Genomic DNA, 57,671 nt, shown 5'->3' with positions numbered 1-57,671 from the left:
GCAGCGGCAGAGCAATACGGTGGTAAGCTCATCGATGTGCGTATACCGCCGGTGTCGTATCCTATTGGTGATGGTCAACCGCGTCGCGGTAAGCGATGTCTCGTGGTGGGTACCGACTGTTCGATTGGTAAAATGTATACGTCGCTAGCGTTGGATATCGCCCTACAAAAACGCGGTGCAAAGTCGAGTTTTCGGGCCACCGGTCAGACCGGAATCCTGATCACTGGAGAAGGTGTGCCACTTGATGCCGTTATCGCCGATTTTATGGCCGGGTCGATCGAATGGTTGACGCCCGATAACGATGACGATCATTGGGATATCATCGAAGGGCAGGGGAGCCTGTTTCACCCTTCGTACTCTGGCGTCACCCTGGCACTAATTCACGGGGGTCAGCCAGATGCGTTGATTCTGTGTCATGAGCCGACTCGTACGCACATGCGTGGACTGCCGAATTATCAATTGCCATCTCTCGAGCAACTACGCGATACAGCCTTGCCATTGGCGCAAGTGGTGAACCCTGAGTGCAAGGTTGTTGGTGTTTCGGTTAACACTTCGGGGCAGTCTATTGACGAGGCAGAACGCTACCTTCGGGATCTTGAGGCAAGGCTGGGTTTGCCCTGCGTCGACCCGTACCGCCAGAGCGCGGATCGGTTGGCAGAGGCGGTGCTGTCATGTTGACGCTTAGCATTGAGGAGCAGGTATTTCCCCTTGCAGAAGTTTTCACTATTTCCCGCGGCTCGCGAAGCGAAGCGCGTGTTGTGGTCGCAACGCTCAATGATGGGGCTCACACGGGGCGTGGCGAATGTGTGCCCTATGCGCGTTACGGTGAGTCGGTGAAGAGTGTGATGGCTCAGATCGATTCAATGCGTGATGCATTGTCGAATGGTATGGATCGCCTTGCATTGCAATCATGCTTGCCGGCCGGTGCTGCACGTAACGCTCTCGATTGTGCGTTCTGGGATATTGAGGCGAAGCGCGCTGGTAAGCCGGTGTGGGAGCTTGCTGGAATTGATATACCAAAGGCCGAAATCACTGCTTTCACCCTGTCTCTGGATACGCCCGATATCATGCGGGAAAAAGCCAGACATTACGCAGCCTGGCCACTTCTTAAATTGAAGCTCGGGGGCGAGGGCGATCTTGAGCGCCTTGAAGCAGTTCGCGAGGGCGCACCCGAGTCGCGTATCATCGTTGATGCCAACGAGGGATGGGACCGAGACGCTTATCAAAGCCTAGCACCAGCACTGTTAGCGCTAGGGATCAATATGGTTGAGCAACCACTACCAGCCAGTAACGATGCGCCTCTAGCGGAAATAGAGCGGCTGCTGCCGGTCTGTGCAGATGAATCCTGTCACGACCGCAGCTCGCTGCAATCGTTGGTGGGACGCTACGATATGATCAACATCAAGCTCGATAAGACCGGTGGCTTGACCGAAGCGCTGGCGCTAAAACAGGAGGCGCTAGCACGAGGCTTCGATATCATGGTCGGTTGCATGGTGGGCTCGTCGTTATCGATGGCTCCAGCGTTGTTAGTGGCGCAGGGAGCGGCCGTGGTCGATCTCGACGGGCCGCTACTACTGTCCCGGGACCGCGAGCACGGCATGCGCATCGACGCTGACGGTGTGCGTCCAGCCGTCTCGGCATTATGGGGCTGAGTCGTTGGCATGATGAGTTGCAGTTATAGGGCTAAGCCAGCGCGGATTCACGGACATAGAGATACAAGAGACAGCATGAGATGACACATCGAACGGTCTACGTGAATGGCGACTACGTTGCAGAACAAGATGCCAAGGTCTCGGTTTTCGACCGTGGCTTTCTGCTCGCTGATGGCGTCTACGAGGTTTCGGCAGTACTGGATGGTAAGCTGATTGATTTCCCCGCGCATATGCGGCGATTGAGGCGCTCGGCGAGTGAACTCCAGATAGCCTTAACGTTAGACGACGGAACGTTGTTGGCGATTCATCGCGAACTGATCCGGCGCAACGCTCTGGAGGAAGGAATGGTCTACCTACAACTGACACGAGGCAGCACCGGCGATCGTGATTTTGGCTATCCCGAAGCCGAGACGCCACCCACGTTGGTGTTGTTCACCCAGGCCAAGGCGCTGGTTGAGAGTCGCAGTGGCCGAGAAGGCATTCGCGTCGCGACGCAACCCGATTGGCGCTGGGCGCGGCGTGACATCAAAACGGTACAGTTGCTTTATCCTTCAATGGCCAAAATGGCGGCGAAAGCGGCTGGTGCCGATGACGCTTGGCTTGTTGAGAATGGTGTAGTGACAGAAGGGGCGTCGAACAATGCCTGGATACTGACTCACGAGGGGGTGTTGGTAACGCGAGAGCTTTCCCATGCTATCTTGCCGGGCATTACCAGGGCCGTCGTCCTGGAAGTCGCCAAGGCTCTGTCGTTGCATGTTGAGGCACGGACGTTCAGTGTCGCGGAAGCACAGAGCGCCAAGGAGTGCTTCGTGACGTCGGCGTCCTCATTTGTCACGCCGGTCATTGCGATTGATGATGTGAAGATCGGTGATGGCTATCCTGGCAAGGTGTCGCAGCAACTGCGCGAAGCGTACATAGTGGAAAGTCGACGTCGCGTCATGTGAGTAGTGTTCAAGAGCCGCAGCAGAGAAAGCCCGCTGGTCGGAAGAGTGTAAGTATTCATTTCAAGGTGCTATAGCCCCAATCCATTGAAGCTGGTCACGTTACATTGAGATGTGCTTCCGTAATATCAGGTGTTAGCGGCATCACGACGTTTCACTGGTTCCCTCTATTTAGCGGTAAGTGGCTCTTTGCTATGGACCACTATAGCGGCAAACTCTGTTTGATCACTACCCTCATGGAGCAGTCGTTATGGTTAACATTCGTCCGGCGGTATTCAATGACCTGGAGCCACTCAGTGGTTTACTCGATGGCTATCGTCAATTTTATAAGCAGCCAAGTGATCTTCAGGCGGCGCGGGAATTTATAGACCAGCGCATGGGGCTAGGTGACTCATTTATTTTGGTTAGCGAAAACAGTGAAGGCTTACTCACTGGCTTTGTGCAGCTTTACCCTGGGGTTTCCACTGTGGGCTTGAATGCGCGCTGGACACTAAACGATCTTTTTGTACTGCCTGAGTGTCGTGAGCAAGGAACCGGCAGAGCGTTAATGGAGGCTGCCGCGCAATTGGCCCATGACCATGGTGTGGCACGTTTAATATTAATGACTCAGGTAGAGAACGAACGTGCCCAGCATCTTTATGAGTCACTGGGCTGGCAGCGCAATACGGCGTTTTACGGTTACCAACTGGATGTTAAGTGAGGGCAGGTGATGGCTAAGCAGCATGTATCCTCCGTATTGGCGTTTCCTCCCGCAACTCCAGCACTCATGGCCTCGGCCATGTACGATAAGCTCTGTTACCACACCGATGCCTGGGATGTGGCCCAGGACTTGGCAAACGGGATTGCTGATATTGTGGTGGTTGATACCCGCAGCTTTGCACACTACTGCGCTGGGCACATTCCAGGAGCAGTTAGTTTGCCGCACAGGGAAATGACCTCAGAGCGTTTGGCAGGGCTGGATAATACCCTTGTTTATATCACTTACTGTGATGGTATTGGCTGTAACGGCTCGACCAAAGGCGCCTGGAAACTGGCCAGTGCGGGTCTACAGGTAAAGGAGCTGCTCGGCGGGTTGGATTTTTGGCGCCGTGATAACCATCCCATCCAGGAGGGTGCTCAGGCGGGCAGCTTAGTGGAGAATGGGGCGATAGATTGTGGCTGTTAATGCGGAAGTTATTGGCCCGGCATGTTACCGGGCCTACGTGTCATGCATTACGCGTTGCTTAATTTGTGCGCTCTATACAGATTTTCGATTGTGTTAAGGCAGGCCTGGGCGGCTTCTTTCCCTTTGGTAACAAAGTGCTGGGTGTAGAAGTCATGATGCGTACTGTGCTCATGGAAGTGGTGGGGTGTGAGTACGACTGAGATAACAGGTATGTGTGTATCCAACTGCACACGCATCAATCCATCAATGACCGCCTGGGCCACAAAATCGTGGCGATAAATACCGCCATCAACCACAAAGCCAGCACCAATAATGGCGCCATAGCGGCCACTCTGAGCGAGTACCTTTGCCTGTAAGGGAATTTCGTAAGCGCCGGACACCGTGAAGGTCTCCACCTGGTCAGCTTTAAGGCCGCAGCGTTCTACTTCAGCAATAAACGCCTCGTATGCCTTCGCAACGATATCCTGATGCCAGTGGCCCTGAATAAAGGCGATGCGTTGAGAGATGGTGTGAGTGGAAAGCGTTAGCGGAAATGTCTGATTCATGGTCATTCTCTTGGATAAGTTGTACCAGAATCAGGGCACGCGACACCGTTCGTCAGGCAAGCGTCAAAAGGTGGCATCAGCCACTTTTTAAGCTGCATGTCTGAGGTGCCGTTCTCTTTCATCCGGACTATCACCGTCGGCTTCGGTTTTTCACCGAATCTGCTGACCTCAAGAGACTACAATAAAAAAACAACCATCTTGAGCGCTCGCGGGCTTAGATGGCTAACGTTGCTGAAAGACATCATCACCGCCGGTGGGGACTTTCACCCCGCCCTGAGAACTTGCTGAATATCAGCCCCCTCAGTTTACGCTGATTGTAAAAGCGCAGCTAGGGGGCATACATCAGTACGGGGTTGAAGTGAAATAAAGCTAGGCTATCTCGGGCAGCTTACATACATTCACCCACTGAGCATTAACCAGTTCAGCTAGGTGTTTTGGGCTTAAACGTACCGCGCTATTGGCAGAACCAGCAGCGGGGAGAACCTCGTCATAGGCGTGGAGAGATTCATCGCAGTAAACGGGTAAATCTGTTGCTAAGCCAAAGGGGCAAACCCCACCAACCGGGTGGCTGGTGAGTGCCAGAACGGTATCGGCGTCAAGCATTTTGGCCTTACCTCCAAAGGTGTCGCGAATCTTACGGTTGTCGATGCGGGCATCACCGCTGGCAACGATCAACACGTGGCGATCGGCAATGCGAAACGCAAGTGTTTTGGCAATTTGTCCAGGTGCTACACCGTGGGCGCTAGCGGCGAGTTGAACCGTCGCGGTACTGGTTTCAAGCTCCTCGATGGAGACATCCGGGGCATGCTCTGCGAAGAAACGGCGAACGCTCTCAACGCTCATGATGGGCTCCTTGATTTGGTTAAATAACAACCCTAGCCTGCTGGCTTTAGTTAGCCAAGCCACAGAGGCGTGGTAATTTTAGCAGGCTCACGCTGCATGATGATTTCGCCATGACGAACCGAAAGCAGTACCTCTCCCTGGGTACGCAGTACGCTGTAATCGTCCTCACCATCCAGCAGGTTAAAGCTGGCGGGCTTACCCACCTCAATGCCGTAACGCTCTTCAATATTAAGCGTGCGCGCGCTGTTATCGGTAATCAGGGAGAGCGCTTTGCTGAAATCCTGGTAGCCCATCATCTGGCAAATATGCAAGCCGAAGTCGAGGGTGCGAAGCAGCTTGCCGTTCCCCAGTGAATACCAGGGGTCGAAGATCGAGTCTTCAGCAAAGCAGACGTTAATACCCGCTTCATTGAGTTCTTTTACACGGGTAACGCCGCGCCGTTTGGGGTAGGTGTCGAAGCGCCCCTGGAGGTGAATACTCTCCGTCGGGCAGGAGATAAAATTGATGCCCGAGCGCTTGAGCAGCAGAAACAGTTTGGAGCAGTAAGCGTTATCGTAGGAGTGCATGGCCGTGGTATGACTGGCGGTAACGCGACTGCCAAGGTCATGGAACAGCGCCTCACAGGCCAACACTTCCAGAAAACGCGAGTTGGGATCGTCTATCTCATCACAGTGTACGTCCACCAGCCGGTCGTACTTGATCGCCAGCTCAACTACCCGCTTCATGGAGGCAACCCCCAGCTCACGGGTGTATTCAAAGTGGGGAATACCGCCTACCACATCAGCGCCAATCTCAAGCGCCTCTTCCATCAGCTTATCGCCGCCGGGGTAGGAGAGCAGCCCATCCTGGGGAAAGGCGACCACCTGAATATCGATTTTATCCTTCAATTCGTCACGCAGGGCGCACAGGGTTTTAAGGCCAACCAGGCTTGGATCACTGGTATCGGCATGGGTGCGCACAAACTGAACACCGTTACCGACCAGTAAGTTGAGAGTTTTCAGCACCCGCTCACGAATATCTGCTTCACTCAGCATGGGCTTCCGCTCTCCCCACCGCTCGATACCTTCGAACAGCGTACCGCTCTGGTTCCAGCTTGGTTCTCCCGCTGTCAGAGCGGCATCCAAATGGATATGCGGCTCTACAAACGGGGCACAGAGTAGCTTGCCTAGCGCGTCTATTTGCCCCTCCCCAGCGGCTTGAGGTGCATCCTGGGCGGTAATGGCCATAAATGCCCCGTTGTCTATTTCGATACGGTATAGCTCCGGGCGTTGGCGTAGGCGGGCATTAATGATCTGCATGGGCATATCAACAAGAGCTCACTTATTGTTTGGCGGTCGAAGGAAGGTTGTCGGTTAGCGTAGCGTGATTTAAGCGCAACAGCACGGCGTAGCTGCCTGCTGCCACGGCGACACCCACCAGGGGCGGCAGTAAAGGAGAAAAATAAGCAGCCCCCGTACCTAAGACATAAGCAGCTAAACCACGGCGATTAAAATCAGGTAGCACAGCAGTGCCAAGTGCCGGATAGTGGCCTTTATGCTTTAGCCAGAAGTCTGCCATGATCACCCCGCCCATGGGGGGAATAAAGGTACCCAGCAGAACCAGAAAGGGGATCAGCAGGTTGTACATACCGCCGATTGCCAGCACGGTGCCAATGGACGCACCGCCGATTGTTACCAGGCGACGCTTATCGGTGCGCAACAGATTACACCCCGCCACGGCAAAGTTGTAGATGGTGTTATCCTGAGTGGTCCATATATTTAGAAACAGCATCAGCACAGCAAGGCTTACAAAGCCCTGGGCAATTAATACATCCACGATGTCCGCCTGTTGGTAAATGAGGGTGCCTAATGCGCCCGTTAGTACCATCAAACCGTTGCCGGCAAAAAACGCCGCCATGGTGGCGAGCACTGCAATCTTGGGCGTTTTGGCAAACCGGCTCCAGTTGGTTGCTTGGGTACCACCACTAATAAAAGTGCCGATAATGACGGTAATCGCCGCTGCGACACTCATGCTTTCTGTGGGTGTTTGCTGGCCCAGTGCTGCAATACCGTTGATCTCTATCAGCCCAGTGAACAGGCTGATCAAAATAAATAGCATCATTGCTGGCACAGCAAAGCGCGAGAGCCAGTCCATTCCTTTATAGCCCACCATCGCCGTTATGCAGAAACCAAACCCAAACAGCACCATTAAAGGGATTTCCAGCCATTCTGGCATTCCCGTGGTGCGAACCAGTACCAGGGCAACCGTGGCTGTTCCCCAGGCATACCAGCCAATCTGGGTGAAGCCGAGAATAAAGTCGGAGAGTTTGCTGCCCTTTTCACCAAAGCAGAAGCGGCCCATAAGGACTGCGTTCAGGCCACTTTTGCAGGCAATATAGGCGAGTACCGCCGCATAGGTGCCCAGAAGCAGATTGCCCAGCAGAATAATCCACAGTAGCTGGCCGATTGAGAAGGCCTGACCCAAAGAGCCACCGGCCCACATGGTCGCAGTGAAAAAAGTGAAGCCAAGCAATACTGCTGACGTTGAAAGAAGCCCTTTGCGGGCCTCTGGAGGAACCTCGCTCAGGGGATAGTCTGAGTGTTGCATAGCACTCTCCTGGTAGCACCAAGTAACGGGTTGTTATCTATCGGTAGTGATGAGAGATACTGCAAGAGATATGCCAAAGAGGTAAAGTTAGTTAAAGCTCAACACTTAAATTTATGCACCAATTATGGTTAGTTTAGTGATACTTTATGAGAGATTAGCGATGATACTTTTCATATGCACGTAAAACTCGCCCCCATACTTACCCTCTGTGCGTAAAGCGGCACTATCAACAGATACCTTTTGGATGGCTACGATGCAGCAATAAGGAACCGCATTACATGCAAGCCCCTGATACGACAAACTCATCACTGCCTACAGCCAAGCTTCCCTGGTACCGTACCTTAATCGGTAAAGTAGCACTGTTTATGTTGCTGGGTGTTATGTTTGCGTACTTTATTGGTGCCATGCTGGGGTTTGTGATGGTGGAGCGTGGTGCCCGGGAGCAGTGGGGGAGAGAGGCGCAGGTTAATGCTCAAATAGTGAGTGCTGTCATTCGACGTATTTATACTTCTGTTGCCGTACGCACGGACAATACCGGTCAGGTAACCCATATTGTTTCCCCGAAGCCGATAGGCGATGAAGACTCAGTGTTGGCAACAGGGTTTAGCCCGATAGATGTTTTAGCGCTGGCAAGTGCACAAACACGCCATAATGTATGGCTTTTTTCCATCACCTCAGAAGGAGAGTTTAAATTAGTGGCGGATGCCCTACACTCCTCATCCAACCCTGACACATTAGAGGTTGCAGATTGGAAAACAATTGATGAAGCCGATAATTTGTATGTTGGGTTTGCCCATATCGGTCAAGAGGAATACTTTGTTAGTTCGTTGCCCATTATTACACCAGAAGATCAGTTGCTCGGTGTCGTTATATCAACGATCGGGCTGCGGCAAGTACTTTACCAGATGCGGGAGGAGTTAATTTATAGAGCATTTTTTTATTTGCTTTTAGTGTTAATGGCGACTGCTCTGCTAATAAGTATCCTAATGAGGCAGCTATTTCGACCCGTGCCGAAATTAATTCATGCACTGACTCAAATTGCGCACAATCAGACAGAAAATGTCACTCCCTACACCTCGCGCGGTGATGAAATTGGCAGCATGTCACAAGCAATCGAGGCGCTCCGCAAGAAGGTGGTAGAGCGTGAGCATTTGCTGGAGGTGAAAGAGGAGGCGCTGCGTTACCAGCATCTGGCCCACCATGATGTACTGACTAAACTTCCTAATCGTGTGCAGTTTAACGATGCATTACAGACCGCGGTGGATAGCTTGCCTGAGGGCAATATATTTAACGTTATGATCTTTGATTTGGATCGTTTTAAAGCGGTTAATGATAATTTGGGTCATGCGGTTGGCGATGAACTGTTGGTGGCTGTGAGCCAACGGGTACAGCAATTATTGTCGGACAATGAGTTAGTAGCCCGCCTGGGCGGAGATGAGTTTTCGATTATTCAGTACGTGCAACGTAACGCAATAGAAGAAGCCGAAGCGTTAGCCAGCCAGATTGTGGTAACGCTGCGGCAGCCTTTCACGATTGAAGGGCATGATATTCATATCGGGGTCAGTGTGGGTATTGCGCAGGCACCACGGGATGGGGAAAGCAGCCATACGCTGCTGCGTAGTGCTGATGTGGCGCTGTACGCGGCAAAAGCACTGGGGCGTGGCCGCTACAAGGTATTTGCGGCGGGGATGACCATGGGAGGAAGACCAAAGCAATGATGGGTAACTTAAAAGGCTGGTTGGCCATAATGGTAGTGACTGCCATGTCGGGTCTGGGAGCCGCACAGGCCGATAATGTTGACAGTTCTTCGACACTTTTACGCATCAAAGAGACAGGGGCCATCACGCTTGGCCACCGTGCAAGCGAGATTCCCTTTTCTTATGTTGTTGATGGAAAGGCCATGGGTTATTCGATAGATCTGTGTCTTAACGTGGTTGACGCTGTGAGCGCACGGCTTGGCCTGGAAGAGGTACAGGTGCATTTTGTGCCAGTGACGCCTGCCAACCGTTTCATACTGTTGCGCAATGGTGATATTGACCTGGAGTGTGGCGTGACAACCAGCACCGCTGAGCGACGCCAGCAGGCCACGTTTTCCTACCCGCACTTTTTAACCACAACGCGCTATGTATCGCTGGCTGAAAACGACATGCATGGGATTGCCGATTTAGCCGGGCGCAGCGTCGTTTCGACCACGGGAACGATCAATATAGAGCAGCTTAATAATCTGAACCGCACCCAAGGATTACATATTTCGGTAATGCTTAGTCGAAGTCATGAGGAAGGGTTTTCAATGGTGGCTACCCGGCAGGCATCAGCCTTTGTGATGGATGATATTTTGCTGGCGGGCTTAGTATCGGTTGCCGATAACCCCAGCCTTTTTCGGATTTCGGAAGAGACATTGAGTGAACCGGAACCCTATGGCCTGATGATGCCAAGGGATGATCCTCTATTTGCCGAGTTAGTGAACAGTACGCTACGCCAGATGTATCAAAGTAACGCTATTCTCACCCTTTACGATGCGTGGTTTCTGCAACCAATCCCGCCGGATAACCGTGTAGTGGGGCTACCATTAAGCCCGGAGCTTGCCACCATATTTGCGAACCCTGAAGCGTATGTTGATGAGAGGAGATGAGTGATGCATAGAGCACTACTCAGTTGGTGCGTTAGCCTGGTAGCAATACTGTGGAGTGCATGTGCCACGGCGTCTGCGGAGATCAATACGCTGGAACGGATCAAGGAGACAGGCATGCTACGCGTGGGATATGGGGATACTGCCCCCTTTTCCTATCAGGATGGAGAAGGCAATGTGTTGGGTTACTCAATTGAGATATGCCAGCGTCTCACGGCGCAGTTGCAGCGCCAATTAAACCTTCCTTCGCTTGATATTACTTATGTATACCGCACGCCCAGCAACCGTGTGCAGCTACTCAACAGCGGCGATATCGACATTGAGTGTAATGCCAGCACCAATAATGCTGAGCGTCGGCGCAGCGCTGATTTTACGCTGAGTCATTTCTTCGTTTCGGTACGCTATGTAGCGCTTCAGGAGAACGGTTTTAAGACCCTGCAAGATCTGGCGGGGCGCAGTGTCAGTGTTGCACGGGGTACGGTGAATGTAGGGCAGATTAACCAGGCCAATCGTGAGCAGCGTTTGAATCTTTTAATCGTGCCGGCAGATACACTTCAGGAGGCATTTGATTTGGTGACGGAAGGTCGCGTAGCCGCCTTTGCCATGGACGACATACTGCTTAGCACCATGGTGGCGGAGTCGGATGATCCGACGGCCTATGTGTTATCAGAAGAGGCCATCACACCAATGGAACCGCTAGGCTTTATGGTGCGCCGGAACGATACGGAGTTTGCCGACGTGGTAAACTCCGCACTACGTCAGATTTACAGCAGCACTGACATGCAGGCCATTTATGAACGCTGGTTTCTTCAGCCGCTACCGGATAGAGGGATAACGCTCAACGTGCCAATGAGCGATGTATTGGCTCAACACTTTATGGTACCTGAGGCTATAGCCCCCTAGGAGTGGGGGCCGGTAGCTGGCATTCAAAGCCCAGATGGCACAAGCATATGCAATGTGGTGAGTCGTTATGCGCGGGCCTTTTGGGCTGGCTGGGTAGCCTCCGTTTTTCCCCGGCGTTCGGCAAGGTTTTCCACCTTGCGCTGTTTCTCGTAAAGGAAGCGCAGCACTTCCTGGCGGTAACGGTTGTAGTTGGGGTCGTCGGCGAGGGTGATGCGGTTACGTGGGCGGGGCAGATCAATATCGAGTATTTCGCCAATACGCGCTGAAGGACCATTGGTCAGCATCACTATACGGTCTGATAGCAGCACGGCTTCGTCCACATCGTGGGTAATCATAATGACCGTATTGCCCAACTCGTCCTGAATGCGCATTACTTCTTCCTGCAGGTGAGCACGGGTAAGTGCATCCAGTGCACCAAATGGCTCATCCAATAACAGTACCTTCGGTTCCATGGAGAGGGCGCGTGCAATGCCAACCCGCTGTTTCATACCGCCGGAAATTTCCGAAGGTCGCTTGTTAAGCGCATGAGACATGCCCACCATCTCAAGGTTCTTGAGAATCCAGGCGTGGCGCTCGGCTTTGGTTTTGCTGCGGGCAAAGGTTTTATTTACCGCAAGGGCAACGTTTTCATACACCGTTAGCCAGGGGAGCAGTGAGTGATTTTGAAACACCACGCTGCGGTCAGGCCCAGGCGCGTTCACCTCTTTGCCATCCAGTATTACGGCCCCGGAGGTGGATGAGGTGAGCCCGGCGATAATGTTGAGCAGGGTGGATTTGCCGCATCCTGAGTGGCCGATAATGGAGATGTATTCGCCCTTGGCAACACCAAGGTTGATCTCTTTCAACACGTTGGTGGTGGCGCCTTTGGTGGCAAAGGTCATATCGACCTGTTCGACGCTGAGATAGTGTGATGCCATGATCAAGACTCCCGTATTAGCTTTGAGTAGTTCCGCGTGTCACACGGTTGCCGATAAAGGCCACGATGCGGTCAAGAATAAAGCCGACGATGCCGACATAGATCAGTGCCAGCACGATGTCGCTGAGCATTGAGGCGTTCCAGGCATCCCAGATAAAGAAGCCAATTCCCACTCCGCCAATCAGCATTTCAGCGGCCACAATGGCCAGCCAGGAAAGCCCTACGCCAATCCGCAGGCCGGAGAAAATATAGGGGGCGGCGGCAGGCAGCATGATGCGGGTAAAGTATTCCATGCCATTCAGGCGGATAACCCGCGAAACGTTGCGATAGTCCTCGGGAATATTACGTACCCCGACGGAGGTATTGATGATGATCGGCCAGATAGCCGTAATAAAGATGACGAAAATGGCGGATGGGGTGCTGTCCTGAAAACCAGCCAGTGAGATGGGCAGCCACGCCAGGGGTGGCACAGTGCGCAGTACCTGAAACACTGGGTCCAGGCCGCGCAGTGCCCAGGTGGACTGGCCCACCAGTACGCCCAGGCTAATGCCTACCACTACCGCAAGCAGGTAGCCGTAGGCCACGCGCTCCAGACTCGCCAGAATCTGCCAGCCCATGCCCTTATCGTTACCACCGTAATCGTAAAACGGATTAACAATGAGCTCCCAGGTGTCACTCAGCACTTGAGACGGCGGCGGCAGAGCCGCCGTTGGGCTTGAGCAGAGCATTTCCCAAATACCCACCAGTAAGGCCAGGATGATAACGGGAGGCAGCACGTTTTTAACCAGCGTGTCACGCAGGCGTATTAGCGCAGGGCCAGCATTAAACGTCGGTTTGTGAAAGGTCTCAGTACGGGTTGTAGTCGTCATGGAGTGTCTCCCAGGCAGCATGGCTTAAGCCAGTGCCTTGATCTCAAGGCTATCCAGGTAGGCTTGTGGGTTTTCAGGATCAAAGACCTTGCCATCGAAAAAGGTCTCGCTACCGCGTGAGGTGGCGTCCGGAATATCGGCAGAGGCAACACCCAGTGCCTGGGCAGCTTCCCGCCATATATCCTCGCGGTTGACCTGATTGATCAATGTCTGGGTGTCGAGGTTTTGAGGCATGTAGCCCCAGCGGATGTTCTCGGTCAGAAACCACAAGTCATGGCTCTTGAACGGATAGGAGGCGTGATCGTTCCAGAAGCGCATTATGTGAGGACTATTCTCGACCACGCGGCCGGTGCCGTAGTCGATGTTACCGCGCATATGTTCGATGATGTCGTCGACGGGAGCATTGATCCAGCGCCTGCGTGAGCAGATCTGTGCCACTTCTTCCCTGTTCTCGGGCTGGTCACAGTAGATTTGCGCCTCCATAACCGCCATCAGCAGCGCCTTGGTGGAATTAGGGTTGGCATCCACATAGTCGGTACGCAGGCTCAAGACCTTTTCCGGGTGGTCTGGCCATAATTCGCCGGTGGTAACAGCGCTATAGCCCACCTCTTGGTTGACCAACTGGCCATTCCAGGGGGCACCAACGCAGCAGGCGTCCATGCTACCCACGCGCATATTGGCGACCATCTGCGGTGGTGGCACGACGATGGTTGAGATATCGCGATTGGGGTCAATACCGCCAGCAGCCATCCAGTAGCGAAGCCACAGATCGTGGGTGCCGCCAGGAAAGGTCATTGCCGCCCGGACATCTTCGCCTCTATCCCGTTTGGCTGCCAGTGCCTCTTTGAGCGGAGCAGCGTCTGTGCCGATAGCCAGGTCTCGGTATTCGTTACTTATCGAGATTCCCTGACCATCGATGTTGAGCCTGGCCAGAATGGTCATTGGTGTAGGTATATTATTGGTGATGGAGCCTAAGGTCATTTGATAGACCATTGGCGTGAGAATATGTACGCCATCGATACCATTGCGCTGAGAACCCAGTACCAGATTGTCGCGCATAGTCCCCCAGGAAGACTGCTTGAGAACTTCCACATCGGTCATGCCGTGCTTGGCAAAAAATCCCTTTTCATCGGCGACAAACAGTGGCGCGGCATCCGTGAGCGCAATAAAGCCAAGCTTTGCAGCTGTGGTTTCCGGTTTGCCATCGGCAAACGCCCAGCTAACCGGCAGACTGCTGAACAGTGCACTACCCCCCACTACGGTGGCGGAGCTTTTCAGGAAGTGGCGACGTTCAGGTGAGTAAGATGAAGGGGATTGTTTGCTCATTGCACAGTTCCTGCCCTTTAAATACGAAAACGGCGTCTGCAATCGCGTCCTCTTATTAGGAGGAGCATTGCAGACGCCGTTGTCTGTTTATTAATCATTTGGCTGAACCAGCGTTGGCTCAGGTTGCTAATGCGCTGCAGCTTGTATGCCAAGATGCCTGAGGTGTTTTTGTAAATATATATATTTCAAGTGGTTATTAGGTTGTTGGTCAGGATCAAAGGGCGCATCGGTCGATCACGCTTGTCTTCCACGGCATAAAAATGGTGCAGTAAACTCATGGTTGCACCAGAAAGAACCCCCTGAAGAGAGCTCTTCAAGGGGTATATTTATCGCTCAATACATTCAGTGAGCATTGGATAATGCACTGCTGACCTCTTCAATCTGCAGAGCCAGACTCTGCAAGCCTCCTCCAGAGAGATACCACAGGTCGGGGGTCAGTATGACGAGTTGAGTATCTGCTCCGGCATCAGCCAGGGCTTGGTGCAGGCCATCGGCATCTGCGGGCTCATTGCCAATGGCGGCGCTGCGGTCAATCACCAGCATAATGTCTGGTGCAATCTCGGCAATGGCATCAGGGGAAAGTGGGGTAAAGACCCGGTTGCCCCTGGTTTCGGAGGTAACGCTGTCCGGCATCTCAAGTGTCGCAATGTCCAGCACCTGATGCACCACTGGGTGCTGATTAAGCATCAGGTTACCGTCGTTATGGGTGACCACCAGTGTTCTGGGAGCATCACTAAGCGCACTGCGCTGGGCCTCGATGTCATTATGCAAGGATTCCAGGGCGTCTTCTGCCTGGGCTTCCACTCCCGCTAGGCTGGCCAGTTCGCGTACATTGGCATCAAAAGCGGCCAGATAGTCATCGCCCTGTAGGCCAGCATTAAACAGGGGGGCAATCTCGCCCAATTCCTCTTCCCACTCGCCCTGGCGCCCGGTGTAGATAATCAGATCAGGCTCGCTGGCGCCAAGCGCCTCCAGGTCGGGCGAGCGTAGCCCCCCAATATCGGTGTAGCGCTCTTCCGTATATTGCTCCAGGTAAGCGGGCAGGCTCTGCTTGGGCACGCCGATAACCTGTTCATTTGCGCCGAGAGCATCCAGGGTGTCCAGGCTGCCTAAATCAAAGCTGGCAATGCGCTGATCAGCGTATGCAGCGGTGCTTCCGGCGGATAACAGCAAAGTGGCGAAAACTGTTTTTGAGAGAAGCGTTGGCGTCATCGTCGTTCCTTTTATGAGAAAATATTTTATATGCGATATTTTCTCATATTCTCAGGGAAGAGAGGGTTTGTCGCCATAGCATGAAGGAACGGTGTGTTGCATAAAACGCTACCGCCCTCACTACATGAGGGCGGTAAGTACGCTTAAGACGCGACCCGGAAGGGATTGCGTGGGTCGTTATCCCAGGCGAGGAAGGGCTTGCCGGTTTCCTGGGGCACCATCGTAATGCAGTTTTCCACCGGACAGGTGATCTGGCACAGGTTACAGCCCACACACTCCTCTTCAATTACCTCGTAGCGGCGAGCACCTTCCTCGGTGAGTTTGGCAATCGACTGGTGAGAGGTATCCTCGCAGGCGATATAGCAGCGGCCACACTCAATACACAGATCCTGGTCGATGTGAGCAATGGTTTTGAAATTAATATCCAGGTGCTTCCAGTCCGTCGTTTGTGGCACCGCTTTGCGGGAGAACGCGTCAATGGAGTCATAGCCCTTTTCCGCCATCCAGCGGGAGAGGCCATCTTTCATCTCCTCCACAATACGAAAGCCATTGAGCATTGCGGCGGTACACACCTGTACGCTGCCCGCGCCCAGGGCAATAAACTCCGCCGCATCCCGCCAGGTGGCAATGCCACCAATGCCGGAAATGGGCAGCGTTGGAGTTGCTGGGTCGCGGGCAATTTCCGCTACCATGTTCAGTGCGATGGGCTTTACGGCGCTGCCACAGTAACCGCCGTGGGTGCTTTGGTGCCCTACCGTAGGTTTGGCGACCATATTGTCCAGGTCGATGCTGGTGATGGAGTTGATGGTGTTAATCAGCGAGACCGCATCGGCACCGCCCCGCAGCGCTGCCTGGGCACCCACGCGAATATCGGTGATGTTGGGCGTCAGTTTGACGATCACCGGTTTGGAGTAGTGCTTTTTACACCAGTAGGTCACTTTCTCGATCAGGTCCGGGTTTTGGCCTACCGCTGCGCCCATACCACGCTCCGGCATACCGTGAGGGCAGCCCAGGTTAAGCTCGATGCCATCGGCGCCGGTGGCTTCGACCAGCGGTAGAATGTAGGCCCAGGCCTCCTCAACGCAGGGCACCATAATCGACACAATCAGTGCGCGATCGGGCCAATCCTTCTTCACCTGGGTGATCTCTTGAAGGTTTACCTCCAGCGAGCGATCGGTAATCAGTTCGATATTATTAAAGCCAATCACCTCACGGTTTTTGCCATAGTGGGCGGAATAGCGGGAAGAGACGTTCACCGCAGGTGGCTCTTCACCGAGGGTTTTCCATACCACGCCGCCCCAGCCCGCTTCATAAGCGCGTACCACGTTGTAGGCTTTATCGGTGGGAGGGGCCGAGGCCAGCCAAAACGGGTTGGGTGCTTTAATACCGGCAAAGTTCACCGACAGGTCTACGCCATTGACCACACTGTCTCCGCTGTTTTTCTTGCCTGGTGGGGTAAAGGGAAGTGTGTTCATGCGGCCTCCTGCTTGGCGGCAAGCGCCTGATGAATGGCGTGGGCTGCCAGTTTGCCGTGCTGAACGGCCTGAACGGTGAGATCCTGGCCGGGTTTTATGCAATCGCCACCGGCGTAAACATCGGGCAGCGAGGTGCGCAGCATTTCATCCACTTGTATGCGCTCACCATCACGGGCTAATTGGGCCGCAGTGGGGTCACGTAGACTGGCGCTATCAAAGCCTTGGCCAATGGCTTTGAAGATGGCGTCGGCGGCAACCTCGAAGGTTTCCCCGGTGGGGGCAAGGCGGCCTGCCTGCTCGTGGGTTTTGGCAAAGCGCATACCTGCTACATGCCCTTGGGAATCGAGCAGAATCTCATCAGGCTGTGCCCAGGTGATCATGCGTACGCCGTTGGTTTTGGCAATTTCCTGCTCGTGGTGGGTGGCAGGCATTGCCTCCACACCACGGCGATACACCAGCGTGACCTCGGTGGCGCCCAAACGGGCCATTTGGGTCGCCATATCAATTGCGGTGTTGCCCGCGCCAATCACAATGCAGCGCTTGGCGACTGGCAGGATTCCCAGGTCGTCGGTTTGGCGTAGCGTTTTAATATAATCCACAGCGGGCATCAGCCCCGGTGCATCTTCGCCGGTTAGCCCCAGGGCACGGCTGGTACCGAGTCCCAGACCTAAAAATACGCTGTCGTACTTCTGGCGCAGGGTGGCAAGTTCCAGGTTGTCGCCCAGGCGCTGGCCGTATTGGATGTTGATGCCGCCGATCTCCAACAGGAATGCGACTTCCTTGCGGGCAAAATCATCGGTCATTTTGTAGCGCGCAATACCGTACTCGTTCAGTCCACCGGGTTTTTGCTCAGCTTCAAAAATCGTTACCTGGTGGCCCAGCATGGCCAGCCGGTGGGCGCAGGAGAGTCCTGCCGGGCCTGCACCCACCACCGCAATATGGCGGCCAGTACTGGCGGCGCGCTTAAACGGGTGCTGTTCAAAGTGCATGTGGTCGGTGGCGTGGCGTTGCAACAGGCCAATCAATACCGGTTGGCACTCGGCGTCGTGGTTACGCACGCAACTGCGCTCGCAGAGTATTTCTGTCGGACATACCCTGGCGCAGCTGCCGCCGAGGATATTGGCCTCCAGAATGGTCTCTGCTGCGCCATTGATGTTGTTTTCGCTGATTTGGCGGATAAAGCTCGGGATATCGATATCCGAAGGGCAAGCCTCGACACAGGGGGCGTCAAAGCAGTAGAGGCAGCGCTGACTTTCGATCATCGCCTGGCGTTGGGTTAACGGTGGGTGGAGGTCGCTAAAGTTGTTGGTCAGCGTGTCCGGGTCGTAAGTGCCGACCTCTTTTGCGCTGGGCAGGTAATCAAGTGGATGGGTCACGGTCTTTCTCCAAAAGTAACAGCGTCGAGACGTCGATTAACGCTTTACGGCAGTGGGGGCGTTAAGCTCAGCACGCCTGGCCAGCAACTCGAACACGCCAGGATAGGCGGGGCGCTCCAGATAGCGGCCTGCACCGCGCTCGGCGCGCAACTCGCCATCCCGCCACACCCATTTGCCCTGGCTAATGGTATGGCGGGCAATACCGCGCACCGTTTTGCCCTCGAAGATGTTGAAATCAACGTTCTGGTGGTGCGTCTTGGCGGAAATTGTGCGTGTGCCGTTGGGGTCCCACACCACGATATCGGCATCGGCACCGACCTGAATGGCGCCTTTGCGCGGGTAGAGGTTGAAGATTTTGGCGGTGTTGGTGGAGGTGATCGCCACAAACTCCTGGGGCGATAGCTTGCCGGTATTCACGCCTTCATCCCATAACACGGCCAGTCGATCCTCAACCCCGGCAGTACCGTTGGGGATCTTGGTAAAGTCATCTTTGCCTGCTGCTTTCTGCTCTTCGCAAAAACAGCAGTGATCCGTCGCTGTGGTTTGCAGGTTACCGGACTGCAAACCGTGCCAGAGTGCTTCCTGGTGGCCTTTGGAGCGGAAGGGAGGGCTCATCACGTGAGCTGCCGCCGTTGCCCAGTCGGGGTGCTGGTAAACGCTGTCGTCAATGACCAGGTGTCCCGCCAGGCATTCGCCAAACACCGGGTGGCCCTGTTGGCGTGCATAGGCGATTTCATCCACGGCATCTTTGGTGGAGACATGCACCAGGTACACTGGTGCCCCCAGGGTGCTGGCGATGCGAATAGCCCGGCTAGCGGCTTCACCCTCTACCTGGGGTGGGCGGGAAAGTGGGTGGGCTTCCGGGCCGGTGAGCCCCTGGGCCAGCAGCTTTTGCTGCATGTGGTACACCAGTTCACCGTTTTCAGCGTGTACTGTGGGTACCGCACCCAGCTCCAGGCAGCGCGAAAAACTCTCCACCAGGATGTCGTCGGTGGCCATGATGGCGCCTTTATAGGCCATAAAGTGCTTGAAGCTGTTAACCCCATGCTCCCGCACCAGGGTTCCCATCTCCTCTTTAACGCTGTCGTCCCACCAGGTAATTGCTACGTGGAAGGCGAAGTCGGTGGCCGCTTTTTCCGCCCAGCCTTGCCACGTTTCAAAGGCTTCCAGAAGTGACTGACCGGGGCTTGGGATCACAAAGTCGATAATCGTGGTAGTACCGCCTGCCATCGCGGCGGCGGTGCCGGTGTAAAAATCCTCACTGGCAACAGCGCCCATAAACGGCATCTGCATATGGGTGTGGGGATCGATGCCGCCGGGCATCACAAGCTGATGGCTGGCATCTACAATGTCGCAATCGGTGGGAATGTCCAAATCGGTGCCGATAGCGTGGATCTTACCGTCTATACACAGTACGTCAGCGCGGTAAGTATCGGCATGGGTCACCACGGTGCCACCCTTGATTAATACACTCATCATTTACTCCTCGCGTTACTCACCGTTGGTCAGGCGGGTGTAGGTCTCAGGGCGACGGTCACGGAAGAACTGCCAGTTGTTGCGCACCTCGCGCACCATGTCCAAATTGATTTCGTGTACCAGCAACTCGTCTTCCGTCTCGCTGGCCTGGGCTTCGATTTTTCCGCGGGGATTAACGATATAGCTGGAGCCGTAAAAGTCGCCGATATTCCACGGTGCTTCAGTGCCAACGCGGTTGATCGCGGCGATAAAGCAGCCATTGGCGGCAGCGGAGGCGGGTTGTTCAAGTTCCCACAGGTATTGGGAAAGTCCTGCTACGGTAGCGGAAGGGTTAAAAATCACTTCGGCACCGTTGAGCGCCAGCGCTCGCCAGCCTTCAGGAAAGTGACGGTCATAGCAGATATACACGCCAATTTTGCCGTAGGCGGTATCAAAGACAGGCCAGTTGGAGGTGCCCGGTTTAAAGAAGAATTTTTCCCAAAAACCCGCTACCTGGGGAATATGGGTTTTGTGATACTTACCCAGAAAACTACCATCGGCATCAAACACCGCTGCGGTGTTGTAATAAACCCCGGTTTCGGTCTCTTCATAGACAGGAACAATGATCACCATATGATGCTCGGCAGCGAGCTTCTGCATCATCTGACAGGTGGGGCCATCGGGTACCCGCTCGGAGGCGGCGTACCATTTACTATCCTGGCTGGGGCAGAAATAGGGTTGGTTAAACACTTCCTGGAAGCAGAGCACCTGTACACCCTGTTCGGCGGCCTGTTGAATCAGCGGTAGATGCGCTTCGTTCATGGTGTCGCGAATCGTGGCGGGATCCAGGTCAGTACTGGTTTTCAGGCCCATTTGTATTAGGCCAATTTTCATTTTCTGCATGCAAAAGCCCTCTCATGTCATACGCGCCAACCGCATGCGGGCGCATGTCGGTATGTCACCGGTCACGTGGCGTGCAGATGTTTTGATTCGCACCATTGCGTTGCAAAACAGCGCATGGATCGAGTGATTTATTTTTATCTTATAAAAGCTGCCTAGTTTGACAGCTTTTTGAACATAGTCTGTTATGACGCGTTGTTTCAAGGGAATTTTAAAAAAATTAACGTTATGCTTTAAGCAATTGATTTTATAGATTTTTATTTTTTTCTAATGAGTTTTTTACCATATTGGTGAGCGTTCGCACAATCATGGTGAATTTTTTTATTTCATAAAAAACAGATTGTTATTTTTATTAATGGAGAATATTTTACGTTTTTAAGCATCTTTTTGGTGCGTATTTTGTTTAAGCGACTACGCTATTTAATGGCTTTTAGTAAGTCTCTGGTGAATAACAATAAACAGGCTAACAGTTTGAGTATATCTGTCGTATAAGTCAGCTTTTTGATCAATGAGTTAGTGGAAGTGTCTTTGGTTTAGGCATGCTTATTGCTCGAAAGAGGGCTGATACCGTGAATGCGATGGGCAACAGCTCTGCTGAGGAGAACAAAATGACAGACGCAACATCTCAGATGGTGGATAGAGAGGGATTAATTGAGCTTGATGTAGGCCATGATGTGCGCGACAGTCCCCGCTTTAACGAGGATATCGCACCCACCCAGGTCAGCGAACGTACCTGGAGCAAATGGAACATTGCAGCGCTGTGGGTGGGCATGTCGATTTGTATTCCGACCTATACGCTTGGGGGCGTGCTGACCGCCTACTTCGGCTTAAGCGTAGGTGAAGCATTATTTGCCATTCTGCTGGCGAATATCATTGTACTGATTCCGCTCACCCTCAACGCTTTTCCTGGTACCAAGTTTGGTATCCCCTTTCCGGTGGTGTTGCGCTCTTCGTTTGGTATTTTAGGGTCGAACGTACCTTGTCTGGTGCGCGCATTGGTGGGCTGCGGCTGGTTTGGTATCCAAACCATGTTCGGTGGTTTGGCTATTCACTTGCTGCTTGCAACGATTTTCCCCCCCTGGCAGGCGCTGGGTGGCATGGGGGAAGTGATTGGGTTTTTTCTCTTTGGAGCGATGAATTTATATGTAGTCATTCGTGGCGCCGAATCGATCAAGTGGATGGAAACACTGGCCGCGCCGCTACTGTTAGCGGTGGCAGTGGGGCTGATGTTCTGGGCGTGGCCGCATATGTCGATGACCGAACTGCTGGCGCAGCCGCCGTCGCGGCCTGAGGGCGCGCCAGTATATGGCTACTTCTTTGCGGGGTTGACCGCTATGGTGGGGTTCTGGGCCACGCTGTCGTTGAATATTCCTGACTTCAGCCGTTTTGCTAAAAGCCAGAAAGACCAGATTGTTGGTCAGGTATTAGGCCTTCCCATGACCATGTTTTTCTTTGCGGCACTTGGCGTTGTGTTAACGGCGGCATCCGAATCCCTGGTGGGGCAAACGGTAGCAGACCCTGTCACGCTAATCGGTATGATCAACAACCCTTTCTGGGTTGCTGTTGCCATGATTCTGATCGTGATTGCTACGCTTTCCACGAACACCGCCGCCAATATCGTCTCACCCACGAATGACTTCCAAAACGTAGCGCCCAAATGGATCAACCAGACCCGTGGGGTACTCTTGACGGGCCTCATCGGGGTGCTGCTGATGGGCTACGATTTAATGCAAACGGCGGGCATCATCCCAGCCGGTGTGTCGCTTGAGCAGATGTACTCCAACTGGCTGTTGGGGTACTCCAGCTTGCTGGGGCCAATCGCCGGGATTATGGCGGTGGACTACTTTCTGGTTAAAAAGCAGCGCCTGGATGTGCCGAGTCTCTACATGGATAACCGTGCTTACCCTGCGGTCAATGCGGCTGGCTTTATCGCCTTTGGTGTGCCGGTAGCGCTAACGCTGCTGTCACTGCTGACCGGTACGATGAACTGGTTTTATAATTATGGCTGGTTTACCGGATCAGCACTTGGAGCCATTATCTACTATGTGGCGAGCGTGGCATTGGCATCTTCTTCCCAGGTCGGGCCAGCTCCGGCTATGGCCAGCGAGGCAACAGAATCACGCTGAACGGTTCTCTTCTGATATACCAGGCCCGGCCTTTGCCGGGCTTGTTGCATTTTAAGATATAGGCAGAAAGCGCGTCAGTTATCCTTGATCAATTGCAAAAATGCATCGACGACACGATTAGGCCGGCGGTCATGGCGGGTGATCAGTACAAACGGAATGCGGTAGTGCTGGGAGACTGTGTGTAAGGCGCGCATTTTACCGGCATTAACCCATTGCTGGGCTACATGTTCTGGCAGAAAGCCAATAAACCGTCCGGTGAGAATCAAAAAGGCGGCGCCTTCGCGATCTGAGGTGGAGGCGCGCAAGTTCAGTGTGTCATGGGCCTGGCGCGCCTCTCTGGGTAGTGGGTAGCGGGGCGAAATAGCGGGATAGCTGGCAATCTGGGCAACGTCCAGAGCTTCCTCGGGTTCATTGAACAGTGGATGTTCCGAACTGCAGTATAAGTAAGAGGGCTCATCGTATAACAGCCGCGTTTCCAGGCTGGACGGCAGGTTAACCGCAGGCACAACCCCGACATGCAAGTGGCCATCCATTACGCCGCGAATAACGGCATCCGACGGGTCCATATGAATATTGACAGTGACGGCGTGGTTCGGCGCGGTTAACTCGGCCAACGCATGAGTGACATGCATAGCTGGCAGTGTAACCAGGTTATCGGTAATACCGATATTCAGCTCGCCTTTTACCGTATGATGGAGCGCATTGACGTCGCTTCTGAAGGTCTCCAGTGCGGTTAACAGTGTCAGGCCTGCCTGATAAATCTCTTTGCCCTCTTCGGTCAGGCTAAATCCACCGCGCCCCCGTTGACAGAGTGAAAAACCCAGCCTGCCTTCCAGGTCATTCATATGCTGGCTAATGGCAGAGCGGCTGATGCCCAGCGCGGTTTCTGCAGCGGTAAAACCTCCGCACTCCACCACGGTTTTAAAAATACGCACTAAGCGTATTTCGTAGTCGCTCATTTGGCCCAGCGATGCCATAGCAGCCCCTTGATACGCAAAATCACCCTTTTTTAAGCGAGTCGCTTACGCTAAAACCTGATATACATCAAAATAATACCGGGTCACTATCGGTTGATACCATTTATATGTGAGTGTGGTGTATTGTCCGCGATGCTTTTTGTCACTGTACCAGTTGTTTTTATGGGATACCTGAATAAGGCCTATGTTTGATGTCCGCTTCACATGGTAATGAACTAACAAATATCGACGAGGCATCACGCCATAACCACCACCCGCGGAGCGGGGCTGTTACCCTTTATATTGTGGCTCTTTTCGTCATGATGGTGCTGTTTGGCTGGTTGCTGAACGTTCAGTATCGCCAAGAGATGCAGGCCGCTGAGTCTCGTGCAGTCGCTCGCGCTAATGTGGTGGCGGAGTGGACGAAAGGAGTGTTAGGGCAGAGTGAGCAGGCACTGTTCAGTCTGGCTGAGCTGCTGGCGATACAGGGATGGCCGCAACAACGGGACAGTAGGGTTATGCAGCGTGCGCTGGAAAGCCTGACCCAATATGTGCCGCTGATTGACATGGTGATTGTACTGGATGCCGATGGGCGCGCTTGGAGTAGCAGCAAAAGCCGTCATATAGGAACAGATTTCAGTGATACTGACTTCTTTAGCAGTTTCAAACATGGTGAACAGCCAAGTAAAGTGACGCCGATGTCTCAGTCAGCCGAGGATCAGCGCTTCTATCTGTATCACGGGCACCGTTTAAATGATGCCAATGGCCAGTTTGCAGGCTTGACGGTGTCCCGCATCGTGCCGCAAATTTTCGCTGATGCGCTGTTGCAAATGAGTGTTGATGAAGGTGAGAGCATTGCGCTGGTGGACACTAATCTTAGAGTGATTGCCAGGAATCCCATACCTGATGAACACATTACAATAGGCAGTCAGGTTAATGATCCTGACACCCAGCGCTGGTTAGCCAGCGGAGAGGCCTTCCAAACCTTCACTATGGCGTCGCCCATTGATGGTCGTGATCGCCTTTTCTATATGCAGCGTGTGGGTGAAGAGTATCCGGTGTTGGCCGTCGTGGGTATTGATACCCATCTGTTATTGGCGGGGTGGCGGCAGAGGGCAATGATTCTGGGGCTTATTATGGGGGTCATTGCGTTACTCGGTGCCTGGGGGCTACGCCATTACTTAAACCGATTGGGATTGGCGGATCAGCTTCAAAAGCGTATTGAGGAGCGTGAGCAGGCCCGTGCCCAGGCACAAGAGCGTGAAGCCCGGATGGATGCGCTGGTCAATTCCATTCAAGATCAGATATTTGTATTTGATGAGCAGGGGCACTTTACCTATATCCATACGATTGACCGCCAAAAGCTGTTTGTGGATAGCCAGGACATATTGGGTAAGCACTTCTCCGAGGTTTTGCCGCAAAGCTTAACGCGTGCCCTGGCAGTGGTTTTTCAGCGTGTCCAGCAACTGCACAAATCAGAAACCTTTGATTATCCACTCACGATTGCAGAGCAGCCACGCTACTTTCAGTCCACTGTCAGCCCGCTTAGCGACGCCAGCGGCCATTTTAGCGGTGTACTTGCTGTGACCCGCGACATTACCGAAGAGAAAAGTATTCAGGCGGAGTTGAGAATTGCTGCTGTAGCGTTTCAAACGCACATGGGCATTCTGATTACCGATGCCAATGGTGCCATTTTAAAAGTAAACGATACCTTTGAACGCATTACTGGTTACAGCGAAGCTGAGGTCATCGGTAAAAACCCTCGTATGTTCAGTTCGGGTCAACATGGTGCGTCGTTTTATCGTTATTTATGGAAGCGTGTCATTGAGACAGGCAATTGGGAAGGGGAAATCTGGAATCAGCGTAAGGATGGCGAACTCTTCCCCGAGTGGTTAACGATCAGTTCTATCTATAACGATGAGGGTGTTTTAACCCATTACGTGGCTACGATCAGCGATATCAGCGAACGTAAAGCAGCGGAGCAGGAGATTCACCAGTTGGCGTTTTACGACCCTCTGACGGGCCTTGCCAACCGGCGGTTGTTTATGGACCGTATGGAGGCTGCGTTAAAGGAGATGAATCGCCATCAGCGCTGTGGTGTGCTGATGCTGATTGATATTGATAGCTTTAAGCAGATTAATGACACCCTGGGCCACTGCTCAGGCGATCAATTGTTACAAGCCATTGCGCGCAGGTTGAGGCAGATGCTGCGCGACACCGATACGCTGGCCCGTTTGGGGGGCGACGAATTTGCAGTATTAATTGAGGGGGTTGATAGCAATCTTGGACAAACGAACCGTCTGGCGGAAGGTATTGCCAGGAAGCTACTGGCAACGTTAAGTGAGCCATTTGTACTTGCGGATGAGACCGTCATCATCACTGCACGAATTGGGGTGGCCATTATGCGTAGCTGTCAGCATAGCGTGGATGACTACCTGCAACAGGTGGATATGGCGCTATCCCAAGCGAAAAGTGATGGCCGCAAGAGCCTGCGCTTTTTTGACCCTTATATGCAGGCAGAACTACTGGCTCGTGTGAAGCTGGAGGCTGATTTGCGTCAGGCCGTGGTGAGTGAGCAGTGGCAGCTTTACTTTCAGCCTCAGGTAAACCATCTGGGACAACTGACGGGAGTGGAAGCGCTGTTACGCTGGTATCACCCCAGGCGGGGGCTGGTAGCACCCGGAGAGTTTATTCCACTGCTGGAAACCACCGGGCTGATCAATGAGGTTGGTGAGTGGGTGTTAAGAGAGGCATGCCGATTATTATCTCGCTGGGCCACGGACTCCCGGCTTGGTGAATTGACGATGTCGGTGAATATTAGCCCGGTTCAGTTTCGCGACGCTGATTTTTTAACGCGCGTGGAGAGCATATTTGCGCAGGCCCATGCGCCGTTACATCGGCTGAAGCTGGAGGTAACTGAATCACTTTTTGTGGAAGCACAAGAGGATGTCCGCGATAAAATGCTAAGCCTCAAAGCCAAAGAGGTACGCTTCTCCCTGGATGATTTTGGTACGGGCTACTCGTCACTGGCCTACCTTGCTCAGCTACCGCTGGACCAGCTGAAAATCGATAAGTCGTTTGTGCAACAGGTATTAATCAGCAATGCCAATGCGGCCATTGTCGAAAGTACCATTGCCTTGGCGAAAAGCTTAAATCTGGATGTGATTGCCGAAGGTGTCGAAACGGGCGAGCAACAGGCATGGTTGCAGGCCCATGGTTGCTATGCGTATCAGGGCTATCTGTTTGGGCGACCCATGACGTTACATGACATGGAAACGATCGCTTTAGAGATGGGCTCCTGAAGACTTGATGCTGACAATGAGGTCTTTATATTCAGCGGGGTGACCTTCAGGGGTAATCACTTCCAGCCGGGAGTCCTGTCGCCAGGCGCTGTCTTCAACACTTAGTGCGCCATCCGCGCGATTGATCCGTTTCCAACCGCTGTTGGTGTTAAAAACACCTTTAATGCGCGCCTGCTTTGGAAGACCTGTCAGGCAGGCCGCTAAGCGATCAAGATTAAAGCATTCTGCTGGATGCCAACGTATCCCTGTACTGACATAGCCTAGTGCACTACCGGTTTCACACCGCGGCTTTCCAGGTGGGGGAGGCAGGTCAAAAAAGTTGCCTTCCAACCCTGGTGAGGCAATTAACTGCTGGTGTGACGAAGGAGTATTGGTGCTTTCAGCCGCAGCACTGCCGCTTTCCAGTAATAGAGACAGAGGTAGCTGCCCACTCTGGGTATGGCGAATCCATTTACGGGCTGGCCATAGGGCTTCAGTAAACTGCTGAGCATGGTCGAGCTGTTCCTGGGTAGCCTGATCTACCATGGTAATAGCCACGGCATCGGCGATAGTGAGCTGATCCTGAAAGGTTCCATGGGTGCGAACTCTGGGCTCATCCAGGCGGCGTGGGTCCAGGGTGGTGATAATATCGCGCACGTTCACAACATTTTGGAATGTGTCACCACGCAGTAGATCCAGCAGACCAGCAGGATGGCCAAGGCCCGAAGGCTCAATAATAAGCCTGTCAGGCTTACTGCGTGCCAGTAAATTGACCAGCGTTGCCTGTAATACAAAGGCCAGTTGGCAACATAAACAGCCGCCGGGCAAGCCTTTGACCACTACGTCTTCCTGGCTATCAAACATCGCCTGGTCAATACCGATCTGGCCAAACTCGTTGACCAGTATGGCCCACTTTTCACCCACAGGCTTTTGTTTGATCAGGCTGTGGATAAGTGTTGTTTTGCCGCTGCCTAAAAAACCGGTAATGATATGTACCGGTATGATGGATGGCGCTGTCAAACGCTTAGCCTCCTGTCATATTCATAAAGCGTACCACCTGAATATCACCATCGGTGGTGAAGTAATGACGCTCAGGTTTTAGCGGTAGCGCCTTGATAATAGCTGTTTTTAGCGCCTGCATATCCCCGGGGTGGCGGCGTAGTACAGCGCGCAGATCGACCGAATGCTCATTGCCCAGGCAGAGCAGCAGGCGGCCTTCGACCGTGACTCGCACGCGGTTACAGGTATCGCAAAAGTTATGGCTATGGGGCGAGATAAAACCTATCCGGCTATCACTATCGGCCATTTTAAAGTAGCGCGAAGGTCCCGGTGTGGTGTCAGTGGTAGGGGTCAGCGGGTAACGAGCCTCAATGAGCGCCCGTACATCGTCACTGGAGTAGAAGGTTTCGGCCCGGGAGTGGTCGGATACCTCTCCCAGCGGCATCTCTTCTATAAAGCTGATGTCCAGCCCCTCCTGGCGGGCAAAGTCTACCAGGTCGAGTACCTCATCCTCATTGCGGCCTTTTAATATCACGGCATTGAGCTTGATACGCTCAAAACCTGCCTCTTTGGCAGCATGAATGCCATCGATGACCTTCGCTAGGTCACCGGTGCGGGTGAGCTGCTTAAAGCGAACCGGGTCCAGTGAATCCAGGCTGATATTAAGCCTGCGCAGGCCACCATTAACAAGTTGCCTGGCATGCTGACGCAATCCTGCGCCATTGGTTGTCATCGTGAAATCATTAAGCCCCGGCAGGGTACCAATTTCATCCACTAACTGCTCAATGCCTTTACGCACCAGCGGCTCGCCGCCAGTGAGGCGGATTTTCTCAACACCCAACTCGGTGAATGCGCGTGCCACCATGGCTAGCTCTTCGAGCGTCAACACCTGGGCGCGAGGAAGAAACGTCATTTCCTCACTCATGCAATATACGCAGCGGAAATCGCAGCGATCCGTCACTGAGATGCGCACGTAGTTAACCCGGCGGCCAAAATCATCAATCAGTTGTTCGGTCATTGCCATTCCGTAAGTGGTTGAATACAGACCACCTCGCCTGGTTGAGCGCCTTCCTGGTCATCGCCTAACTCAATCAGACAGTTGGCAGCCACCATTGAGGTTAAAATCCCCGACCCCTGGGCACCGGTAGAGCGTACATGAAGTACCCCGTGTTCATCGCAGCGATACACGCCGCGCAAAAAGTCGGTACGCTTTAGACGGCTTTTAAGCGCTGTTTCCGCGATAGCCGTTAATCGTTGTGGTTGGGCCGGTGGAATCCCTTGCAGGCACTGTAGTAGCGGCACCACAAACTGTCTGAAGGTTACCATGACCGCCACGGGGTTGCCGGGCAGGCCCACAAAAGGCGTGCGTGATGAACCCAGCAGGCCGCAGGCCATTGGGCGGCCTGGGCGAAGCGCCACACGCCAGAACGCGAGTTGCCCCAACTGTTCAAGTGCCGCCCGGGTAAAGTCAGCATGTCCTACAGACACGCCACCCGTGGTAATCACCAGGTCACTACTGCTGGATGCCTCGGTAAGGGCCGCCTCGATGGCAGACTGGTGATCGGGCAGTATGCCTAAATCAAGGACGCCGGCTCCCTGTTCGCTAAGCAGGCCAAGCAGGGTAAACCGGTTGGTATCATAGATACCTGCGGTTGGCAGAGGTTCGCCAGGAGGGGTCACTTCGTTGCCGGTTGAAAATATCGCTACCCTCGGGCGCTTGCATACCGGCACCTCAGCATAGCCCAGTGATGCAATAAGCCCCAGGCAGGTGGCATCCAGGCGCGTCCCCTTTGCCAGGGCTATCGAGCCTGCCACGATGTCTTCGCCTGCCTGACGAACGTGCTGCCCGCGCTGCACACGCTCGGGAATAGCCACGGTCGCTGTGTCGGCTTGTTCAGACAGTTGCTCGCGCATAATGACGGTATCAGTGCCAGCGGGCAGCGGCGCGCCGGTGGTAATACGCACGCATTGTCCTGGGGGCACCTGGCCCTCAAACGCCTTACCTGCAAAGGCATCGCCAGCAATAGGCCAGTGCTGTTGGTTGGTTTCTCCTGCCTCCCATGCCAGGGCGACGCCATCCATCGCGGCATTGGTATTTTGCGGTACGTTAATGGGGGCGGCTATATCAGTCGCCAACCGTCGGCCATGGGCCTGGGTTAGCGGAACGCTCTCCATGCCGGTAGTGCGTTCAATCAATGTAGCCAAGGCAGCACTGGCTTCATTAACACTGAGCATTTGTTCGCCAAGCTCGAAACATGACAGAGTCATCGTGCCTCCTTGGCTGCTTTGGCAAGCGCATACTCCAGGCGAAGCTTCTCTTCTTCGGTATTGAGATTGGCAAAGGCCTCCGGGCAGTCGGACATATCTACCTTGCACCACGCATGGCGGGCGTACCAGCGGTCGATTTTGCGTTCCCCCATGGCCAGTGTGGCGGCAAGGTCAGCTGCTAAAGAGGTGCGCAAAAGCGCTACCACCGGGTGCAGGCGCTCACCATCAAAGGCGACCCCGATATCGTGATCTCCCATGCCCGCAGTCATGCGTGCTACCAGATCATTTGGCAGTGCGGGAGTATCACAGGGAGCCACCAGCAACCAGGGTGTGTTTGCGGCGCGAAGCCCGCTATATATCCCCATAAGCGGCCCTTTAAAACCACCCTCAGCATCCTCGATGATCCGGGCTGCAAACAACTCGTAGGCTTCCTGGTTGCGGTTGGCATTAATCAATAGCTCGGCAACCTGACCATCAAAGCGCTTGGCTACATGCGCCACCAGTGGCAACCCGGCAAAAGGCTCAAGGCCCTTATCACGCCCACCCATGCGGCGGCCTTCTCCGCCCGCAAGAATCATTCCGGTGAGTTCCTGGGGAGCGATCATACGCCAGCCTCCCTGGACGTGCGTACACTCGGCGGTTTAGAGGGAATGGCATCCAGCGTTAAGCGTCCAGCGGCGTTAATGGCCTGGAAGTTTTTTCCTTTGGCCCTGGCAATCAGCATGACACCAAACCGCTCTGCAAGCTCCACACCTTTTTGAGTAACACCAGAGCGTGAGACCAGCACACTAATGCCCATCTGTGCCACTTTCAGTACCATCTCGGAGGTCAGGCGGCCTGTGGTGTAAAAGATATTGGCGTGGGCGCTGTCAGCCTGTTTTAGCCACTGGCGCCCGGCCAGGGTATCGACCGCGTTATGTCTGCCTACGTCCTCAACAAAGTCCAGCACTTCCATTTGGTGACAAAGTGCACAACCATGCACTGCGCCCGCATTGCGGTAGGTTTCATTATAGGTATTAAGGTTTGTTAGCAATTGATAAAGTACGGATTGTGTCAATAGGGTGGCGGGGAGCGCCTTTAATGAGGTCTGTTCCAGCAGGTTGCCAAAGACAGTGCCTTGACCGCAGCCGGTGGTAACCGTGCGGGTAGCCAAACGGGTTTCTAAATCAGCGGGTAAGTGGCGTGTCACCACGGCAGCCGCTTCTACCTCCCAGTCGACATGAACGGCGGTCAAGTCCCCGACTGAGTGGAGCAGCCCCTGGTTACGCAAATAACCTACTACCAGTGCTTCCGGGTCATCACCCAGGGTCATGAGGGTGACAATTTCACGTTTGTTAAGATAAATCGTGAGGGCGCGTTCGGCTGCAATGGCCTGCTGACAAGTTGCGCCATAGGCATCCATCATGACTATAGTGGTGGTAGCCGGTAAGCGGGCTCGGCTTAACTGAAGAGTGGGCATCCGCTGTCCTCGCTGGTACCTGGTGAAACGCCTGACAACAAATAGCTGGGTTCAGCGCTTTAAGCTAACGATGATGGCGCCCCAGGGGCTTGCTTGTCTACCCATGTAAGGTCTAAACGCTATGACGGATAATTTACGCTTATTGAGCATTACCCTGGTTGCCGAGCCGAAGCAGGTGAAAGGGTTTACGCTTACGCAGTGGCGTATTGCTGATTTGGCACCAGGGGATAACGGTGATCATGTGTTGGGTCTGCAACTGTCCATGACAGAACGTGCCGCCTACCGTTTTAATTTGACCTCATCCTCACCCAGGCTGTTTGTGCGGGCAGGGTTCTCAGGGCAGACGCCAAAACCCGATGCGATCACTGCCAGTCAGGATGTGGCAGCCGGTTGGCTGGATGGTGAGCAGCAAGTATTGGAAGCGCCGATGCCGATGGCGATTCAGGTATGGCTTGAGCGTTATCTGGCGCGCCATGGTGAGGCACCACAGGAAGTGCGCAAGAAAAAGCGCAAAGGGGCTGGGCGAGCCAAAGACCTACCCACCAGGGAGCATCCACAGTGAACCGGTTACAGCAGTGGTCGCGTAAAAAACGTGGGGTGGAAAGTGAAGACGATGCGGAGCGTGGTGCATCTGATACCTCTACACAAGAGGTGGTGGCGCGTGGTGCTCATGCTAAAGAAGCCGATGAAGACGCTGAGCATGCCAGCCAACAGGTGGCTCAAGAAGATCAGGAACAGCCACCAGCGCCAGGTAGTTTAGATCATACATTGCCTGACCCGGACACGCTGCTTCCAGGCAGTGACTTTAGTGTGTTTATGGCCGCAGGTGTCAGTGCCTCCCTGCGTCGCCGTGCGCTCAAACGGCTATGGGCCACGGGCAACTATAATGTGCGGGATGGGTTGGATGACTACGATGCAGACTATCGCCAACAGTTAAAACCAATGGCAAACGAGCTGGCTGGTAAGCTGCGCCAATGGGCAAATAAGGTGGAAGAGGGGCTGGAGCGCCCCACCGCATCAGAAGAATCAGGTCATTGTTCCGGTGGTGGTACCGACCAGTCTGAGTGCAGTAATTCCCATGTACAGGAAGCAAGTCCCTTACAAGAAGAAGGGCTGGATAGCCAGAACGTTGCGACGAGTTGCAAAATAGACGAACGTATTAAAAGCAGCTAATGTTTTCTGAAACAGGAGGTTAATCGCTATTAAGCGGCAAGTGTTGACTTCTCTCGAACCAAAGAGTGGCAAAAACAGCGTTAGCACCATACGCTCAATGTACGGAAAGCGCTAAAATAGGCCGCTACATTACTAAAAAATATTCTAATAAAAACGACGTTCTGACCGTGAGAGTACATGAATCAATATATTGAGCTGGCGTCGTTAGACGACCAGCGTAATGCTGCCGCCCGTGAAGTGGTGCGGCAGCGCATCTCCTGGCCGGCCAATTTGACGCCGGCTAATGTCACCTACCATAGCCGTGGCCATGCGTTGCTGATTGGGAGTGCCCAGGCGACTTATGCTGCAGCCCGCGTACTACAGGGTCGTGGGCTGGCTTCGTTAACACTTCTTATAACGGACTCTACCGCGCCGCAGGAGGTGATACATGGTGGCAGCGAACCTCTGCTAGAGCACCGGCTGTCATCCGAGCAGTGTCAGCAGTTGCACATTTCAGGCTATTTGGGTGCCTTTCAGGCTGAGCTTCGTTCAGTCGAAGGTGAGGTGCTGAACATCGCACAAGCGCTGCTTGAACGCAGCGTATTTGATGTTGTGCTGGATATGACCGGGCCAGGGCGAGTGGGGATGACGCCTCCTTGGGAGCTTCCCCCGCCGGGCTATGTGTTGCTTGACTGGGCCACGGCACATAATACCAGCGATATTTTAGATAGTGTTATTGAGTTAATTGGCGAGTTTGATAAGCCACGTTATTTTCAGGTGAACAGTGATCTTTGTGCCCACTCCTCCAGCGGCAATGTGGGCTGCACACGCTGCCTGGATGTTTGTCCTGCCGATGCGATTGCCAGCGTTAAGGGCCGCATTGAGTCGCACATCGAGATTAATCCGTTTCTCTGCCAGGGCGTAGGCAGCTGTACCAGTGCCTGCCCAACGGGGGCGATAGAGTTTCGGCTACCGGAAACCCGCCGTCAGCAGGATACATTAGCCACTTGGCTTAAGGCTTACCGTGATGCCGGTGGGCAAGCACCGGTGATGCGCTTTATCACCCATGACACGCTTGATGCTGAGCGCCATGCGGGAGAAATAACGTCTGGGCACCTGCTTGATGCCCCCCTTGAAGAACTGGGGGCTGCTGGACATGACCAGTGGTTAACCGCCCTGGCCAACGGTGCCGCTGAGGTGCGTATCCAACTGCACAACAACATGCCCGCCAAGCTAAGGCTGTTTTTACAGGATCAGCTAGCCCAGGCCCACGGGCTGCTTGAAGCACTGGGCCATGACACTGCACGTATCCGGTTTGTGGAACCCGGTGACCGCTCTACCAGGGATATGTTGCCCGTGCTAATGCCCCTCACCGAGTCCACCTTAACCTTTACCGAACCCGACAAGCGCAGGCGATTAAATCGCGTAATAGCATGTTTAGCATCTCTTGGGGCGCCCAGTGGTCATCGGCACCCTATGCCTCATGGGGCTGCGTACGGGGCTGTTGAGGTGGATAGCGACGCATGCACGCTCTGCTATGCCTGTGTCAGCAATTGCCCAACGCCTGCCCTTAAAGCAGGTGGAGAAGCACCTTCTCTCAGTTTCCGTGAAGCGGACTGCATACAGTGCGGTCTGTGTGAGCAAGCCTGCCCTGAAGATGCCATTCGTTTGCTACCAGGATTTTTGGCCTCAAACGAACGTGAAAGGCGACAAACCTGCTATGAAGAAGCGCCGTTTGAGTGCATCCATTGTGGCAAACCGTTTGCGACCGCCAGCACCGTGGCAACGATTAAAGCTAAGTTAGCGGATCACCCCTACTTTGCTGGCGAGGCATTGGCGCGTCTGGAGATGTGTGAAGACTGCCGGGTGAAAGATGTATGGCAAACCATGGCACGTGACCCCGACGCACAACTGAAGGTATAGCCCATGAGCGACTCAATCCCCGCGCTTAGTGAAATCGAAGCACTCAGGGCTGACATTTATCAAGTATTGGCCAGCCTGCTGCGTCAAGCCCCTGATGCCGAGTTGCTGCAATGGTTGGCGACTCTTGAGGTTGAGCAGGATGGAAGCCGTTTGGCCGAGTGCTGGGCAGCACTCGCCACTGCTGCCCGTAACAGCTCTCCTGAGGCTCTGCAGCGTGACCACTTTCGCCACTTGGTAGGGGTTATACAGGGTGAGGTTGTGCCCTATGCCTCCTGGTACCTGAATGGTGAGTTGATGGAAGCCGCCCTGGTGTCATTGCGGCGAGACCTGCGTTTATTGGGGTTTGAGCGTTGTGCATCCACCCATGAGCCGGAAGACCACCTGGCTGCTGTCTGTGAAGTCATGGCGATGCTGGTGGCTTCGCAAAGCCTGGAGCAAATGTATTTTTTTCAACGGCATCTGACTCCATGGGCCAGTCAATGCTTTTCCGATCTCGCACAAGTAGACAGTGCTTTCTATATGGCGCTAGGGCAGTTGGGCGGCGCGTTTATGGAAAGCGAACAGACTGGTTTGAGTCATCAGCCGGTTCGTCTTATGGAGCAATAAAAGCTATGAAACAGGAGAACTCCATGCACACGTCACATAAACCGGATCGCCGTCGATTTCTCAAAACCGTTGGCTTGGGAACAGCTGCCGCTGGAGCGGCCGCTGCTGTAGGTCACGTTACGCTGGTTCAGGCCGATGATAAACCGCCTGTTGAGCATGAGAAACAAACAGTCAACTACCGTGAGACCGACCACGTTCGTGCTTATTACGCCTCTTTGCGTGACTGACGGCGCAATGATGCCAGGAGAATTGCCATGCGTTTAACTCGCAAAACCCATGCCCCTCAAACAACTGGTCTGGGGATTTCCCGCCGTCAGTTCTTCAAGCGCACCGGCGCAGCCACGGGAGGTGTCGCGGCGTTAGGTTTTATGGGGGCACCGATGATGCAGCGGGCAGAGTCGGCCAATAAAACCCCTGTACTTGATTCGCCGGTAGAAACCAAACGCACGATTTGCTCTCACTGTTCGGTAGGCTGTGGGGTATATGCCGAAGTACAGGAGGGTATTTGGACGCGTCAGGAACCGGCCTTCGATCACCCGATTAACCGTGGCGCGCACTGCGCTAAAGGCGCTTCGCTGCGTCAGCATGGGCACTCCACCCGGCGCCTGAAATACCCCATGAAACTTGTCTCAGGTGAATGGCAGCGTATGAGCTGGGACGATGCGGTAAATGAAATTGGCGATAAGTTGCTGGAACTGCGTGATAACCACGGCCCGGATAGTGTTTATTGGCTGGGTTCAGCCAAATTCAGTAACGAGCAGGCGTATTTAATGCGCAAGCTGGCCTCCATGTGGGGCACCAATAACACCGATCATCAGGCGCGAATCTGCCACTCCACAACGGTGGCGGGTGTCGCGAATACCTGGGGTTATGGGGCGATGACCAATTCGCTCAATGATATGCACAACTGTAAGTCGATACTGTTCATTGGCTCGAATCCCAGCGAAGCCCACCCGGTAGCGATGCAGCACATCTTAATTGCCAAAGAGCGCAATAGCTGTGATGTCATCGTGGTGGACCCCCGGTTTACCCGCACCGCTGCAAAAGCGAATAAGTATGTGCGGATTCGCCCTGGTTCGGATATCGCTTATATCTGGGGGCTGTTGTGGCACATCTTTGAGAATGGCTGGGAAGATAGTGAATATATCAGTCAGCGTGTTTACGGCATGGATGAGGTGCGTGCCGAGGTCGCGAATTTCACCCCGCGAGTGGTGGAGGATGTCACCGGTGTTCCCGAAGCAGAAATGTATGACGTCGCCAAGCGGCTGGCCGACAATCGGCCTGGGTGTGTGGTGTGGTGCATGGGGGGGACTCAGCATACCACCGGCAACAACAATACCCGGGCGTACTGCATTTTAGAGCTGGCACTGGGCAATATTGGTAAGTCTGGAGGTGGTGCCAACATTTTCCGTGGACACGATAACGTCCAGGGGGCCACTGATCTGGGGCTGGGCAGCGATTCTCTACCGGGCTATTACGGCTTGGCTGAAGGTGCCTGGCAGCACTGGGCAAAAGTGTGGGATGTCGATTACGAATGGTTAAAAGAGCGCTTTGACGATACCGAGTACGCCGATGGCAAACCCATGTACACCAATGGCATTACCGTATCCCGTTGGGTGGATGGCGTGCTTGAGGAGGATGAACATATCTCCCAGCGTACCGCGCTGAAAGCGATGTTCTATTGGGGGCATGCTGTTAACTCCCAAACCCGCGGTGTTGAAATGCAAAAGGCGATGCAGAAACTGGAGATGATGGTGATTGTTGACCCTTATCCCACGGTTGCTGCTGTTATGCATGATCGCACGGATGGTGTCTATCTACTGCCCGCGGCTACCCAGTTTGAAACGACGGGTAGCGTCACTTCAACAAACCGTTCCGTCCAGTGGCGGGATCAGGTGATTGAGCCGCTCTTCGAGTCTAAGCCTGATCACGAAATCATGTACCTGTTTGCCCGTAAACTGGGCTTCGGCAACGAGTTCGTTAAAAATTTCGCAATGAGTGGCAACCGCCCGGTTATCGAAGATGTGCTGCGTGAAATTAACCGCGGTATGTGGACGGTCGGTTACACAGGGCAAAGTCCTGAGCGGCTCAAAGAGCACCAGCAAAACTGGCACACCTTCAGCTTTGAAACCCTGCGTGCCCAGGGCGGCCCCGCCGATGGTGATTACTACGGCTTGCCCTGGCCATGCTGGGGAACGCCAGAGTTCGGTCACCCAGGCTCACCCAATCTGTACGACACCAGCATCCCGGTAATGGAAGGCGGTATGGGGTTCCGGGCGCGCTTTGGTATTGAGCGCAACGGGGTGAACCTACTGGCCGAGGGCTCGGCGCCAGTCGAGGGGGACATCGACGATGGTTACCCTGAGTTTACCGACCAGTTGTTGAAGGATCTGGGGTGGTGGGATGACCTTACGGATGCCGAAAAAATAGCGGCTGAGGGCCAGAATTGGAAAACCGATTTTTCTGGCGGTATCCAGCGTGTAGCGATTGAGCATGGGTGTGCCCCCTGTGGTAACGCCAAAGCGCGCGCCGTCGTGTGGACCTTCCCGGATGAAGTGCCAAAGCACCGTGAGCCGCTCTATACAACGCGCCGTGATCTGGTGGAGCGGTTCCCGACCTGGGATGACTTCGACTCCATCATGCGCCTACCTACCTTGTATAAAACCATCCAGGATCGTGACAATAGCGCCGACTATCCGATTATTCTCACCTCGGGGCGTCTGGTTGAGTACGAAGGCGGTGGTGAGGAAACCCGTTCCATGTCGTGGCTTGCTGAGCTTCAGCAAGAGATGTTCATCGAAGTGAACCCTGCGGATGCCAACGATATTGGTATTCGGGATGGCGATCAGGTGTGGGTAGAAGGGGCTGAAGGCGGGCGTGTGAAGGTCAAGGCGCTGGTGACCCCTCGCGTTGACCGCAAAGTCGCCTTCATGCCGTTCCACTTTGGCGGCATGTTCCAGGGCGAGAGTCTTCGTGAGCGTTATCCTGACGGTACTGACCCCTACATCATTGGTGAAGCAGCGAATACAGCCACTACCTATGGTTATGACCCGGTCACCTTAATGCAGGAAACCAAGTGCACTATTTGCCGCATTGAGCGCGCCTAAGTTCTGACCGACCTGACAGTATGCCAACACGGGCGAGGACTGTGTTGGCAAAGGAGAATAACATGGCTCAAATGAAGTTTATGTGTGATGCCGAGCGCTGTATCGAGTGCAACGGCTGTGTCACCGCCTGTAAAAACGCCAATGATGTGGAGTGGGGCATTCAGCGCCGTCGTGTGGTGACACTCAATGATGGTGAGGCGGACGAAATGTCGATCTCCGTCGCCTGTATGCACTGCGATGATGCACCTTGCATGGCGGTTTGCCCAACCGACTGCTTCTACAAAACAGACGATGGCATTGTGCTGCACGATAAAGACCTGTGCATCGGTTGTGGCTACTGCCTCTATGCCTGCCCGTTCGGCGCCCCACAATTCCCGAAACAGAATGCCTTTGGTGAGCGCGGCAAAATGGATAAATGCACGTTCTGTGCAGGCGGTCCAGCGGACAGCAAAGAGGAGGAGTACGCAAAGTACGGCTCCAACCGCATTGCCGAAGGGAAATTACCGCTGTGTGCTGAGATGTGTTCAACCAAAGCGCTGCTGGCGGGCAATGCTCAGGATGTTGCGGATATCTTCCGGCAGCGCGTTGTGCACCGTGGTCATAAAGATGGGGCGTGGTCGAATAATCCTCAGGCCAGCACAGACAACCTTGCCTATGATGCTGCCCGCAAAGGGTAAGGAGGCATGTCATGACAGTAATGACAGCACAGGCGTCCACGCGGGCACCCTCCATTAACACAGGATGGGTACGCTATTTATGGCGCATGGCCATGCTATTGGTACTGGTGGTGTTCAGCCTTGGGGTATCGCAGGTAGCCGTTGCCCAGGCTGACCCCGAGCGGGAAATGATCACCGCGGCCCCTGGCATCAGCGCAGATCAATGGCGTCAGGTTCGCAGCGGTGATACGTCATCTAATTATCGTGACTCTCGCCACGATAGTAACTACAGCCTGATTAATGCCAGTGGGGAAACATGGCGTATTCTGCGCAATCGCTGGGTATCTCCGTTTGGCTTGATTGCGGTCTTCGGTATGGCGAGCTTGATTGCACTGTTCTACTTGATCGTTGGTCGTAAAGAGCTGGAGGCACCGCGGACAGGGAAGAAAATATTGCGATGGCCGTTGCTGATGCGCTCGCTGCACTGGAGTATGGCAACGCTGTTTATCGTGCTCGCCCTGACAGGTATGAACCTGCTGTACGGAAAATTTATTTTCCGCCCCCTGTTTGGTGATGCCATATGGGGCGCAATGATTTCTGCTTCCAAGGTATCCCATAACTATCTTGGCCCACTGTTTGCCATATTACTGATTATCATGCTGGTTAGCGTGGTGAAAAAGAATATTCCCAGGAAACATGATCTTGAGTGGCTAAAGCAAGCGGGTGGACTGTTGAAGAAAGGGCAGCACCCGGATGCAGGGTTTTCAAATGCGGGTGAAAAAGTGTGGTTCTGGTTGCTGGCAACCGTGGGGCTTGCACTGGTTATAAGTGGCTTTGTACTCGATTTTCCGAACTGGGGGCAAAGTCGCGATACCATGCAGTGGGCCAACATTATTCATGCCGTTTGTGGTTTAGGGCTGACGGCGGTATCGCTGGGGCATATCTATATTGGCACCTTGGGGATGGAAGGCTCAATTGAAGGTATGACCACTGGCTATGTGGATGAAACCTGGGCAAAAGAGCACCATAGTCTGTGGTATGAAGAGGTCAAAGACCAGGCCATTACGGAAGAGGAGGTTGCCGCACGTAAAGCCGGTGATGGTCATTCTGAGCCTTCAGCTACCCGAACCAGCTAATTGATCTAAACAAGGTTTCTGGACACCGCCTTCGGGCGGTGTTTGTTGTTATGCTGCTTATAGTGATTCATGGTTGTAACCAACACGATTGATAACATGGTTTTGAGGAGTTGTTATGGCATCATTTGACGAGTTGGATCAAACAACGCGCACGGAGCTTGAGGCTGCCGCTTTTCGTCGCCTATTGGCACACCTGGACGACAACAAAGATGTTCAGAATATTGACCTGATGATTCTGGCCGACTTCTGTCGTAACTGTCTCTCGAAATGGTTGGTAACCGCTGCCGATGAGCAGGGGGCGTCGCTGGAGTATGAAGCAGCGCGTGAATACGTCTATGGCATGCCTTACAGTGAGTGGAAAGAACACTACCAGGGCAAAGCAACGCCAGAGCAACTCGCGGCGTTAGCAGCCCGGCAAGCACAAAAAAACAGCAAGGAGTGAGCTCATGACACCAATGGAACCACTCAACGTAGCGGTTCTCACAGTTTCTGATACACGCACGGAAGAGACAGACCGTTCGGGGCAGACGCTGGTACAGAGACTGACAAGTGCCGGGCACACTCTGGTGGAAAAGCGCATTGTTCCAGATGACGTGTACCAAATTCGGGCGATAGTCGCCCAGTGGATTGCTGACCCGTCAGTCCAGGTGGTGATGACAACAGGCGGTACCGGTTTTACCGGGCGCGACTCAACGCCAGAAGCCATTTCCGTGCTGCTGGATAAGCACATAGAAGGTTTCGGCGAGCGTTTCCGGCAACTCAGCGGAGAAGAAATAGGCAGCTCTACCATTCAAAGCCGCTGTTTGGGTGGGTTGGCCAATGCCACGGTGATCTTTTGTTTGCCAGGCTCTACGGGCGCCTGCCGTACCGGTTGGGACGGCATTCTGGCGGAACAGCTGGATAGCCGCCATAAGCCCTGCAACTTTGCCAATCTGGTGATTCCGGGGCGGGGGCAACATGGCTGAAAGGCGCTTGCTGACACTGTTTTAGTGTGGCTCAGTATCACTTGTTTGAGACGGCGGTCTCAAACAAGTGCATCAACTTTCCACCGAGTGTGCGTCTTTAGGCATGTACGTCAAGACGACCACCATGCATAACGCCTTGTTATGCAGCATGTAACGGTTTAATCCGATCAACCTCTTCCTTGACCGATTGAACTGCTGTCCAAAGATCAACAGATTGCTGCGCATTCAGCCAAAACTCTGGAGTGTTACCAAACAAACGGGCAAGCCGAAGTGCCATTTCAGGACTGACAGCACGGCGCTCACGCAACAGTTCATTACTGTGGATTCTCTACGCAATCTTTGCGCGTTCACTCGCACCCACCGGCGAACCCCGCTGGCAGGCTTGGCCTCTACAGGCTGTTTCTGACCGTTGATCGTGGCATTCTATTTATCCCGGTAATCTAACTCATGGGTTTCACTACTTCGGTTGTCGTGTTTTTAGGAATGACTATGCCACTACTTGATAATATCCAGTTCGTGATCACTTACTTAACCTCCTCAGCTCAGAAGCAGCATGGCGAGGTTGCCCATGGCTGAGCTCCAGCCCATCGAAACAGCGCTGGAGGCGCTGCTGGCCGACGTGATGCCGCTAAGTACCGAGCAGCTTCCGCTCCAGGATGCCGCTGGTCGAGTTCTGGCTGAGCGTGTGATGGCCACCCTTGATGTACCCCCTTTCGATAACAGTGCGATGGATGGTTATGCGTTGCGCGCCGCTGATGCGGGCAAGCAATTACCGATTAGCCAGCGTATTGCCGCAGGCAGCCCAGCAGTGCCTTTGGCTGAAGGCAGTTGTGCTCGCATTTTTACCGGCGGTGAACTACCTCCGGGAGCGGATTGCGTGGTGATGCAGGAAAGAGTGACCCTGGTAGGGTCTGACGTACTTATGCCGGAAGATATTCCGCCGGGCGACAATGTGCGGAGAAAAGGGCGCGATGTTGGTCAGGGGGATACGCTGCTCAACGCTGGAGAGCGCCTGGAAGCGGCGGCTCTTGGCCATCTGGCCGGGCAGGGCATTACCCAGGTAAGTGTTCGCCGCCGACCACGGGTCGCGCTGCTGACCACCGGGGATGAGATTATAGACCCTGGGATGCCGCTTAAGCCGGGGCAGCTGTATAACTCTAACCGGCCAATGCTAAAGCGGTTACTGGAAAACTTTGGGGCCGACGTGGTACGGCTGATCAGTGTGCCTGACAACTATGATCAAACGGTGGCACTGCTGGCCAAAGCGGCAGCAGATGCCGATGTTGTGGTAAGTACGGGCGGTGTCAGCGTGGGGGAAGAGGACCATGTAAAGACGGCTCTGGAATCCCTTGGTCAACTGGATATGTGGCGGCTCGCTATCCGGCCCGGCAAGCCGTTGGCGCTGGGCCGGTTGCCGTGTGCCCAGGGCGGTGAGGTGCGGTTTGTGGGGCTTCCGGGCAACCCTGTCTCAGGGTTTGTGGGTGCGTGGCTGTTTTTACGCCCATTGATGGGGCAATTACTCGACTGCCCTGAGCTGCGTGCTCTACCGATCATGACGGCGACGGCAACATTTGCCACTACCACAGGGCCTCGCCAGCACTATATGCGTGTAAAGCTGAGGTTCACTACGGAGGGTGTGGAGGCCAATGCGTTTGACGACCAGAATTCAGCCGTGCTTTCGTCGTGTATCAACGCCGATGCCTTGGCTGTGATTGATGCACATCAACAGATCGAGAAAGGCGATACCATCCGCTGTTTATGGCTGTGTGGCTAGCTCGGGAGTCAGCATGGAACCGTCAAACAGCAAAAGAAACGTTTTGTTATGCCGTGCCAAGCCACACAGGGCGGGGCTTGCGTGGCGGGCCGCCAGCAGTGGCGGTAGCGGAAATAGCACGGTAGTGGAAAGGCGTGACAGGACGACATTGCCGGTGACACCTAATTGCCAGAAACCATTGCTGTCCTGCAAGGTTAGCCAGTGAGTGGGCGCAGGCACTCCGCGCATACCCAGCAAAAGCGCATCTGCGCTGGCTGCGCGCGATGTGGTTGGCGAATCGGACATGCTTAGAATATGGTGCGCTTCAATGGCCGCGCGAACCGTGCCTGCATTGAAAAGTACCAGCGCCACATGAGGGGCTAACGAGGTGTTATCAACCAGAGCATTGATGGGCATGACTTAGCCCAGACCCTGCTGATAGGCGCTAAATAGGGCGTCTGCATCAAGCAGCGCGGTAGCGGTGCTCTCGTCCGGTTGCCAGAGTGCGCTGACATAAGGGCGTAGCTCACTGGGCAGAGTTTCCGGGGCGGGCTTGAGTGAGCTAAGGGGAACATCGCAAACATCATCCAAATGTTCAATGCGTACTCCGCTGCGAATACCTCCCGCAGACACCAGTAAAATCATGCCACGCTGGTCGCTGGTGGGTAGTCCCAGCAGCGGTTGCAAGGTGATCAGGGATTCAACCTTGCCACGCAGGTGGATAACGCCTTCAGTCGATGGAGGCAGCCCCGGTACAAAATAAACCGGCTGGTCGCCACTTAAAATTTCCTTAACCGCCTTGCCAGGCAGAGCGAATCGCTGCCCTGCCAAACGAAACAACACCAGCTGTTGGCAGGGCTCATCCACGTCAACGATAGTGTGGTCGACAGCGTTATGCTCCAGCGCCTCCTCAAGTACCACACGTTGGGGCTCATTGGTGTGATGTTTGGTGTCGGTCATACTCCGGCTCCGTGCTGATAGCGACCTTATTGCGACCCTGGTGTTTGGCAAGGTAAAGCGCTTGGTCAGCATTTAAGCGCAGTGCCTCAGTGGAGGGGGAGTCGGGAAAGCTGCTGATCCCCGCGCTAAAGGTGCAGTTAAAGCACTCGCCTCCAGCATGAAAATCAACCAGCTCAAAGTCGTTACGCAGCTCATCAATGAGTTCTGCCGCTCGCTCAGCGTTTATCCCCTTCAATAGTACAACGAACTCTTCCCCGCCGTAGCGACCGATAATATCGGATGCTCTCAGGCGGGTTTTAAGTAGTCTTGCCAAGGTGATAATCACCTGGTCCCCGGCCAGATGGCCATGGGTGTCATTGACTTCTTTGAAGTGATCAATATCAATCATCGCCATGGCGTGCTGGCTGTTATCACGGTGTGCCTGGGACAGGGTTTTGCCGATTAAATCGGTCGTGGTGCTATGGTTGAACAGCCCGGTCATACTGTCACGGGTCATCAATGAACGTAGTAAGCGCAAGCGTTCAGCCCGCAGTCTGACCGCAGATACAAGTTCTTCTGGAATCACCGGTTTGGTAATAAATGCTTCGACGCCTGCTGTCATGGCCGAGAGCTGCTTTTGGCTGTCAGTCTCGCTGGATAAATAGATAATTGGCAGGCCCACGTATTCTGGCTGCTGGCGAATAATGTTAGCCAGCTCCTCCCCAGAGCACACCGGCATGTAGACATCCACCAGGAGTAAGTCGGGGCTAAAGCGGTCAAGTGCACGCAGTGCATCTGCCGGATGATTCACCTGATGTACCACCATGCCAGCCTCTTCAAGCAGTAGTGCATGGTAGGTGGCAATATCAGGTTCGTCATCCACGATCAATACACGCAGCGGCTCATCATCAGGCGGTGCGGTGAGTTCATCCACAGCCAGTAACAGGTCCAGTGGTTTAACCGGTTTGGTAAAGTAGCCGTTACACCCAGCACGTACTGCACTCAGGCGGGAGTAAAAATCACCATGGGCAGACAGCACAATGGAAGATAACCGTTCGCCTGTCAGCTTGTTCAGACTGGTAAGGGTCTCGGTGCCTGCGGTATTTCCCTGGGGAAACTGTACATCCATAATGATGGCATCAGGACGACGGGTAAGCACGGCGTTAAAAAATGCATCAGTGTCTTCAAAATGGATGACTTCATGCCCGAAACAGCGCAAGTGATGCAGCAACTGGCTAACCTGGTCAGGCTCATCGTCGCACAGGTAAATGAGTCGTTGGCGTTTATTGCGAACCTGGGTGGAGTTGGATGAAAACTCCACGCTATTGAGCGTGGCCAGTGCTTTTCGCTGGCCTGGTTGGGACTGCAAGCGTTGCTGTTCTTCGCCGAGTTGCTGAAGTAGCCAGGGAATGGTGTGCTCAAGGTCATGAGGAGCGGTTGCTGCTGTGAGTGCTTCTTCTCCTTGGTCGGCCAGCATGGCGATTCGTTCAAAACCCAAGGAACGTCCCGTGCCTTTTAAACTATGGAAAAAGCGGTGTAATTCTGGTGCCAGACGTGCTTCCGCCGGGGCTGATGCACGGCTCTGTTGCCACAGGGTGGCGGCTTGCTGTAAGCGTGCCGGCAACTGGTCAATAAACCGTTGTCGAAGTTGGTTAAGCTTATCGTGCAACGTGGAAGCAGGGGGTGACATCAGGCGACCTGTGCAGGTTGGCAAGCGATACAATGGAAAGAGAGAGCATAGTATTAGCCATTAAGTGCTTGTTTAACAGCTTGCCCCAGGGTGTGTTCCAACTCTGCATCCTTTTGCAGGCAGGCACTTAGGCCTGGCATCTGCTTCAGCGCTGAATGCGAAGTATCGCCGGTAAGCAGGATAAAAGGCAGTATGATCCCTTGTTCACGTAGCATTTCCAGTAATTCCACTCCATTGATAAGCGGCATATGCATATCGCTAATGATGAGCGCGATGTCCTCAAGGTTGTCAAGCTGGTTAATAGCCTCCATGGCATCATTTGCCAGGACAGGCGTGTGACCCTGAAATTCAAGCAGCGCCGCTGTCATTTCTCCGGCCAGGGGGTCGTCGTCTACGACCAATATTCGCATGGGGAACCTCATTGTTACAGGCATTCGCTTAGCCTAGTAAAGCCTTCAGCGTATCTACCAAATTATTTTGATCAAAGCTGCCTTTAACGATGTAGGCATCAGCGCCTACTTCGATGCCGCGGCGGCGGTCAACCTCTTTTTCCCGCGAGGTGATAATAATAATTGGCTTATGGCGATAAAGGTCATTCTCGCGCAGACTGGCTGTGAGCGCAAAACCGTCCATAATGGGCATTTCAACATCAGTCAGTACCGCATCGAAAGGTTCTGCTAGTGCCTTATTAAGCCCATCCCGGCCATTTTCCGCCAGTGTTACCTGATATCCCCAGGCTTCCAGCACGTCTTTTACAATCTCTCGGGTATTGAGGGAGTCATCCACTACCAGGATGCGATGGGTGTGGGATGCATTGGAGTGAGCGGTGGCGCTATCCAGCTGGGTTTTCCGGCGAGAGCGTTCAAGCAGCGCTGGAACGTGCAATAAGCTGACCAGCGAATTGCGGCCATGGGATACCATGCCGGATACCAACGGCTGGTGGCGCAGGTGAGAGGGAAGCGGTTTGATGACCATGTCCCGCTCGTCTACCAGGGCATCAACTATCAGCGCCAGCTTTTGGTGGCGCTGGTGGACAACAAGCAGCAATACGTCGTCAGCAGGGTGCTCGGTTTTAGGTAGCTCCAACAAATCCGCCAGCGATAGCACTGGCACAAACTCATTACGCAAGATAAGCGTCGTCTGTCCGGCTGCATCGATAAAGTTGCTGGGCGAGCGCTCAACCAGCTCTGCCACATAGGGTGCCGTGACCCCCAGAGTGATCTGGCCGACCTGAACCAACAGTACGCGCATCATGGCCAGCGAAAGCGGCATGCGCAATGTAAAGGTGGTGCCTTTACCCTCTTCGCTGGAGATATGCAGATCACCGCTTAACTCATCGACAACAGTGCGTTTAACAACATCCATACCCACACCGCGACCAGAAAGGTCGGTAATCATTGTTTTGGTTGAGAACCCCGGCAGGAAAATCAGCTCCAGGGTTTCCTGGTCACTCAGCGTGAGTAGCTGCTCTTCACTCAGCAGGCTTTTGGCGACCGCCTTTTGACGTACCGTGTCTACTGCAATGCCTGCGCCATCATCGCGCATTTCAATGACCACCCAGCCACCGTCTTGCCAGGCTTCCAGGGTCAGTTGCCCTCGCGGCGGTTTTCCTGATGCCTGACGCTCTTCGGGGGTTTCCAATCCGTGGTCCAGGGCGTTACGCAGCAGATGGATAAGTGGATCTGACAGGTGGTCGATCATCTGCCGGTCAAGCTCGATTTCGCTACCGACAACCCGGCAATTAACCTGCTTGCCCAGCGAGAGGCCCAGGTCTCGAACCATTTGTGCAAGCGGATCAAACACGACGCTAAGGGGGAGCATACGCATCTGCAGCGCCCGGTCGTGCAGGTCACTCATTAACGCGTCGTGGGCAAGCACACTGTCCTTCAATTCACGGCTAAAGGCGGTAATGGGGGCTTGCTGCTCCGCCGGTAGCAAGGATCCCAACAAGTGGGCGTGCTCCACTAACGTGTGCAGATGATGATGGCCCGAGAGTACTTCCCCCATCAGGCGTATCACATCGTCGAGACGGTCCAGCCGGACCCGCACTGTATCGCTTAAGCGAAGTTCGTTTAAGGGCGGCTTGTTTTCAACCGAAGGTGGATGTTTAGCTGTGGTCTCGGGGGCAGGGCTGATGGAGGTGCCCGTTTCAAATGACGAATCCCCTGGTGCGGAGGGCATTGTTGAAGAGGGCGGAGGAACTCCCGCCGCAGCAGATTCCAGCGCTTGGCAAAGCTCAAGATCGGTGTCAGGAAGTTCGGCTGGTGGTGTGCCTTGGGCAAGTAGGTTGACAAGACCGGCGAGTGCATCGATCGCTTGGTGAAGCAGGCTTATCACGTTGGGTGTTGCGGTCTGAGTACCATCACGCAAGGCACTTAGCAGTTCTTCCGTGCTGTGGGCGACGGTGGCAATGGGCACCAGTTTCAGCATACGCGAAGAGCCTTTGAGCGTATGGGCCGCACGAAACAGTTCATTGACTCGTTCCGGGTTGGTATCGCCCTGCTCCAAGGCTTCAACACCCCCCCGCAGGTGGGGCAGGTGATCAGCAGCTTCTTCAATAAACCGCTGAATAAAGCGTCGTATATCCAGTGCCATTAGCCCGCTCCCTGTGTGGCTGGTAGCGTTTCGAGGTGGCGTTTAGCTAAAAACAGTGCGTCTCCTGGCGGAATCGGAGAGGAAATCGCCTGTAATGCGCCTTTAGCGTTTGGCAAGGCCTCTAACACTCTGATAACAGCGCTATACCCGCGCTGGCGCTGAACCGGTGCATCAGGCAACTCCCCCAGGCGAAACAGCTCGGCTTGATAGAAGTGTGCTGGCCAGCACTCGGGGGCAACGTAGATGGCGCGCTTAAAGTATTCGTAAGAGAGCTGGGCATCTTGTTGCCAGCGCGCGACTAAGCCTGACAGCAGTAACGCATCGACACTCCATGGCTGCTGGGTGAGTAACTGTTCTAAAAGCAGCTCGGCTTCGTCAAAGGCGTTTTGGTTGAGTAGCGTATGCGCTTTATGCAACGCATCATTAAAGTGCTCCCCAGGAAGCTCCGTCATTAACGGCTGACTGGATGTGTGAGTACCAGGGCGGCTGGTAGTCAAGGTGGTGGTTGGCGCAACGGGGGGAATGTCAGGCAGGGCGTTGGCTTCTTCAGGTGGCCGCTGTCGAGCCTTAGGGCGATGGAAATAAAACACGCCTTGTGTTTCGGCCAACTCCAGTACACCCAGGTCATTGCCCAGGGTTTCTGTTACACCGCACAGCAACACACCATCCTCAGCGAGTAGCTGGCTTAAGCGTTGCTGAATGGCACGCCGGGTGACTTCGTCAAAATAGATGGATACATTACGAAATAAGATGACGTCAAAGGGGCCGCCAATGGTGTGTTCAATCGGCCCTAATAAATTAAAAAGATTAAAATTGACCCACTGCCTAAGTGGCTCCTTTAGCTTGAACCTGCCTCCTTCAGGACTAAAGTAACGACTCTTCAGCAATGGGTGTAGCGCCCGAAAGGACATGCCGCTATAGACCCCCATTTGTGCTTTACCAAGCACTTGCTGGTCTACATCGCCTCCGGTGATGCTAAAGAGTTGTGTTGCTTGTTCACCGTAGCGTTCTAGCAGGGCCATGCCGACACTATAAGGCTCTTCACCTGATGAGCAGCCAGCACTAAAAATATGTAGTGGACGGCCTTTTTCGGCAAGGCGCTGGGGCAAATAGATATTCGTTAACCAGGTAAGTGCTTCAGGCTCACGATAAAAATAGGTTTCATTAACCGTCAGTTGGCTAATGAGATGGTCAAACAAGTCGTTGTCGAGTGATAAGCGTGAGATGAGTGCCTGGGGGGTGGTCAGTCCTGTCATCTCATAGAGAGACTCCAGTGCCTTGACTAAGCGTGTTTCCGCCAAACCCTCTAAATGCAGGCCGCAGCGCTGGCGCACCAGCGTTTTGAAAGGGTTAAGCGTGCTCATAGTAATTCCGGCCAGGAGGAGAAGGCGCGGCCGCGCGTCTCCCTCAGTAGTCTTTCTGTCAGGTCATCAAGAGGGACAATATGTCTGACCACGCCTGCATTGACGGCTTCCTGGTTCATGCCATAGATCACCGAACTTGCTTCGTCCTGGGCGAATGTGGTGCCCCCTGCCAGATGAATCGCACGCATGCCTTGAACGCCATCACGGCCCATACCGGTTAAAATAACGCCTATGGCATCAGCACCATAAACATCTGCAACGCTACTTAGCAGCGCATCGCAACTGGGATGATATAGCGCATTAGCTGGGCTTGGCTGGAGCTGGAAGCGGTGGTAAGTGGTCACGCGAAGATTACTTTCCGAGGGAGACAGGTAGATACAGCCTGGCTTAAGACGCTCCCCATTTTTGGCAACGCTGACCGGTAAGGAACATAGCGATGCCAGCCAGTGCGCCATGCCGTCAATAAAACCATGACTAATATGCTGAGAAATCACAATAGGAACTGCAAAGCTGGCTGGCAATTTGCTCAAAATACGTGCCAGTGCTTGCGGCCCGCCGGTTGAGCAGGCAATAGCGATAATGGGGCGTGCAGCTTTTGTTGACGCGCGATGTATCACGGGGGCAGGTATCACGGGCACGATAAGACGTGTTGCCGCCAGACGGCGGCGCAGCCGCGTAATCACGGCCACCCCGGACAGAAGACGCACCCGCGCCAATAAGTGCTCGGCGTCCTCCTCAACCAGGGTGGGTTTGGGCATTACCTCAAGCGCTCCCACTTCAAGTGCTTGATAAGCCGTTTCAGCGTCGGAACGGTCACTAACCACCAAAATAGGTACACCCTTGGTGTGCATGATCTCCTCGATGGCACTTAGTCCATCCATCACCGGCATATTGAGATCCATAGTAATTAGCTGGGGCGATAAACGGCGGGCAAGCTCGACGGCCTCGCTTCCATTGGTTGCTTCACCCACAATCTCAATATCGCCATCCCGGGTAAGAATGTCGCGCAGCACATCGCGAGCCAATTGGCTGTCGTCCGCCATTAAAACCCGAATTGCACTCATTCAAACATCCTTACGATGGTCGTTATTGATCAGCGTGTTGCTGCACCAGAGTGAACTCCTGTACCAATGCGTTTAGCTCTGCGGACATCTTAACCATTTCCTGGCTGATCTCCGTGATACTGCGCACCGATTGCGCATTGCGACTACTGGCCGTATCAATATCGCGCAGCGCAATAACAACCTGGTTACTGGCTGTTTTTTGTTGCTGTGTCGAAAGCGATATCTGCTGGGCAGCACTACTGGTTTGGCTGGCTGCTTTCAATAAAGCTTCCAGATCCTGTGCTGTGTTCATACTGGCCTCAACCCCCTGCTCAATGGAGGATGCCCCTTTTTCAGATGCCACCACTAAACGGTTAATGGCATTTTGAATCTCATCTGTATGCCCTTCGATCTCCTGGGTTGAGTCGGTAACGCTATCCGCCAAGCGACGAATCTCATTGGCGACGACTGAAAAGCGACGACCCGACTCGCCTGCGCTTGAAGCTTCCAGCGCCGCGTTAAAGGCGATTAACTTCGTCTGGGCGGCGAGTGTGTTGATAAGCTCCATGACTTTGCTGATCTGCTTCGATTTCGTGCCGAGTGTCATAATTTCCGCAAGGCTTTGTTCGCTATCGCTGCGGATGTCCTGCATTTTTGACTGCAGAAGTTGCATAGCCGTACTGCCTTTGCGGCTACGTTCAAGTGTCTGGTTGGCCACTTCAACCACTGACTGGGAGTGGTCAGCTATTTGCGTGGACGAGGTGGAAAGTTCTTCCATCGTGGAGGTGATCTCGGCCACAGAGGAGGCCATCTCCTCCACTGCGGCTGCCATGGTCTGGTTGGCCTCGTGGCTAATGTCCCCACCTTGTACGCCGGATAGCCCTGCCGTATGCGCCAGACGATTGGCAACCTTGGTGAGTGAAAGCGCATTAGTGGAAACCGCCATAATGGCTTGGGAGAGCCGGGTCAGTAATTTATTGGTTTGATCAGCTAAATCACCTAGTTCTGCCCGATCATCGGTTTCAACCCGACGGGATAGATCCAAACTATGGGTAATCTCTTTTAGCTGGCGCTGAAAGCGCTTTAAAGGACGAATTAAACTACCGGTTAAAGGGTACAGAATGGCCAGACCAGCCAACAAAATCAGCAGGCCTAAGCCAATCGAAGCCATGAACCGTTCACGAATGGAAGCCAGGTAATCCGTTTTTGAAACCTCAACCACGAGGTAGCGTTGGATCTCTGGAACCCAGAGGCTCGTCACCAGAAACGCCTGGTTGTTATGGTTTACCTCTTGTACGTGTGGCTTACCGTTGTTTGGTAACAGCTCGTCTGCAACTTCGCGAATCGCGGCAACTTCGTTGTTGCTGCGTACCAGTAGCTCACCCTGCTCGTTAAGAAGTGCTGCACTGCCCGTGGCGCCCAGGCGAAAATCCTCAATCGGTTGGATTATGTGAGAAAGCTCAAGTCCCGCACCGGCCACGACCAGGGGGCGACTGTTGGGTGCTTCGGCATCGCTGCGAAAATTCAGAAAAACAAAGGTATCATCGGGAGAAAAGGTGTCGCTATCTAAGTTTAAGTTATAGGTAGCATTGCTATCAGTAAAGGTGTAGTACCAGTCATCTTCGCTGCCGGGGTCTTGGAGTGTGCGTTGTATCAGTTCACCGTCCCGATACTGAAAGTAATAGCCCCGCCCTTGGTATTGAGCGGTAATAAAAAGCAGTTCGGTATCCAACTGTGCCATTAGCCGGGAAAGGTAAAGCGTAATATCCGGTTGTTGTGCCTCTGGCAGGCCTTCCTGCACCCACTGTTCAATGAAGTAGCTGTTAGCGAGATGCCCAGAAAGGGCCAGGGCAGGGCTTAAGCGAAGATTCAGGCGTGCGGTCAGGCTCTCTACCTGGGCAGGCAACTCATCGTTTAACAGGTGCTCCAAGCGTGCCTGGCTATGGGACCGGGTTTGCAGGGAGAGCGCCAACAGCATGATCAATGCCAAAACTGTTCCAAATGAGAGAAAGAGACGTAGCCTCAAGGGCAGTGATTTCCAACGCGCCGTCATTGTCGCCGTTGCTCCAAGTGAACCGATGGCCCTGATAAAGAGGGGAAGGTTTGATACGGTTAGTATTATAAAAACGAGCTGGTGCTGCACGCTAACAACGATTTCAGCGGTTTTTATGAACACTGTCCAGTTTATGTACTAACGCAGGGGAATGAAGAGATGACTTTTACAACAGCTCCCGCAGCGGTTATGTCTGAAGGCGCGAGCGCCGCTTGAATCCTCAACCTAAATAATGGCGTGGGGGACAAAGCATGATGTGTCTTTGGTAATGCGTCCTGTATCTTCCCTGATCCCCATGCCGCATGCGCGGTCACCCACGACCCAGCTACCGATCAGCGCGTGCTTGCCTTTAAAGTGAGGAAGCGGGTGAAAGGCTTGTTGTATACATGGGCTATCCGTGTAGGGGCCGCCAACGGCTTCGCGCTGACCTGCTGGGGTTACCAGGGTAATATTGCTGCCTTCCCGTGAGAAAAAGGGTTTGCGTACCCAGCCTGGAGATAAAGCACTGCTTTTATCGGTATCAAAAAAGGCGGGCAGCAGGTTGGGGTGGCCCTCAAAGTGCTCCCAAAGCAGCGGTAGAACCCCTTTATTGGATAAGATGGCTTTCCAGGGCGGCTCGAACCAGTGGGTGTCAAGTAACGGCACCTGTTCGCCAAAGGCATCGTCGGCCATCTCTTCCCAGGGGTAGAGCTTGAAAATAGCGGTGATGGGGTGATCATCCAGGTCCATAAAATGCGTATTTCCCGGCTGTAGACCGATATCTTCGGTGAAAATGAATGGTGCGTTCAGCCCTGCCTGTAGTGCCACATCCTGTAAGTAACTAACCGTTGCACGCTCTTCGTCACTGCCCTTAACGCAGGAGAAGTAGAGTGTGCGCCGCTCCAGGCGGTCGCCTAAATGCGCCATGGCATTTATCAGGCGTTCCTGGATCGAATTATACTGGTCGGCATGGCGGGGGAGGATGCCCTGTTCAATCGCCTGTTCAAGCCATACCCACTGAAAAAAGCCCGCTTCATAAAGTGATGTCGGCGTGTCGTAGTTCAGTTCCAGCAATTTAGCCGGACCATCGCCGGAGTAGGCAAAGTCCATCCGCCCATAGAGATGCGGTTGCCCCGTTTTCCACGAGTGATGAATAGCATCCCACATAAATTCGGGGATCGCCAAACGCTGCATCAAGGCATTGGAGTGACACACCTTATCCACCAACTCCATACACATTTCATGGAGTGCTTCGGTGGGAGCCTCAATATCCCGTTCCACCTGCTCAAGGGTGAACTGGTAATAGGCATCCTCTTTCCAGTAAGGGGCGCCCTCAATGGTGTGAAAATGAAACCCCAGCTCGTGGGCCAGGGCTTGCCAGTTAGGGCGTTCAGCAACATCGACCCGCAGCATAGAAACTCCCTGCTATGAACCCCAGGAGGCTGATCGCGTACCCAGGCCTCGCCGTGTTGCTGTCTGGCGGCTCTGTACTACCGAGTTACGCATGGCATCGTTGCGTTGATTGACACGCTGAGTGGCCTGGTTAGCGGCAGTATTCCAATTGCCCTGGTTCTGGCGATTACGATAAACCGGCTCTTGATAGACGCGTTCGAAGGAACGGCCCCGGTTAGTGTTCGACAGCATACTGCCGACCATATAGCCCATCATGGCGGGCATAAACCAGCTGCCGCCACTGCTAGTTGCCTGTGCCTGCTCTTCATTAGGCGCGACACAGGCACCTTCGCCGTGTTCGGCTTCGCAGGCCTCCAGGGTATTAAAGCGGGGAACGGACTCAAGCGATGCGGCATAGGCATCTTCGCAGGCACTGCGGGTATACACATTCGCAGCCACACACTCGTCAACACTTTGAAAACTTCTGGGCTCATCAAAGCGAACATCCGTGATGTGTTCATCTTCTGCAGGCTGGCCGCAAGCGGTTAAACCAAAAGCACTGGCTCCCATCATGGCCAACGATAGGCGGGTACTACGTTTACGCCGGGGTAAATGCGCTGGGTGGTTATGTTTATCCATTACTGCTCTCCTCTCCTTTACCAGGTCATTGAGGCCGCGTTGATCAGGCCAACCGCGATGGAGATACTGCCCACCAGCGTGCCGTAAGCCTGATGACCTTCGGTAATATGCTGAGACAGGCTTTCCCCTTGCTGACGCAGGAACAGCTTAAGGGCAAAAAATGTCGCCAACTGTACTCCAAACGCGATCACGCCCCAGAGAACAAAATCGAGGTAGCTGACTGAATTGGCCATAGCGCTATACAGCGGGATGGTAAAGCCTAATATCGAGCCCCCGTAAGCAAGTGCTGCGGCAGCATTACCTGCACGTATGAGCTCCCACTCATGGTGTGGAGTAATACGGCTGTAGCAATACATAAAGGTGGCAAGCAGCACAAGCGCACCAATCAAGTAGGCAAAAAAGTGGGGAAGCCCCTGCAGGTAGTGCACCATATTGCTCATCTTCCGTGTGGATGTAAGTGAATAGTCACCATTGTGACCTGCCATTGTGACATAGCAGAGCGCGGTATGGCGTTAAACTGCGTTTAAGATTGAGTGATAGGAAGTGAAGGCGCTCCGCCAGGAGAGCGCCATTGGTGATGGGGTTAACCGTTAGGCAGTTTGGTAGGTGCCCGAGAAGCGCTTACGCAGTTCGTTTTTTTGCACTTTGCCCATGGTGTTACGCGGTAGCGAATCAACAAAAAAGACACGTTTGGGTTGCTTGTACTTCGCCAGTCGGCCTTCCAGGTATCCCAAAATGGTGGTTTCGTCCACATGGGTACCTCGCTGAGGTACCACCACGGCGGTTACCCCCTCGCCAAAATCAGGATGGGGCAGCCCAATCACTGCGGATTCCGCCACCTGTTCCAATTCATCAATAACTTGTTCTACTTCTTTCGGGTAAACATTGTAGCCACCTGAAATAACAAGATCCTTATCCCGGCCCACAATATGTACATAGCCTTGCTCGTCCACCGTGGCGAGATCGCCCGTTATGAAAAAGCCATCTTCTAGCAGTTCTTCGCGGGTTTTTTCAGGCATTCGCCAGTAGCCAATAAACACATTCGGCCCGCGAATCTGCAGCATACCGATCTCCCCCTGGGGGACTGCTTTACCGGTTTGCCGGTCGGTGATGCGTATTTCTACACCGGGAAGTGGCGTACCCACCGTGCCCGCTCGGCGTTCGCCTTCGTAGGGGTTGGAGATATTCATATTGGTTTCAGTCATGCCATACCGCTCAAGGATGGCGTGACCGGTTTTGGCCTTAAACGCCTCGTGAGTTTCGGCAGTAAGTGGAGCGGACCCGGAAACGAACAGGCGCATCTGGGCCGTCACCTCGGGCGTCAAGCGTTTGTCCTGTATCAGGCGGGTATAAAAGGTGGGGACACCCATCATAACGCTCCCCCGGGGCAGCTCAGCGAAGATGATATCGGCATCGAATTTAGCCAGAAAGAGCATGCTGGCTCCCGCCATCAAGGTGACATTACACGCCACGAACAGGCCGTGGGTATGGAAAATTGGCAGTGCGTGGATTAGCCGGTCCTCGGCACTGAAGTGCCATGCCTCCACCAGCGTTGCGGCATTGGAGGCTAAGTTACGGTGGGTCAGCATCGCCCCTTTTGAACGCCCGGTAGTGCCCGAGGTATACAGAATGGCGGCCAGGTCTCGTTCCCCCAATGCCACTATGTCATTACGGGGCTCCGCTCTCTGGGACTTTTCCATCAGGCTGCCATCAGCATTGGTACCCAGGGTTTCAACCGCAGGGCAGCCTGTCTGGGCGGCAATCGTGCGTGCTTCGTCAGCAGCGGCTGGTCGGCATACAAAGAGTGCGGGTTCGGCATCACTTAAGAAGTAGCATATTTCATCGCTGGTATAGCCAGTATTCAGTGGCAAGTAGACACCGCCGATACGTAGGCAGGCGAGGTAGAGAAGTATAGCTTCCGGGCTTTTATCCACCTGAACGGCAACCCTGTCACCGCTTTTAACGCCAAGCTGGGTGAGAGCACCGGCTAGTTGCGCGCTGGTATCCAGCGCATCCTGGTAGGTGTAATTCCGCTCTTCACGGGTGGTAATAAAGTTGGCGGTGGCACGTTCGCGCATACGCTTGGCAAAGGTTTTGAATAGATTATGGCTCATTTGGTGGTCTCTCCCTTGGCCAGCTTCCGGGCGCGACGTGCGAGGTCGCGCACTTCGTTAGAGCAGGCAACCGCCGCCTTTGCTGTATAGCTTTCGTGGTTGCGCTCAATGTCATCAAGCACATAAAGATAGTTAACCATCAGGCCAGCAGACTGAGTCAGCCCCTTGGCGGATATATCGCCCAGCCAATTAATACGATGCAATTCAGCACCATTGCCCAAATGGAAGCGGGCGACCGGGTTCTGTGGTAGCCCGTAGTGGTTCTTTTGGTCCACCAGGTAGTAGGCCGCCAGGGGGCGAACTAGCGCTTTTAGCCGTTCGGCCCGCTGTTTATCCTGCTGCCAGTCAGGCAACTTCAGTTCAGCCAACGTTTCGCGGACCACTTCCGGCCATTGCTCAGCATGCTGCTGCTCAGCCAGCCATTGGGCGAAGCCAGGTACGGGGGAAAGGGTAACGAAATGTTTGAGCTGGGGAAGTTCCTGGCTGAGTTCCTGAACCACCTGTTTGATCAGGAAGTTGCCGAAGGAGATTCCCCTCAGGCCGGTTTGGCAGTTACTGATGCCAAAAAAGGCAGCGGTATCTGCATTGTCAGTATCCACCCATCCATCTTCCTCTCCCTTTAGAATGGGTTGAATGCGGCTTGGCAATCCTTTATACAGCGCTACTTCCACGAAAATCAGTGG

The 57,671-nt window shown here is 54.0% G+C and carries 53 protein-coding genes and 1 riboswitch (2 of these 54 running past the window's edge); of the genes, 21 read left to right on the top strand and 32 right to left on the bottom strand.

Features of this window, described 5'->3' with window-relative positions:
• The 5 genes from dgcN to HP566_RS13595 all read left to right on the top strand — a co-directional run.
• A protein-coding gene (gene dgcN / locus HP566_RS13615) for an N-acetyltransferase DgcN (protein ID WP_249977812.1) crosses the window boundary here: on the top strand, positions 1-678 show its 3' portion. Its footprint begins 324 nt before the window's first position; 678 of the gene's 1,002 nt are visible here — the last part of the coding sequence; the start codon falls outside the window, past its left edge; its stop codon occupies positions 676-678.
• Positions 672-1,652 (top strand): N-acetyl-D-Glu racemase DgcA, encoded by a 981-nt coding sequence (gene dgcA / locus HP566_RS13610; protein WP_249977811.1) that lies wholly within the window; start codon positions 672-674, stop codon positions 1,650-1,652. The genes dgcN and dgcA overlap by 7 nt, the downstream gene beginning before the upstream one ends.
• Positions 1,653-1,732: 80 nt before the next feature.
• On the top strand, positions 1,733-2,596 hold the full coding sequence (locus tag HP566_RS13605; protein ID WP_249977810.1) for a D-amino-acid transaminase: 864 nt from the start codon (positions 1,733-1,735) through the stop codon (positions 2,594-2,596).
• A 247-nt stretch (positions 2,597-2,843) separates the two neighbouring features.
• Complete coding sequence (locus HP566_RS13600) at positions 2,844-3,293, top strand: GNAT family N-acetyltransferase (protein ID WP_249977809.1); 450 nt, start codon at positions 2,844-2,846, stop codon at positions 3,291-3,293.
• A 9-nt stretch (positions 3,294-3,302) separates the two neighbouring features.
• A complete protein-coding gene (locus tag HP566_RS13595; RefSeq protein ID WP_249977808.1) occupies positions 3,303-3,758 on the top strand; it encodes a rhodanese-like domain-containing protein in 456 nt (151 codons plus the stop codon).
• A 47-nt stretch (positions 3,759-3,805) separates the two neighbouring features.
• Here HP566_RS13595 and HP566_RS13590 read toward each other — a convergent pair whose 3' ends face one another.
• The 4 genes from HP566_RS13590 to codB form a co-directional block, all read right to left on the bottom strand.
• Positions 3,806-4,303: a 6,7-dimethyl-8-ribityllumazine synthase gene (locus HP566_RS13590; RefSeq protein ID WP_249977807.1), complete on the bottom strand. Its 498-nt coding sequence runs from the start codon at positions 4,301-4,303 to the stop codon at positions 3,806-3,808.
• A gap of 106 nt (positions 4,304-4,409) precedes the next feature.
• Positions 4,410-4,588: riboswitch (FMN riboswitch) on the bottom strand.
• An 84-nt stretch (positions 4,589-4,672) separates the two neighbouring features.
• Entirely contained in the window at positions 4,673-5,146 is a 474-nt protein-coding gene (locus HP566_RS13585) for a YbaK/EbsC family protein (RefSeq protein WP_249977806.1), read from the bottom strand.
• A 50-nt stretch (positions 5,147-5,196) separates the two neighbouring features.
• On the bottom strand, positions 5,197-6,450 hold the full coding sequence (gene codA, locus HP566_RS13580; RefSeq protein ID WP_249977805.1) for a cytosine deaminase: 1,254 nt from the start codon (positions 6,448-6,450) through the stop codon (positions 5,197-5,199).
• 16 nt (positions 6,451-6,466) lie between these two features.
• Positions 6,467-7,732 (bottom strand): cytosine permease, encoded by a 1,266-nt coding sequence (codB, locus tag HP566_RS13575; RefSeq protein ID WP_249977804.1) that lies wholly within the window; start codon positions 7,730-7,732, stop codon positions 6,467-6,469.
• Between the two features lie 278 nt (positions 7,733-8,010).
• On the opposite strand from codB, the gene HP566_RS13570 reads away from it, so the two are divergent.
• The 3 genes from HP566_RS13570 to HP566_RS13560 are packed head-to-tail and all read left to right on the top strand — an operon-like array spanning position 8,011 to position 11,264.
• Positions 8,011-9,450, top strand: a complete 1,440-nt coding sequence (locus tag HP566_RS13570; RefSeq protein ID WP_249977803.1) for a GGDEF domain-containing protein — start codon at positions 8,011-8,013, stop codon at positions 9,448-9,450.
• Complete coding sequence (locus HP566_RS13565) at positions 9,447-10,364, top strand: amino acid ABC transporter substrate-binding protein (RefSeq protein ID WP_249977802.1); 918 nt, start codon at positions 9,447-9,449, stop codon at positions 10,362-10,364. The genes HP566_RS13570 and HP566_RS13565 overlap by 4 nt, the downstream gene beginning before the upstream one ends.
• Before the next feature lie 3 nt (positions 10,365-10,367).
• Positions 10,368-11,264 carry an amino acid ABC transporter substrate-binding protein gene (locus tag HP566_RS13560; protein WP_249977801.1) on the top strand — a complete coding sequence of 299 codons (897 nt, stop codon included), beginning with the start codon at positions 10,368-10,370 and terminating at the stop codon, positions 11,262-11,264.
• 65 nt (positions 11,265-11,329) lie between these two features.
• Here the strand turns inward: HP566_RS13560 and HP566_RS13555 are convergent, their stop codons facing one another.
• The 8 genes from HP566_RS13555 to HP566_RS13520 form a co-directional block, all read right to left on the bottom strand.
• Positions 11,330-12,181: an ABC transporter ATP-binding protein gene (locus HP566_RS13555; RefSeq protein ID WP_249977800.1), complete on the bottom strand. Its 852-nt coding sequence runs from the start codon at positions 12,179-12,181 to the stop codon at positions 11,330-11,332.
• Between the two features lie 16 nt (positions 12,182-12,197).
• The gene (gene ntrB / locus HP566_RS13550) at positions 12,198-13,049 is read right to left on the bottom strand and encodes a nitrate ABC transporter permease (protein ID WP_249977799.1); all 852 of its coding nucleotides are present in this window, start codon (positions 13,047-13,049) and stop codon (positions 12,198-12,200) included.
• Positions 13,050-13,073: 24 nt separating this feature from the next.
• Positions 13,074-14,375, bottom strand: coding sequence for a CmpA/NrtA family ABC transporter substrate-binding protein (locus HP566_RS13545; protein ID WP_249977798.1), 1,302 nt, complete (start codon positions 14,373-14,375; stop codon positions 13,074-13,076).
• Positions 14,376-14,717: 342 nt separating this feature from the next.
• Positions 14,718-15,587: an ABC transporter substrate-binding protein gene (locus tag HP566_RS13540; protein ID WP_249977797.1), complete on the bottom strand. Its 870-nt coding sequence runs from the start codon at positions 15,585-15,587 to the stop codon at positions 14,718-14,720.
• 143 nt (positions 15,588-15,730) lie between these two features.
• Positions 15,731-17,062 carry an NAD-dependent dihydropyrimidine dehydrogenase subunit PreA gene (preA, locus tag HP566_RS13535; protein ID WP_249977796.1) on the bottom strand — a complete coding sequence of 444 codons (1,332 nt, stop codon included), beginning with the start codon at positions 17,060-17,062 and terminating at the stop codon, positions 15,731-15,733.
• The gene (locus HP566_RS13530; protein ID WP_249977795.1) at positions 17,059-18,438 is read right to left on the bottom strand and encodes an NAD(P)-dependent oxidoreductase; all 1,380 of its coding nucleotides are present in this window, start codon (positions 18,436-18,438) and stop codon (positions 17,059-17,061) included. The genes preA and HP566_RS13530 overlap by 4 nt, the downstream gene beginning before the upstream one ends.
• A gap of 36 nt (positions 18,439-18,474) precedes the next feature.
• Entirely contained in the window at positions 18,475-19,914 is a 1,440-nt protein-coding gene (gene hydA / locus HP566_RS13525) for a dihydropyrimidinase (RefSeq protein ID WP_249977794.1), read from the bottom strand.
• A 15-nt stretch (positions 19,915-19,929) separates the two neighbouring features.
• On the bottom strand, positions 19,930-20,796 hold the full coding sequence (locus HP566_RS13520; protein WP_249977793.1) for a nitrilase-related carbon-nitrogen hydrolase: 867 nt from the start codon (positions 20,794-20,796) through the stop codon (positions 19,930-19,932).
• A gap of 605 nt (positions 20,797-21,401) precedes the next feature.
• Here HP566_RS13520 and HP566_RS13515 point away from each other — a divergent pair.
• The gene (locus tag HP566_RS13515) at positions 21,402-22,919 is read left to right on the top strand and encodes an NCS1 family nucleobase:cation symporter-1 (RefSeq protein ID WP_249977792.1); all 1,518 of its coding nucleotides are present in this window, start codon (positions 21,402-21,404) and stop codon (positions 22,917-22,919) included.
• A 74-nt stretch (positions 22,920-22,993) separates the two neighbouring features.
• On the opposite strand, the gene HP566_RS13510 is transcribed toward HP566_RS13515, so the two are convergent.
• Entirely contained in the window at positions 22,994-23,896 is a 903-nt protein-coding gene (locus HP566_RS13510) for a LysR family transcriptional regulator (RefSeq protein ID WP_249977791.1), read from the bottom strand.
• A gap of 191 nt (positions 23,897-24,087) precedes the next feature.
• Here HP566_RS13510 and HP566_RS13505 point away from each other — a divergent pair, with 191 nt between their 5' ends.
• Entirely contained in the window at positions 24,088-27,177 is a 3,090-nt protein-coding gene (locus HP566_RS13505) for a bifunctional diguanylate cyclase/phosphodiesterase (RefSeq protein ID WP_249977790.1), read from the top strand.
• On the opposite strand, the gene HP566_RS13500 is transcribed toward HP566_RS13505, so the two are convergent.
• The 5 genes from HP566_RS13500 to HP566_RS13480 are packed head-to-tail and all read right to left on the bottom strand — an operon-like array spanning position 27,160 to position 31,882.
• Positions 27,160-28,176 carry a CobW family GTP-binding protein gene (locus HP566_RS13500; protein WP_249977789.1) on the bottom strand — a complete coding sequence of 339 codons (1,017 nt, stop codon included), beginning with the start codon at positions 28,174-28,176 and terminating at the stop codon, positions 27,160-27,162. The two genes, HP566_RS13505 and HP566_RS13500, sit on opposite strands and share 18 nt — an antisense overlap.
• A gap of 4 nt (positions 28,177-28,180) precedes the next feature.
• Entirely contained in the window at positions 28,181-29,173 is a 993-nt protein-coding gene (moaA, locus tag HP566_RS13495; protein WP_249977788.1) for a GTP 3',8-cyclase MoaA, read from the bottom strand.
• Positions 29,170-30,423 (bottom strand): gephyrin-like molybdotransferase Glp, encoded by a 1,254-nt coding sequence (glp, locus tag HP566_RS13490; protein WP_249977787.1) that lies wholly within the window; start codon positions 30,421-30,423, stop codon positions 29,170-29,172. Before glp (HP566_RS13490) ends, moaA begins: the two co-directional genes overlap by 4 nt.
• Positions 30,420-31,028 (bottom strand): molybdenum cofactor guanylyltransferase MobA, encoded by a 609-nt coding sequence (mobA, locus tag HP566_RS13485; RefSeq protein WP_249977786.1) that lies wholly within the window; start codon positions 31,026-31,028, stop codon positions 30,420-30,422. Before mobA ends, glp (HP566_RS13490) begins: the two co-directional genes overlap by 4 nt.
• Entirely contained in the window at positions 31,025-31,882 is an 858-nt protein-coding gene (locus HP566_RS13480; protein WP_249977785.1) for a formate dehydrogenase accessory sulfurtransferase FdhD, read from the bottom strand. Before HP566_RS13480 ends, mobA begins: the two co-directional genes overlap by 4 nt.
• Before the next feature lie 121 nt (positions 31,883-32,003).
• Between HP566_RS13480 and HP566_RS13475 the strand changes: the two genes are divergently transcribed.
• The 10 genes from HP566_RS13475 to moaB all read left to right on the top strand — a co-directional run bounded on the left by HP566_RS13475 (position 32,004) and on the right by moaB (position 41,427).
• Positions 32,004-32,444 carry a DUF3305 domain-containing protein gene (locus HP566_RS13475; protein WP_249977784.1) on the top strand — a complete coding sequence of 147 codons (441 nt, stop codon included), beginning with the start codon at positions 32,004-32,006 and terminating at the stop codon, positions 32,442-32,444.
• Entirely contained in the window at positions 32,441-33,055 is a 615-nt protein-coding gene (locus HP566_RS13470; protein ID WP_249977783.1) for a DUF3306 domain-containing protein, read from the top strand. The genes HP566_RS13475 and HP566_RS13470 overlap by 4 nt, the downstream gene beginning before the upstream one ends.
• 177 nt (positions 33,056-33,232) lie before the next feature.
• Positions 33,233-34,957, top strand: coding sequence for a 4Fe-4S binding protein (locus tag HP566_RS13465; protein WP_249977782.1), 1,725 nt, complete (start codon positions 33,233-33,235; stop codon positions 34,955-34,957).
• A 3-nt stretch (positions 34,958-34,960) separates the two neighbouring features.
• Positions 34,961-35,563 (top strand): TorD/DmsD family molecular chaperone, encoded by a 603-nt coding sequence (locus tag HP566_RS13460; protein WP_249977781.1) that lies wholly within the window; start codon positions 34,961-34,963, stop codon positions 35,561-35,563.
• Positions 35,564-35,586: 23 nt separating this feature from the next.
• Positions 35,587-35,790: a ubiquinol-cytochrome c reductase iron-sulfur subunit N-terminal domain-containing protein gene (locus tag HP566_RS13455; RefSeq protein WP_249977780.1), complete on the top strand. Its 204-nt coding sequence runs from the start codon at positions 35,587-35,589 to the stop codon at positions 35,788-35,790.
• Positions 35,791-35,817: 27 nt separating this feature from the next.
• A complete protein-coding gene (locus HP566_RS13450; protein ID WP_249977779.1) occupies positions 35,818-38,670 on the top strand; it encodes a molybdopterin-dependent oxidoreductase in 2,853 nt (950 codons plus the stop codon).
• A 62-nt stretch (positions 38,671-38,732) separates the two neighbouring features.
• A complete protein-coding gene (fdh3B, locus tag HP566_RS13445; protein WP_249977778.1) occupies positions 38,733-39,347 on the top strand; it encodes a formate dehydrogenase FDH3 subunit beta in 615 nt (204 codons plus the stop codon).
• Positions 39,348-39,358: 11 nt separating this feature from the next.
• A complete protein-coding gene (locus tag HP566_RS13440) occupies positions 39,359-40,462 on the top strand; it encodes a formate dehydrogenase subunit gamma (protein WP_249977777.1) in 1,104 nt (367 codons plus the stop codon).
• Positions 40,463-40,577: 115 nt separating this feature from the next.
• Positions 40,578-40,904, top strand: coding sequence for a DUF1244 domain-containing protein (locus tag HP566_RS13435; RefSeq protein ID WP_249977776.1), 327 nt, complete (start codon positions 40,578-40,580; stop codon positions 40,902-40,904).
• A 4-nt stretch (positions 40,905-40,908) separates the two neighbouring features.
• Positions 40,909-41,427 (top strand): molybdenum cofactor biosynthesis protein B, encoded by a 519-nt coding sequence (gene moaB / locus HP566_RS13430; RefSeq protein ID WP_249977775.1) that lies wholly within the window; start codon positions 40,909-40,911, stop codon positions 41,425-41,427.
• A gap of 139 nt (positions 41,428-41,566) precedes the next feature.
• Here the strand turns inward: moaB and HP566_RS13425 are convergent, their stop codons facing one another.
• Positions 41,567-41,734, bottom strand: a complete 168-nt coding sequence (locus HP566_RS13425) for a HigA family addiction module antitoxin (RefSeq protein ID WP_284041462.1) — start codon at positions 41,732-41,734, stop codon at positions 41,567-41,569.
• 261 nt (positions 41,735-41,995) lie between these two features.
• Between HP566_RS13425 and glp (HP566_RS13420) the strand changes: the two genes are divergently transcribed.
• Positions 41,996-43,201: a gephyrin-like molybdotransferase Glp gene (gene glp / locus HP566_RS13420; protein WP_249977774.1), complete on the top strand. Its 1,206-nt coding sequence runs from the start codon at positions 41,996-41,998 to the stop codon at positions 43,199-43,201.
• Here glp (HP566_RS13420) and HP566_RS13415 read toward each other — a convergent pair.
• The 13 genes from HP566_RS13415 to HP566_RS13355 all read right to left on the bottom strand — a co-directional run.
• Entirely contained in the window at positions 43,184-43,597 is a 414-nt protein-coding gene (locus HP566_RS13415; RefSeq protein ID WP_249977773.1) for a hypothetical protein, read from the bottom strand. The two genes, glp (HP566_RS13420) and HP566_RS13415, sit on opposite strands and share 18 nt — an antisense overlap.
• A gap of 3 nt (positions 43,598-43,600) precedes the next feature.
• Positions 43,601-44,140 carry a chemotaxis protein CheW gene (locus HP566_RS13410; protein ID WP_249977772.1) on the bottom strand — a complete coding sequence of 180 codons (540 nt, stop codon included), beginning with the start codon at positions 44,138-44,140 and terminating at the stop codon, positions 43,601-43,603.
• Positions 44,112-45,809, bottom strand: coding sequence for a diguanylate cyclase (locus HP566_RS13405; protein WP_249977771.1), 1,698 nt, complete (start codon positions 45,807-45,809; stop codon positions 44,112-44,114). The genes HP566_RS13410 and HP566_RS13405 overlap by 29 nt, the downstream gene beginning before the upstream one ends.
• 53 nt (positions 45,810-45,862) lie before the next feature.
• On the bottom strand, positions 45,863-46,219 hold the full coding sequence (locus tag HP566_RS13400; RefSeq protein WP_249977770.1) for a response regulator: 357 nt from the start codon (positions 46,217-46,219) through the stop codon (positions 45,863-45,865).
• A gap of 28 nt (positions 46,220-46,247) precedes the next feature.
• Positions 46,248-48,404 (bottom strand): hybrid sensor histidine kinase/response regulator, encoded by a 2,157-nt coding sequence (locus tag HP566_RS13395; RefSeq protein ID WP_249977769.1) that lies wholly within the window; start codon positions 48,402-48,404, stop codon positions 46,248-46,250.
• Entirely contained in the window at positions 48,404-49,768 is a 1,365-nt protein-coding gene (locus HP566_RS13390) for a CheR family methyltransferase (RefSeq protein WP_249977768.1), read from the bottom strand. The genes HP566_RS13395 and HP566_RS13390 overlap by 1 nt, the downstream gene beginning before the upstream one ends.
• Positions 49,765-50,832 (bottom strand): chemotaxis-specific protein-glutamate methyltransferase CheB, encoded by a 1,068-nt coding sequence (gene cheB, locus HP566_RS13385; RefSeq protein WP_249977767.1) that lies wholly within the window; start codon positions 50,830-50,832, stop codon positions 49,765-49,767. Before cheB ends, HP566_RS13390 begins: the two co-directional genes overlap by 4 nt.
• Positions 50,833-50,854: 22 nt before the next feature.
• Positions 50,855-52,864 carry a methyl-accepting chemotaxis protein gene (locus HP566_RS13380; protein ID WP_249977766.1) on the bottom strand — a complete coding sequence of 670 codons (2,010 nt, stop codon included), beginning with the start codon at positions 52,862-52,864 and terminating at the stop codon, positions 50,855-50,857.
• A 225-nt stretch (positions 52,865-53,089) separates the two neighbouring features.
• Entirely contained in the window at positions 53,090-54,256 is a 1,167-nt protein-coding gene (locus tag HP566_RS13375) for a glutathionylspermidine synthase family protein (RefSeq protein WP_249977765.1), read from the bottom strand.
• Positions 54,257-54,268: 12 nt separating this feature from the next.
• Positions 54,269-54,874, bottom strand: a complete 606-nt coding sequence (locus tag HP566_RS13370) for a DUF1190 domain-containing protein (protein ID WP_249977764.1) — start codon at positions 54,872-54,874, stop codon at positions 54,269-54,271.
• A 17-nt stretch (positions 54,875-54,891) separates the two neighbouring features.
• Positions 54,892-55,305 carry a DUF350 domain-containing protein gene (locus HP566_RS13365; protein ID WP_249977763.1) on the bottom strand — a complete coding sequence of 138 codons (414 nt, stop codon included), beginning with the start codon at positions 55,303-55,305 and terminating at the stop codon, positions 54,892-54,894.
• A gap of 159 nt (positions 55,306-55,464) precedes the next feature.
• Positions 55,465-56,988 (bottom strand): malonate--CoA ligase, encoded by a 1,524-nt coding sequence (locus tag HP566_RS13360; protein ID WP_249977762.1) that lies wholly within the window; start codon positions 56,986-56,988, stop codon positions 55,465-55,467.
• Positions 56,985-57,671 carry the 3' portion of a malonyl-CoA decarboxylase gene (locus tag HP566_RS13355; RefSeq protein WP_249977761.1) on the bottom strand. The gene runs 669 nt beyond the window's last position, so only the last 687 of its 1,356 coding nucleotides appear in the window; its start codon lies off the right edge, out of view; it ends in the stop codon at positions 56,985-56,987. The genes HP566_RS13360 and HP566_RS13355 overlap by 4 nt, the downstream gene beginning before the upstream one ends.

The sequence above is a fragment of the Vreelandella olivaria genome (assembly GCF_023507745.1).
GTDB classification, from domain to species: domain Bacteria; phylum Pseudomonadota; class Gammaproteobacteria; order Pseudomonadales; family Halomonadaceae; genus Vreelandella; species Vreelandella olivaria_A.
This window is presented reverse-complemented; position numbering and strand designations above follow the sequence as displayed.

Excerpts from the sequence above, each read along its gene's own strand:
- preA (WP_249977796.1), bottom strand. The coding sequence starts at position 17,062 with ATGAACACACTTCCCTTTACCCCACCAGGCAAGAAAAACAGCGGAGAC.
- HP566_RS13460 (WP_249977781.1), top strand. The coding sequence starts at position 34,961 with ATGAGCGACTCAATCCCCGCGCTTAGTGAAATCGAAGCACTCAGGGCT.
- dgcA (WP_249977811.1), top strand. The coding sequence starts at position 672 with ATGTTGACGCTTAGCATTGAGGAGCAGGTATTTCCCCTTGCAGAAGTT.
- HP566_RS13590 (WP_249977807.1), bottom strand. The coding sequence starts at position 4,303 with ATGAATCAGACATTTCCGCTAACGCTTTCCACTCACACCATCTCTCAA.
- HP566_RS13380 (WP_249977766.1), bottom strand. The coding sequence starts at position 52,864 with ATGACGGCGCGTTGGAAATCACTGCCCTTGAGGCTACGTCTCTTTCTC.
- HP566_RS13475 (WP_249977784.1), top strand. The coding sequence starts at position 32,004 with ATGACGGATAATTTACGCTTATTGAGCATTACCCTGGTTGCCGAGCCG.
- HP566_RS13370 (WP_249977764.1), bottom strand. The coding sequence starts at position 54,874 with ATGGATAAACATAACCACCCAGCGCATTTACCCCGGCGTAAACGTAGT.
- HP566_RS13540 (WP_249977797.1), bottom strand. The coding sequence starts at position 15,587 with ATGACGCCAACGCTTCTCTCAAAAACAGTTTTCGCCACTTTGCTGTTA.
- HP566_RS13555 (WP_249977800.1), bottom strand. The coding sequence starts at position 12,181 with ATGGCATCACACTATCTCAGCGTCGAACAGGTCGATATGACCTTTGCC.
- HP566_RS13450 (WP_249977779.1), top strand. The coding sequence starts at position 35,818 with ATGCGTTTAACTCGCAAAACCCATGCCCCTCAAACAACTGGTCTGGGG.
- HP566_RS13480 (WP_249977785.1), bottom strand. The coding sequence starts at position 31,882 with ATGCCCACTCTTCAGTTAAGCCGAGCCCGCTTACCGGCTACCACCACT.
- glp (WP_249977787.1), bottom strand. The coding sequence starts at position 30,423 with ATGACTCTGTCATGTTTCGAGCTTGGCGAACAAATGCTCAGTGTTAAT.
- HP566_RS13405 (WP_249977771.1), bottom strand. The coding sequence starts at position 45,809 with ATGTCACCCCCTGCTTCCACGTTGCACGATAAGCTTAACCAACTTCGA.
- ntrB (WP_249977799.1), bottom strand. The coding sequence starts at position 13,049 with ATGACGACTACAACCCGTACTGAGACCTTTCACAAACCGACGTTTAAT.
- HP566_RS13395 (WP_249977769.1), bottom strand. The coding sequence starts at position 48,404 with ATGGCACTGGATATACGACGCTTTATTCAGCGGTTTATTGAAGAAGCT.
- HP566_RS13415 (WP_249977773.1), bottom strand. The coding sequence starts at position 43,597 with ATGCCCATCAATGCTCTGGTTGATAACACCTCGTTAGCCCCTCATGTG.
- codA (WP_249977805.1), bottom strand. The coding sequence starts at position 6,450 with ATGCCCATGCAGATCATTAATGCCCGCCTACGCCAACGCCCGGAGCTA.
- HP566_RS13585 (WP_249977806.1), bottom strand. The coding sequence starts at position 5,146 with ATGAGCGTTGAGAGCGTTCGCCGTTTCTTCGCAGAGCATGCCCCGGAT.
- HP566_RS13510 (WP_249977791.1), bottom strand. The coding sequence starts at position 23,896 with ATGGCATCGCTGGGCCAAATGAGCGACTACGAAATACGCTTAGTGCGT.
- HP566_RS13455 (WP_249977780.1), top strand. The coding sequence starts at position 35,587 with ATGCACACGTCACATAAACCGGATCGCCGTCGATTTCTCAAAACCGTT.
- HP566_RS13375 (WP_249977765.1), bottom strand. The coding sequence starts at position 54,256 with ATGCTGCGGGTCGATGTTGCTGAACGCCCTAACTGGCAAGCCCTGGCC.
- HP566_RS13365 (WP_249977763.1), bottom strand. The coding sequence starts at position 55,305 with ATGGTGCACTACCTGCAGGGGCTTCCCCACTTTTTTGCCTACTTGATT.
- fdh3B (WP_249977778.1), top strand. The coding sequence starts at position 38,733 with ATGGCTCAAATGAAGTTTATGTGTGATGCCGAGCGCTGTATCGAGTGC.
- glp (WP_249977774.1), top strand. The coding sequence starts at position 41,996 with ATGGCTGAGCTCCAGCCCATCGAAACAGCGCTGGAGGCGCTGCTGGCC.
- hydA (WP_249977794.1), bottom strand. The coding sequence starts at position 19,914 with ATGAGTGTATTAATCAAGGGTGGCACCGTGGTGACCCATGCCGATACT.
- HP566_RS13560 (WP_249977801.1), top strand. The coding sequence starts at position 10,368 with ATGCATAGAGCACTACTCAGTTGGTGCGTTAGCCTGGTAGCAATACTG.
- HP566_RS13400 (WP_249977770.1), bottom strand. The coding sequence starts at position 46,219 with ATGCGAATATTGGTCGTAGACGACGACCCCCTGGCCGGAGAAATGACA.
- cheB (WP_249977767.1), bottom strand. The coding sequence starts at position 50,832 with ATGAGTGCAATTCGGGTTTTAATGGCGGACGACAGCCAATTGGCTCGC.
- moaB (WP_249977775.1), top strand. The coding sequence starts at position 40,909 with ATGACACCAATGGAACCACTCAACGTAGCGGTTCTCACAGTTTCTGAT.
- HP566_RS13435 (WP_249977776.1), top strand. The coding sequence starts at position 40,578 with ATGGCATCATTTGACGAGTTGGATCAAACAACGCGCACGGAGCTTGAG.
- HP566_RS13570 (WP_249977803.1), top strand. The coding sequence starts at position 8,011 with ATGCAAGCCCCTGATACGACAAACTCATCACTGCCTACAGCCAAGCTT.
- HP566_RS13520 (WP_249977793.1), bottom strand. The coding sequence starts at position 20,796 with ATGCAGAAAATGAAAATTGGCCTAATACAAATGGGCCTGAAAACCAGT.
- HP566_RS13605 (WP_249977810.1), top strand. The coding sequence starts at position 1,733 with ATGACACATCGAACGGTCTACGTGAATGGCGACTACGTTGCAGAACAA.
- HP566_RS13565 (WP_249977802.1), top strand. The coding sequence starts at position 9,447 with ATGATGGGTAACTTAAAAGGCTGGTTGGCCATAATGGTAGTGACTGCC.
- moaA (WP_249977788.1), bottom strand. The coding sequence starts at position 29,173 with ATGACCGAACAACTGATTGATGATTTTGGCCGCCGGGTTAACTACGTG.
- mobA (WP_249977786.1), bottom strand. The coding sequence starts at position 31,028 with ATGATCGCTCCCCAGGAACTCACCGGAATGATTCTTGCGGGCGGAGAA.
- HP566_RS13390 (WP_249977768.1), bottom strand. The coding sequence starts at position 49,768 with ATGAGCACGCTTAACCCTTTCAAAACGCTGGTGCGCCAGCGCTGCGGC.
- HP566_RS13600 (WP_249977809.1), top strand. The coding sequence starts at position 2,844 with ATGGTTAACATTCGTCCGGCGGTATTCAATGACCTGGAGCCACTCAGT.
- HP566_RS13505 (WP_249977790.1), top strand. The coding sequence starts at position 24,088 with ATGTCCGCTTCACATGGTAATGAACTAACAAATATCGACGAGGCATCA.
- HP566_RS13595 (WP_249977808.1), top strand. The coding sequence starts at position 3,303 with ATGGCTAAGCAGCATGTATCCTCCGTATTGGCGTTTCCTCCCGCAACT.
- HP566_RS13465 (WP_249977782.1), top strand. The coding sequence starts at position 33,233 with ATGAATCAATATATTGAGCTGGCGTCGTTAGACGACCAGCGTAATGCT.
- HP566_RS13440 (WP_249977777.1), top strand. The coding sequence starts at position 39,359 with ATGACAGTAATGACAGCACAGGCGTCCACGCGGGCACCCTCCATTAAC.
- HP566_RS13360 (WP_249977762.1), bottom strand. The coding sequence starts at position 56,988 with ATGAGCCATAATCTATTCAAAACCTTTGCCAAGCGTATGCGCGAACGT.
- HP566_RS13410 (WP_249977772.1), bottom strand. The coding sequence starts at position 44,140 with ATGACCGACACCAAACATCACACCAATGAGCCCCAACGTGTGGTACTT.
- HP566_RS13515 (WP_249977792.1), top strand. The coding sequence starts at position 21,402 with ATGACAGACGCAACATCTCAGATGGTGGATAGAGAGGGATTAATTGAG.
- codB (WP_249977804.1), bottom strand. The coding sequence starts at position 7,732 with ATGCAACACTCAGACTATCCCCTGAGCGAGGTTCCTCCAGAGGCCCGC.
- HP566_RS13545 (WP_249977798.1), bottom strand. The coding sequence starts at position 14,375 with ATGAGCAAACAATCCCCTTCATCTTACTCACCTGAACGTCGCCACTTC.